Below are 57,671 nucleotides of genomic sequence, written 5' to 3'. Positions count from 1 at the left end.
ATCCCAAGTGGCTGACCCCAGCGCGGGCTCTAGGTCGGACGCGCGTGCGCTTCGTTTACGCCGGAAGTCCCGGCGCCGGCCTCAGCAAGGACAAAATCAACTACGCCGTCCAGGCGTTCGCGTGTCATAAGCGGGAAGGATATGACTTCGCGCTTGAGATCGTCGGTATAACGGAACAACAGTATCTCTCGGCGAGGCCTCAGGACCGATCGCTCCTGCGCGAGCTCGCGTCGGTCATCACCTTCCACGGGCGTGTCAGCCACACGGATGCGCTGGCGCTGCTGCGTTCGGCGGACTTTTCCGTTTTCTTCCGTGACCCGAACCGGGTGGCGAGTGTCGGGTTCCCCACGAAGTATGCGGAAGCGGTGTCGTGCGGCGTACCTACTATCACTAATCCCACCAGCGACCTGCCGATCTTCATACAGGACGGGCGCAACGGCTTGCTGGCACGTGGACACGACGAAGCAGACATCATCCACGTCCTGGAACGTGCCCTGAGAATGTCGCCACAGGATCTCCAGAACATGAAGAGCGCGGTAGCCGCGGACAACCCTTTCCACTACGAACGCTGGCAAGTCCAGGCGGCACGCTTCATGGAGGCATGCGAGGCTTCATGAACTCGCGGCCCGACCATTTCCGCGTTTGTCATGGCGGCTCCCTATGAGTCAGCGCCAGTTGGGTGCCATCCTCGCCTATGCGCAAATCCTGCTGAACATCTGCATTGCGTTGGGGTTTACGCCCGTCCTCGTCAAGGCGCTGGGGAGCAGCGGCTACGGTCTCTATATCATAGTGGGCTCGTTCGTCGCGTACCTCGTTATTCTCGACCTGGGAATGAACGATGCAGTCATTCGACACTTGCTGCGCTTCTGGAGCGCGGGGGACAATGAAGCGGCAAGCAGGTTCCTCGGGTCGATGCTCTCTACCTACAGCCTGGTCGGCGTGGGTGTCGTGGTAGTCGCTAGCGGCTTCTTCTTCGCCGTGCCCCACATTTTTTCGGCGAAGGTGTCGCCGCAGGAACTGGACCTCCTGAAGGTCATGTTTGCGATTGCTGCGGGAACGACAGCCTTCACCGTTGCGTTCAATCCCGTAGGCGCCTTGATTTCGGCACGTGAGAGGTTCGTCTTTCTCCGTTTGCTCGAGATGGCCGTCACTGTGGCTTCGACCTTGATCGTTCTGATCCTGCTGCGCCGAGGCATGGGAGCGCTCATGGCGGTGGCGGTTTCGTACGGCGCCTTGCTCACAGCAGTTCTGATCAAATTTCTCTACGCCCAATTCGTTCTGAAGGAAAAAATCCGGTACGCATGGTTCTCCCGTGACGCAATAGCACCTGTTCTGCGGTACGCGGCCCCCATCTTCGTGGCCATGCTGGTGGAGCAGATCTACTGGCGCCTCGACAACATCCTGATCGGCGCGTTTCTCGGGACTTCAGCTGTGGCCATGTACGCCATTGGCGTCATGTTCAACAAGTACTTCATGAGCTTCGCGACGGCCATCTCGCGCGTCATGGTTCCGGAGCTCATACGTCGTGTGGACGCCGGGGCCCATGCGTCGGAACTTACGGAACTCCTGGTCCGCGTGGCGCGAACGCAAGCCACGGTCCTGATGCTCATTCTGACGGGGTTGGTCATCTTTGGCGATGAGTTCATCGTTCTTTGGCTCGGCCCCGAGTACTCGCACTCGTACTACGTGATGCTGCTGGCACTTTGCCCCTATGCCTTGGAGCTCATGGGCAACCTGCGCAACATTCTGCTTCAGGTCAAGGGCCTGTACTGGTATCGGGTCTCCGTCTTCGCCGCAATGGCGCTTATTAACATCCCGCTCACGATTGTCCTCCTGAACGTATATGGCGTGGTGGGGGCCGCTGCGGCAACGGGCATATGCATCCTGCTTGGCCACTTCCTGATTCTTCTCATCCTGCAAAGGCAGACCGGGGTGCGCATGCTCGACTACTATGAGGGACTTTGCCGCGGACTTGCTCTGGCTATCGCGGCTTGCTTCCTCTTGGGCTGGTTGCTTGACTCAGTCCTCCCGGGAGGATGGTCGGGATTGATCGCCAAAGGCTCTGCATACACGATCCTGTACATGGCGGTTCTGTGGCAGTACGGAATGCAGCCAGGCGAGCGCGAGTCGTTGCGGGCGGTAGCCTTTGCATTCAGGAAAAAGCTCGATGGGCGCTAAGCTTAGCCAAGATAGACCGTGGATCGCCTACGTGGGGCCGTTTGGCTTCCCGAACGGCGGGGCCGCCGCGCGGCGGGTTCTCGGAAACGCCCAGTCGCTGCTTAAAGCCGGCTTTCGGGTCGTCGTGGCGAGTGGCCAGAAGACCGACTCACGCGAAAGGACCGAGTATCTGCCCGGCATCGAAGTCGTATCGCTTGGCGAGAGAAGCGCCGAACACTGGCCACGGCCGCTGCGTCGATTCCGCTACGCCGCTATGGGGCGAGCAACGGTCGCGTGGTTAGACTCGCACGGGATTCCTCCCGTGGCCGTCATTCTGTATAGCGGATATACGCCGTACCTTCTGCGCCTCACGCCCTGGAGCCGGCGTCGGGGTATCCCCCTGATATTCGACGCCGTTGAGTGGTACCAGTCGTCTCATCCGCTTCTGAGTCTCGTTTCTCCGTACCAGTGGAACATCGAGCTCGCTATGCGCTACCTCGTTAAACAGGTGGACGGTGTCATTGCGATCAGCAGTTACCTCGCTCGCTACTACGAGAAGGCGTGCTGCCCTGTCGTGATGGTCCCGCCCACGCTGGACACGGACGCTGTGCCCGAGCCACCGGTCGAGACGGGGGGCGAACCGCTTCAGCTCTGCTATACGGGAACGCCGGGGGCAAAGAAGGACTTGGTTGACGTTGCCATCGAGGCCGTGCTCACCGCGGATTTGGAAGGGCGGAAAGTGCTCATGCACATTGCCGGCATAAGCGAAAGCGAACTTCTGGCATTGCCAAGCCTTCGCCGGCGCAATCTTTCATACATCCCGCCCTCCATACGCTCGCACGGCACTCTCCCCCAGGCACAAGCCATGGCTTTGGTACGGGAATGTGATTTCTCCGTACTGATCCGGCCGGACAACAGAGTGTCCCGTGCCGGCTTCTCGACGAAGTTCGTCGAGAGCTTCGCCGTGGGGACGCCGGTGATAGCTAACCTCTCGGGCGATCTCGGAGACTACCTGCGCGACGGCGAAACCGGCTTGATCTGCGAAGGCCCGACCACTCGCCAGTTCACAATGGCGTTGCAGCGGGCTCTTCAACTTCCACCGGCCCAAAGGAGGTCCATGCGCAGCAGATGTCGCGAGGTGGCGGCCACCTTTTTCGACTACCGCACGCACGCAGATTCCTTAGGAATGTTCATCGGTTCCTTTCAGACGTCACGTCGGCTGATCCCATGAAAATTCTTCTGTTCGCGAACACCGACTGGTACCTCTTCAACTTCCGCCGGTCGCTGGCGGAGGCCCTGCGCAGCGCGGGTCACGAGATCTTGTTGATTTCGCCTTCGGGGCCCTATGGAGAACGTCTTCAGGACCTGGGGTTCCGCTGGCTACCAGCGCCGATGGACCGACGCAGCCTTAATCCGCTCCGTGAGACTGCGTTGCTGTTGTGGCTGTGGCGGCTGGTCCGGAAGGAAAACGTCGACTTGGTCCACGGTTTCACGATCAAGTGCGCCATCTACGGTTCGTTGGCGGCTCGCTTGGCGCGCGTTCCGGCCCGCGTGAATGCAGTCGCCGGGATGGGCTATGTGTTCACGAGCCAGCAGCCGCTGGCGAGGCTGCTGCGGCCGATCGTTCGACTTCTCATGCGGTTGGCTCTGGACGGAGAAGACGCGAGATTAATTCTCCAGAACCCGGACGATGTCTCGCTGTTCGAACAAGCTCGGCTCATTCAGCCGGGCCGCGTCCGCCTCATTCCAGGCTCGGGGGTCGACTGCAGCCGATTCGTTCCCTCCGCTGCCACGCGCTGTGACATCGATAGCGGTCCGTTCAGGGTGGTTCTACCTGCCCGACTCCTTTGGGACAAGGGCATCGCGGAGTATGTCCAGGCAGCCCGACTCCTGCGGGCGGAAGGCCTCCCAGTGGAGTTCCTGCTCGCAGGTGCCCCTGACGTGGGGAACCCCGCATCCGTTCCTCTTCCCGCGATTCAGGGTTGGGTCGAGGAGGGCGTCCTGCAATGGCTCGGCCACGTGGAAGACATGCCTGCCCTCTTCCAATCGGTACACGTTGCAGTGCTGCCAAGTTACCGGGAAGGACTTCCGAAGGGGCTCATTGAGGCCGCCGCCTGCGCCCTCCCCGTAATTACTACCGACGTACCTGGCTGTCGCACGGTCGTCACTCATATTGTCGACGGCCTGCTGATTCCGGCCCGCGACGCGCGGGCCTTGGCGCAAGCCGTGAAGCAATTGATCGAAGACAGGGAACTACGCGAGAAGCTGGGCGCAGCCGCGAGGAAGAAAGTCCTTGAAGAGTTCGACGAGCGGATCGTCGTGGAGAAGACCATGGGCGTCTATGCTGAACTGCTTCAACCCGCGCCGACGGAGTATGCCCATGAATCCAAATGAACTCTCCACCGGGCGTCCGCTTCGCGATCGTAGAGGCATAGGAACGAATCTCAAGGTTCAGAACATCGCCATCGCCTACGTATGCCTCTGGGCGGTTTCACCTCCGTTGGGCTACCGCACGGAGTACCGCGTGGCCGCCTTGGCAGCCGTGCTCGTCTGGTTCGTTCTGGAGATCGCGCGACGGGGAAACATCTTCGCGCGTCCCACCACGCCGGTACTGGTTGCCGGGGCGTACGTGATCTACACCTTGAGCATAGAGGTGATACTGGGCCCGGAAGCGGAGTTCGATTGGCATATTCAGCCGACAATCCTGCTGTTCTTCCTGATCGTTCATGAAAGCAGGAGGCGCCAGATCGAAACGCTGGCACCCGTGTTCTGGGTGACCCTCGCTTCCCTTCCCCTCTGGCTTGCATTAAGTCTGATGGGCCTAAGTGAATACGATAACGCCGCGCGCATCTTGGTCCGGTCGTCAGAGGAGGCCATGGAGCTTGCGGAACAAGGCATCGGCGGCTACGGCTTGGTCTATCTCATGGTGACCTTGTTACCTGTCATGGTGTACCTGGCCGCAACCCGCTCCGGTCGAATGATTCCCGGAACCCCGAAGATCTTTGGCTTCCTGGAGAGGCGCGTTCCAATCTTGACGGCGCTCACCGCTCTCCTAGGCGTCATCTTCATCTTGCGGGCACAGTACAGCATCGCCGTCTACTTGGCAGCCCTCTCGACCTTGGCTCTCATGGCTTCTAGGAAGCGCGCCCTCCTGCTGGTGGCCATGCTGCTTGTCGGTCTCATGCTGTTGATCGAACAGAACATTCTCTTCAGCCTGCTGGACTGGCTGGCCTCTCTCACCAGCGGCAGCAATCTCGCGAAGAAGTTCCAGGATATCCTCGACAGCCTCCGCGCGGACGAAGCGGTTGGCACATTGAGCGACCGGACGGAGCGCTATCTGAGAAGCCTCAGTCTTTTTGCAGAGAATCCTTTCCTCGGCGTTTTGGAGTTCAGAGACGTCGGCAAGCACTCCGCCTACCTTGACCGCTTCGCGCGCTACGGCTTCTTGGTTGGCGGCATGTTCGTGTATCTGATGCTCTACCTGCCGGTCCGGCTCATGAAGCAGATGCGGACCGGTTTCGGGATGGCTTTCGCCGTGTTCGCAGTCGTCTTGGTCTTTCCGGCCCTAAACAACGTGTTTCTCAGCTTTGGCGTCGCTCTCTACATCATGTTCCCCGTAGCTTGTACCGCCGTACTGCAGCGGAGCGGTGCCCCTGCCGCGCGCAAACCCTACAGTCTTACCGCGACTCGACAAGCTGGAATTGAACCTTTTGTGCGCTGAGGCTGCGGTTCCGAGATCGACAACCCATTCGAAAGGTACGCCTTTGTTCAAGAACAAGAGTCTTCTCATCACCGGTGGAACTGGATCCTTCGGGAACGCTGTCCTGAAGCGCTTCCTGCACACCGACATCGCGGAGATCCGCATCTTCAGTCGCGACGAGAAAAAGCAAGACGATATGCGGAAGGGCTACCAGAACCCAAAGCTGAAGTTCTATATCGGGGATGTCCGAAGCCGCCCCAGTGTCGACGCAGCCATGCGTGGCGTTGACTATGTGTTTCACGCCGCTGCGCTGAAACAGGTCCCTTCTTGCGAGTTCCACCCCATGGAGGCAGTTCGCACTAATGTCCTCGGCACCGAGAACGTTCTCAATGCGGCTATTGCCTCTGAGGTCGCGCGGGTGGTCTGCCTTAGTACCGACAAGGCGGTCTATCCCATCAACGCAATGGGGATCTCCAAGGCGATGATGGAGAAGGTCATGGTCGCGGCCAGTCGGAACCTGGAGGGCACGCGCACGACAATCTGCGGCACCCGCTACGGCAACGTGATGGCCTCTCGCGGCTCCGTGATTCCGCTCTTCGTGGAGCAGGTGCTTGGCGGCAAGCCCATTACCATCACTGATCCCGCCATGACCCGGTTCATGATGACGTTGGACGACGCCGTGGATCTGGTGCTCTACGCGTTCGAGAACGGGACCAATGGAGACATCTTCGTCCAGAAAGCGCCGGCCGCGACGGTGGAAACCCTCGCCGCCGCTATTCTCCAGCTAATGGACCGGCCGAACCACGAGGTCCGGGTAATTGGAACGAGGCACGGCGAGAAGCTTTACGAGGCGCTGCTCAGCCGGGAAGAACGGGCTTCGGCCCAGGATCTGCCAGGCTACTTCCGGGTACCGGCAGACGGGCGGGACCTGAACTACGAAAAGTTCGTCGAGCGGGGCGAACCTCGCATCAGCGAAGCACAGGAGTACACGTCCCACAACACCGAGCGGCTCGACGTCCAGGGAATGAAAAGGCTTCTCTTGAAGCTTGACTTCATGCAGCGCATTACACGCGGCGAACCCGCGTTGCCCGAAGGCTAGCTCTTAAACTAGCGCGCTCACGCCCTTTGTCCGGGGACGAACTGCCACTTGGCGTCAGAGTTCGTGGCGCGGCGCCATAGTGACGGCTGCGCGGCGGCATCCGCGGCTTCGCGGAATTCGATGGCACGCAGGAAGAGCGTGGATTCATACGGGATCCGGAGCCCGTTGTCACAATACACGCTCTTGCCGTCCGTAGCGCGGCCGGCGACAGAAATGCTAACGTCGTTGCCCGGCGATGTTCACATCCTGGCGCCGTCTGCCGCATACTTCGGGGACGAACTGCGCCAGTCCCCGCGCGCAGCGCCGCCGCGGAATTCCGATTGCAGTCAGAAACCCCATGATCATCACTCGCCGGCAAACCCTCGCACTTGCAGCGGCCGGTCTGCCGAACGTAGCTTCGATATCGTCTGCCGCGAGCCCCGAAGCACCGCCGCTCCCGCGCGAAGTACTATTGCAGATGGCGAACCAAGTCAGCGTGTTTGACTTCCTGACGGTGGCTCAGTCGACGGCTGTACGCTCCGGGCGGGACCTCATCGATGTCACGGACGCCATCCAAGCTTGCCTCGATTCTTCTGCGATCAGGGGGCGCACGGTACGATTCCCGGCGGGGACTTACCTGATGGGTCGGGTATTTGTCAGGTCACAGACCGTTCTGCTGATGGACAAAGGAGTGACACTCCGGAAGAGGCCGAACGGCCAGGGTTTGCTGCGGCTCACCCATGTAGAGAATACCCACATCCTTTGTGGTGGTGCCACACTGGATGGGAGCGCCGCGGAGTCCCGCCCCTCCCACACTGTTTACTTCGAATCGGCGCGAAGGTGCAGTATCCGCGACGCTCAAGTCCTGGGATCGGGCCCCAAGGGGGACTGCATCTATGTGGGAGAGGGAAGCCAAGGTCCCTCAGAAGACGTCGTGATCGTGGGCGGTTCTTGCGCCAACGCGCGCAGGAATGGAATCTCAGTCGTCTCGGGTCGCCGCACTCTCATCCACAACGTAGAGATCTTCGGGGCGGCCGGTGCGCCTGGAGCCGGCATCGACGTTGAATCGAATCAGTTCGATCGCGCGACGAGCACGGAGATCCGCCACTGCAATATTCACGATAACGAAAAGTACGGCATTGTCGTTGTGTTTGCCGACGGCGTGAGCATCCATCACAACACCGTCCATCGCAACGGGATCGACGGGATCGCCACGGCGGTCGGAGGGGCCGTGTTCGAGAAGGGGGTCTATCGGCCCAATGTGGACATCCGCGGGATCTCTGCCTTCGATCCGGCGTCCGGCTGGCTAACGTTGGGAGGGGACGCCGCTTCCCTGCCCTTAGGGACGGTGGTCCTGTTTCACACGAGCGGGAACGGACGGGTGCCGACTACGTTCAGCAGCCAGGTCCGATGGGTGGTCTGCGAGAAGCAGCCCGGCAGTGTGCTGAGGATCCGGCTCGGACAGTACTGGCAACACGAAATCAAGACGAACCTCTCGGACGCGGGCGCGGGTCGCCTTGACGAAGACCCTGGCAGATCCGACGTCCGTCTCGTCTGTTATGTTGAAGGGCAGAGCTCCAACCTTGATGTCTCCTCGAATCTTGTAATGGACAACGCTCGGCGCGGGATCACGATCGGCGCGGCCGTCAACGCTGTGGTCCGAAGCAACTATGTCATGCACGGCGGCAGCCAGCAGGCAGTGCACATAAGCTTTTCGAGGAATGTGCTGGTAGAGGCCAACACAATCGAGTCGCGCGGTTCGACTGGCAAGAACGCAGGGCTGCTTGCATTGTCCGCAATCCAGTTGCGAACGATGCGCAACGTCATTCGGGGCTTTCCCGGAGGGGGCATTGTCGCCGTAGGGATCTCAGGCGCTGTCATGGAGCAGGACGATGTCGCTGACTGCGGCATTGCCGCCAACACAGCCATGCACCTGCACTTCTCGCGTGCCGTTAACATCATCGGTGCGCAGATTGCGCCGCCTCCCGCCGGACTTGCAGTCGTGACGACAGAAGTCACGGACTCGATCTTCCAAGACATCCTCCTGCGCGGTTCAGGGGTGGTTGCGAACCCTTTCCGTGTGGAACGGAACGTTGTTAAGCCAGCCGCTGCGTCGAGTGCACCGCGGTCTCCGGCGCGCTAGAGCGGTGGCACAGTTCCATTGGGGCGCCCTCGCTCGCCCGCCTACGGGGAGGCGGGCGCGGTGACTCTTGTGGGTTACGGAAGCGCATGGAGCAAGGCTTCCTGAGCATCTCGGACCAAGAGCGCCGTGGCTTCTGACCCTGGTTATCCCGATAGGTCTCATGCTGTCGCTTGTCCGCCAGCGCGTCGCGTCCGGGAACAAGCACCTTCTTCTGTGGCGGCCAGCGCGACGCTAGACGAGCGCGCGTAACGCTGGACAGCCGCGTTGCGGCATTCGGCTGCAATAATCCAGTCTCTGTCCGCTCCACTGAGCCCCCTATGACCGCACGCCAGAGACAACTTGCCGCCGAGCAACTCGAGGCTTTCTATTCCGACCGGTTGACGGCCGATCAGGTGCAGCACTTCGTGGATCTCACCAGCGGTCTCGACATCGACGGACATGTAGTTGACGTCGGAGGGGGGTGCGGACATTTCGCTCGACTGGCTCAACGGAAAACGGGCAAGCCTGTCCGCGTGATCGACACGGACCCCAAGTCCGTTGAAGCATGTCGCGCGGTTGGAATCGAAGCGGTTGTGGGTGACGCGCTTGCACCTTTGTCTGCCGGGGATGAGGCCGTGGCGTGTTTCAACCTCATGCTGCACCACTTGGTGGCGGACAACGGGAATCTGACCACACGCATGCAGATGCAGGCCCTTACCGCCTGGCGAGGCCGAGTGAAGTACCTCTTCGTGCACGAGTACGTCTACGACTCATTTCTCGGAGATCTGAGCGGCAAGATCATTTATGCGATCACCAGCAGCAAGGCACTCTCCGCCGTTGCCCGCCAGATCGGAAAGATCGTTCCCTCCTTGCGGGCAAACACTTTCGGCGTAGGAGTGCGCTTCCGGAGCGAGGCGAGTTGGATCGACCTCTTCAGAAGTGCGGGGTTTGAAGTCGCGAAATCGACGCGTGGTGACGTTGAGCCGCTACCACTGCCTCGGCGTGCGCTTCTCATTCGGCGCAAGAGTCGCGACAGCTACCTTCTGATCGCGCGGAACTAGGTCGCGCAGCGGTGGGCGGGCAGTTTGAAAGCTCGCCGTTGACCTGCACGATGTGCGCGTGGAGCAGCCGACGATCAAGCATGGCTCCCGTGAGCGTCTGGTCGTTGGCATATTGCGTGAATGGCAGATGGCTGGTATGCACCATGGATCCGCGCTCATACCGTTTGGCCAAGTTGAAGAATAGCGTGACCTCGTCGCGTCCGATCTGCAAGTAGCCGATCTCCTCCGCCAACAATAGCTTCGGCCCAAGGTAAGCGTCCGGCGAACCCACCCTTGAGCGCAGCTGGTTAAGCGGCAAGGATGGTGTCCACCAAGAATTTAGGTGGACACCATGAACGACTCCAAGAAGATCTCTCGGCGGCGCCACAGCGCCGAACTCAAACAGCAGGTACTGGCCGAGTGCGCTCAGCCTGGCGCCTCGGTGGCGAGCGTGGCGCTGTCGCACGGGATCAACGCCAATGTGGTCCACAAGTGGCGGCGCCTGGCCGGCGGTGAGGAGACTGTCGCTACGCCGGCTGCCTTTGTCCCGCTGTCGTTGCCGGCCCCCGCCGCGAGCGCGGTGCCAGACATCCACATCGAGTTGCGCCGCGGTGCAGCGAGCGTGGCCGTGACCTGGCCGGTGGCTGCCGCGGTCGAGTGCGCGGCGTGGATGCGCGAGCTGCTCAAGTGATTCGGGTGGACGCGGTCTGGCTGGCCGTGCAACCGCTGGACATGCGCGCCGGCACGGAGACTGCCCTCGCACGGGTGGTCGATGTCTTTGGCGCCGCCCGGCCGCACCATGCCTACCTGTTTGCCAACCGGCGGGCCAGCCGCATGAAGGTGCTGGTGCACGATGGCATCGGCGTGTGGCTTGCGGCTCGGCGTCTCAACCAAGGCAGGTTCGTCTGGCCTGCAGACATCGGCGGCACGGCATCGCTCACGACAGCCCAGCTCGAAGCGCTGGTGCTGGGCCTGCCGTGGCAGCGGCTGGGCGATGGCGGAATCATCACCGTGCTGTAGTCGCAGGCAATTGCCGATAACGCCGATGCGCACAGCGGCCGCGTGCGGCAAGATCACGCCCCGTGATCGCCGAACAGCACATCGACGCCATGGATGCCGCGCAGCTGCGCGAGCTCACTGCGCGCCTGCTGACTGAAGCGAAGCACAAGGACGCGGTGATCGAGAAGCTCACCCACGAGAACGCGGTCCTGAAGCGGCTGAAGTTCGCTGCGCAGTCGGAGCGCTTCAACGCCGAACAGAAAAGCCTGCTGGACGAAACCCTGGATGCCGACCTGCAGGCGGTCGCTGAGGAGACTGAACATCTCGCGCCGCGGGCGGCCGCGCCGCGCGAGCGACAGCAAGCCAAGCGCCAGCCGCTGCCGGTGAGCTTGCCACGCCGCGAAGTGCGCCACGAACCTGCGAGCACCACCTGTGCGTGCGGCTGCCAGATGAAGCGCATCGGCGAGGACGTCGCCGAGAAGCTCGATTACCAGCCCGGCGTCTTTACGGTGGAGCGCCACGTGCGCGGCAAATGGGCCTGCGCCGAATGCGAGCGCCTGGTGCAGGCGCCGGTGGCCGCGCACATCATCGACAAGGGCATCCCCACCGCGGGATTGCTCGCCCAGGTGCTGGTGGCCAAGTATGCCGACCACCTGCCGCTGTACCGCCAGGAAACGATCTTTGGCCGCGCCGGCTTCGCGATTCCCCGCTCCACGCTGGCACAGTGGGTTGGCTCCGCAGGCGTGCAATTGCAGCCGCTGGTGGATGCCATGCGGGACGACCTCCTCAGGCGGCGAGTGCTGCACGCCGACGAGACGCCGGTGGCAATGCTCGATCCCGGCGCAGGCAAGACCAAGCGTGCCTACCTTTGGAGCTACTGCAGCACCAGCTTCGATCGGGATAGGTTGGTCGTGTTCGACTTCGCCGAGGGCCGGGCGGGACGGCATGCGATGGAGTTCCTGGGCCACCCTGGCGAGCAGGCCTGGCGCGGTGCGCTGGTGTGCGACGACTACGCCGGATACAAGGCGCTGTTTGCCCAGGGCATTACCGAGGCCGGCTGCCTGGCGCACGCGCGGCGCAAGTTCCACGAGCTGTGGGCCAACCACAAGAGCACGCTGGCAGAGCAGGCGCTGGCGCTGTTTGCCAGGCTATATGAGGTCGAACGGGAGATCGCCGACTTGCCGGCGGACGAGCGCCTGCGGTTACGGCAGCTCAAGGCCAGGCCTGCGGCCGATGCGCTACATGCCTGGCTGCTCGCGCAGCGGCAGAAGGTGCCGCCGGGGTCGGCCACCGCCAAGGCGATGGATTACAGCATCGCACGCTGGTCAGCGTTGGTGCGCTATATCGACGACGGTGATCTGCCGGCGGACAACAACTGGGTGGAGAACCAAATCCGACCGATCGCCATAGGGCGCAACAACTGGCTGTTTGCCGGCTCGCTGCGCGCGGGCAAGCGGGCCGCCGCGATCATGAGTCTCGTGCACTCGGCCAAGCTCAATGCGCATGAACCGCATGCCTATCTGAAAGACGTCATGCAGCGCCTGCCGACGCAGCCGGCCAGCCGCATCGGCGAGTTGTTGCCGCATCGCTGGACTCCTCAGCCCGGCTGCTAACCTTGGCGGGATGGTTACCCGCAAGACCGGCCCCGATCGCCGCATCGCCCCGCAGCACGTTTACCAACTGCTGGTTCGCCTCGCCGACATCGAGCCGGCGATCTGGAGGCGCCTGTGGGTACCGGGCACCCTGACTCTCGCCAAGCTCGATCGCGTGATCCAGGCCGCCATGGGCTGGACCAACAGCCACCTGCACGCATTTCAAATCGCAGACCGACGCTATGGAGTGCGCAATGACGAGTGGGGCCTGGACGGTGACCTGCTTGAAGACAAGCGATTCCGACTTGACGACGTCCTTGGCAGTGCCATTCAGGAATTCGAGTACGTCTACGACTTCGGGGATGACTGGCGGCACCTGATAAAGATCGAGCAAGTTCTGCAGCCGCTGGAGGACGTCAACACATGGCCAATGTGTCTCGCCGGCGCCAATGCGTGCCCCCCGGAGGATGTCGGCGGCACGCCCGGCTACATGGACTTCCTGCAGGCCATGCGTGACCCTGCGCACGTGGAACACGGAGCCATGTGGCTATGGTGGGGCGGCCCGTTTGACCCGAACGGCTTCGATCTCAATGCGGCGAACCTGGCGCTACGCCGCCTGCGCTGACCAGCTTGCAGGTCAACATGCGATCGCCGGACGCTTACGGCCCAAGTACCGCGCGATTGAGTATTCCCTCAGCCGGCGGCGATGGCCGGCACTTACCCGGTACATACGATGGCGACCTGCCCGCCGACAACAACTAGGTCGTGAACAGATCCGGCCCATTGCGATCGGCCGCTCCAACTGGCTCTTTGCGGGCAGGCTGCGGGCTGGAAAGCGCGCTGCAGCGATCATGAGCCTGATCCACTCGATCCGCATGAACGAGCACGACCCGTACGCCTACTTGCGTGATGTCCTGAGCGGCTGCCCACACAGCCAGCCAACCGCATCGGCGAGCTGCTGCCGCATCGCTGGCAGCTTGAGATACCAAAGTACTCCCAGATTCGGGGCGGTCAAGACGGCGCCACCGGACGCTTACGGAGCACACTCGGTGCTACCGTCCGGCATGCTAGCGCAACGCTACAGAACCTCCAGAGCGCTGAGTTTGACCGGATACAAAGGGGGCCTGTACCTAGGGAATGGATATGCTCGAGCGGCCGAGTACTTGGGCGAATCCCATCGAACGAACAACGTACTCGGAGCCGTGCGGCGTCAGGTGCCCGCGATCGCGATAAACGCTCTTGCCTTCAACAACGCTATGGCACTTCAGTTCAGTGCACATGGCTGACGTGGGGAGCAGCAAGACGGCACCAGTGCTCAATGAGGCTGTTCGGAGCTCATCGAGCACGTTGCCCAGCCTGCCTTGAATCTCATCGCGAAGAGGATCACAGTTATCCAGCCCGGCCAGAACGCGTCCAGTTAATGCCCGCGCGTTGCACGCGCCGACATCATATTTGGCCATTGCTGTCGGCCCCACGAGGACGACCTGCTTACCGAGCGCCTGCAATTCGCGAATGGTGCTGAGAAGATGCGACCTAGTCACTTCCGCCGACCAAGGGCGCTGGTGGTCCACATCAAAGAGTTGCTGACCGCCTGAATTGAGGACTTGAACCCAGGAACTGGCGAGCACCACGAAACGCACCGACGGCATGTCGCGCAACGACTCGACTACGCCACGATTGAATGCGATGCAGTCCCTTGCCCAACTCTCGTTGTAGCCTCCACTGGTGTGTGCCAGACCAACCAGCGGGCTGCACGCCGATTTCGTTGCCTGAACAAACGGCCACTGTGGACCCATCACCTTTGTGAATCCAGGCACAAGATGCATTGCAAAGCTGTCGCCCCACAAAACCATCTCGGGATCATTCCCCGTTCGACATACTGCCAGTTGTTTGTACTTGCCACCTTGTTGGTCGCAGGCTTGGGAAAGGCCAATTTGTGGGCCCATTCCTGGCATGGGAGTCGAAACATGTGCAATTGCTGCGGCACAGACTGCCAGGCCGCCAGCGCCGAGCCCGAGGCCAACCCACATGCGCTTTTCAGGCTGAAGCCAGCCATTGAGGAGTGGCTGCTCCACAAATTTGTATTGTAGGTAACCTAGCACCAATGAAACCAAGACGAGAGCTGCGCACAGCCACACAGGGGGCTCTCCGAGATACACAATAAAGGCGAAGGCGAAAAGCGGCCAATGGACGAGGTAGACAGAGTACGACCAGTCTCCCAGCCGCGCCACCGCCTTCGTTATAAGGTTCTCGCGCAGCCAAACGCTTGAGCCAAGCAGCATTACGCTCGTGGTCAGGCAAATGAGCGCAGCACCAATACCCGGATGCTGTGCACCTCGCCACCTGACAAGTACGACAGCCGTCAGTGCGAGCGCGACAAGCTTTATCGGATATGGAACCTGCAACTGGGGCCGCCGCAGCATGACCCAAGCTGCAAAACCGCCGATTAGCAGTTCCCACGCACGAGCGGGCAACATGAAGAATGCCGCCTTCGCGGCTGCCTTAGTCGAAAGATGGGGAACTTCGCCTCGCATAAGGAGATAGCACAGAGCTGCACTTAGCCCTGCGGCCCCCACCAGCAGCCAAGGCCGACCGCGCATTGGGGTGAACCATAAGATTGCCGGCGCGATGAAGTAGAACTGCTCCTCGAGCGAAAGGGACCAGATGTGCAGAAGCACTTTTGTCTCTGCTTCCCCGGCAAAGTAACCTGTCTGCTGCGCGAGGAAGAAATTGGCGGTAAACGTCAGAGCGCCAATGAGTTGCTTGGCGTAGTCTCCGAATTCCGCTGGAGTGAGCAGGAACACCGCTAAAACGGTGGTCACCGACAGAGTCGATATTGTCGCAGGAAGCAAACGGCGAGCGCGGCGTCTGTAAAAATTATGGAAGCTAAAGGTACTGCGTTCCAGGTCCCGCAGGATCATGCCCGTGATTAAGAATCCGGAGATGACGAAAAAGACGTCGACGCCGAGGTATCCAGCGACAAAAGTCTCCTTAAACGCGTGGAACAGTACCACCGACAGCACCGCGACGCCGCGCAAGAACTGGATGTCAAACCTCTTGCCGACCATAGACGCCTCGTCGAATCTTCTGGCGCGGAATGGTACCTGATGAGAGACACTCGGCAAGGCTTACGACGCCGATCACCTGGAACAGCCGCGAGAAGCTGATCGGGGACCCTCTCCGACAGACATTGCGCCCGCAATCCGGCGGCAGATCTGCGCGAGGCGTGCAACCGGCCCCAACACCCACCACGCCACGCGAAGGTGGGCCGCTGCAGGACATGCTTGAGTACGCCGGGCCACCCCTTAACGCGGCTACGTTGAGGTTGTCGGCGATGCTGATGGTCCGCCTGGCAAACTGCGGCAACTTGAATGCAGCCCACCAGCTTCCAGGTTTGCGGCGCCCACCTTCCACGCCGTCCTGCAGCGATGCCGAAGCGGACGACTTGGCCACAACCGCCCTTCACCGGGTGCGCGGCGGTCGCGCCACGCGCCTCGACCTTCCGCAGCACCGCCAGCGGGTCCGGCGCGTCGATATCCGTGTGTCAGCCGACTACCCAGCCACGAACACAACGTTCTCAAGCGCGTGTTGGTGCGCGTGGCCATCGCTGACCTTGCTTGGTGAATGTTGGACTCCCAGTCCCGAGCGACGGCCCAGTTGCGGCAACAGCCTCAGGAAGCTGCACTCAAGGAACCGGGACGGAACTCAGGGCTTGAGGAGCCCCCCAAAGCTTCACGCCGACGGTGCCGCCCCCTGTCTCGCTTGGCCCACGTCTCGTCTGCGGGCTACGGTAGAGCCGCTCCTCCCCATGTATCCTCCACCCTCAGGTTGCTGGACGAGGATCAGAGGGTATGCACGACACCGCACTCCACTACGCGGAGGTCTTTTTTCGGACGTACGTCGGCGGCACTGGCCCCAAGCGGGTCGTGGACATCGGCTCCCAGGACGTGAACGGGTCGCTGCGCTCTGTGGCCCCGGCAGATTGCGAGTACATCGGCCTGGATTTCGTCGAGGGCAAGGGCGTCGACGTCCGCATCACGGATCCGTACAACCTGCCCCTGGAGACCGGGTACGCCGACGTATGCGTGTCCTCCTCCTGCTACGAGCATTCCGAGTTCTTCTGGCTCGCATTCCTGGAGAACATGCGCATCCTCAAGCCGGGCGGCCTGTTCTACTTGAATGTGCCCTCCAACGGCTACTTCCACCGCTACCCCGTCGACTGCTGGCGCTTTTACCCGGACAGTGGTACCGCCCTGCAGAACTGGGGACGCCGGAACGGCTACCCGGTGACTCTCCTCGAGTCATTCGTGGGCAAGCAGAAGAACGCGGACTGGAACGACTTCATCGCCGTGTTCGCCAAGGACGACGACCCGCAGCGGCTGCCCTCGCAGCGGATGCTCGATGTCCTGAAGGACTTCACCAACGGGAAGGTGGCGGAGCAGGACGGCTTCCGCAACTACAACGACGTGCCGGAAGACATGTCGCCGATGATTTGGCAGATCAGGAAGCGCTTCCGCCGCCTGCTGCGCCCGGCGAGCTGAGCCCTCGGACCGCGTAGCGAGGCGGAGACGGTCCCGCGACCCGTGAAAGATGGTGGAGCTGGCGGGAATTGAACCCGCGTCCGCAAGCCTTCTCCGAGCAGTTCTACATGTTTAGCGGTCTGTTTTGGATCTCGCCACTCGCGTCGCGCAGTCGCACGCTACGCAAGCAGCCAGTGCCCTATTTTCTCGCTCCCGCCCAAGGCACCCGGACAGAAGCCAGCCAATGTAAGTACCCTTGCAGCTAGGACCTTGCGACCCTAACCCAGCCCATCGGCCAACTGTTGCAAGGCTCACCGGCAATTAAGCGGCGAGGGCGAAACGTTCGTCGTTCGCAGTTAGTTTGTTTCAGCTGGATTAACGAGGGAAACTGATCCTCGACATGCCCTGCTGCGTGTCCGAACCCACGTCGAAACCAGTGCAGCCCCAGGAGTGCGTAGTTTAAGGCATGGGGGGAGATTTCAAGAGGGTGGCTGGGCAAAGGCCTTGCGTGCCCTCACCCCAGCCCTCTCCCAGAGGGAGAGGGAGCAAATCCGGGGGAGCGGGGTCGGTATAGTCGCGGGCCATGAGCCAGGCGCAGCCTTCCGTTTCCATCCTTTGCACCGGCGGCGCCGGGTATATCGGCAGCCACACGGTCGTCGCGCTGCAGGAGGCCGGGTTCCGGCCGGTGATCCTGGACAACTTCCGCAACAGCAACCGGGTCGTGCTGGACCGGCTGGAGCGGATCCTCGGCTCCCGGCCGCTGCTGGAGGAAGGGGATGTGGGCGATGCCGCGTTCGTCGAAGACGTGCTGCGGCGGCACCGGCCGGCGGGAGTGATCCACTTCGCGGGGGACAAGGCGGTGGGGGAAAGCGTGGCCCAGCCGCTGAAGTACTTCGAGAACAACCTGGGTGGGGCGATCAGCCTGCTGAAGGCGATGGAGGCGGTGTATCTGGGTGCAGGCGGGGACAAGGGTGCCCTGGTTCCCCGCTTTCGCGGAGATGACGGAGGGGGAGCGGGGGATGTGGCGGTCGGGCCGACCCTCGTGTTTTCGAGCAGCGCCACCGTCTACGGCGATCCCGCCACCGTCCCGATCACCGAAGACTTCCCCCGCAGCCACACCAACCCCTATGGCCACACCAAGCTGGTCATCGAGGACATGCTCCAGGCCGTCGCCAAGGCGCAGCCTGCCTGGCGCATCGGCATCCTCCGCTACTTCAACCCCGTCGGCGCGCACCCCAGTGGGCTCATCGGCGAAGACCCGAGCGGCATCCCCAACAACCTCATGCCGTACGTGACCCAGGTCGCCGTCGGCATGCGCCCCTATCTCAACGTCTTCGGCAGCGACTACCCCACGCCGGACGGCACGGGGGTCCGTGACTACATCCACGTGACGGACCTCGCCGCCGGCCATGTCGCGGCCGTGCGCACCCTGCTCGCGCGGCCGGAGAACTTCACCGTCAACCTGGGCACCGGCCGCGGCTACACCGTGCTGGAGGTCGTGCGCGCCTTCGAGCAGGCCAGCGGCCGCAAGGTTGCTTACCAGCTGGTCGACCGCCGGCCGGGCGACGTGGCCCAGTGCTACGCGGATCCGTCGCTGGCCAAGCGCCTGCTGGGCTGGGAGGCCAAGCACACGTTGCAGGACATGTGCGCCGACGCGTGGCGCTGGCAGAGCGCCAACCCGCAGGGCTACGCGGGCTGAGATCGGGTTCGTGCCTTACCTGGTTTCCAAGCTCGCGATCGCGCTGATCTCTCCGCTCGGTACGGCGCTCGTCCTGGCCCTGCTGGGATTGGGGCTGACGCGATGGGCTCGGCGCATCGGCACTCTGCTGGCCTTCCTGGCGCTCGCATGGCTCTGGCTCTGGTCCACGCCAGCAGCGAGTGAGTGGCTGGAGCAGCGCACCGAAGCCGCCTTCCCGCCGCAGCGCGTCGAGGAGGTGCCGTTCGCACCGGCCATCGTGGTTCTTGGCGGCGGGGTCGTGCCGCCGACGGAAGCGAATCGCTACCCCGACCTCAACCAGGCGTCCGACCGCGTCTGGCACGCCGCCCGCCTGTTCCGCGCCGGCAAGGCATCACTGATCTTTCTGAGTGGCGGCAGCGATCCTGAGATCAGCGCGATGTCCGAAGCCAAGGCCATGCGCGCCCTGCTCGTCGACCTCGGCGTGCCACCCGCCCGCATCGTGCTGGAAGAGCGCAGCCGCAATACCCGCGAGAACGCGGAGTTCACGGCGCCCCTGCTGCGGGACTACCGCGTGCAGCGCGTGCTGCTGGTGACGTCGGCGCTGCACATGCACCGGGCGGTGGCGGAGTTCGAGCGCGCGGGCGTGCAGGTGATTCCGGCTCCGACGGATCATTCGCAGCGCACCGTGGGCGGGGCGCGGCTCTGGGTGCCCGATACGGGTGCCCTGGATACGGCAAGCCGGACGATGAAGGAACTGGTGGGGCGAGCGCTGGTGACACGCTGAGCTGCCTCCAGGACGAGTTCATGGATCCCGGCCTCCGCCGGGATGACAACGGAGGCTGGACGCGCACCCGTCCGACATCCCCCTGCCGAGCAGCTTGCTAGCCTGCTCGGCGTGAAGCGCGCACTCCCTCTCTTCCGGTTCGGCCTCGCGCTGGCCATCGCCCTCGTCGCCGTCGCCCTCCTCGTCCCCTACCCCGCCTTGGTCCACATCCAGACGGACGTCCCCTGGCTCGGCCACACCGTGCGCTGGCTCGACAGCCGCGTGCCGGGTTTCGACCTGGACCACTTGGTGGCGTTTGCCGCCGTGGGATTCTTCATGGCCTTGTCGCGGCTGAAAGGCGGATTCGGCCTGGCCCTCGCCTGCTTCGTGGCCGCGGCGGTGCTCACGGAGTTCGCGCAGCTGCTGTTGCCGACAAGGTCGCCGCAGTTGGCGGATGCGGCGATGGATGTCGTCGGGGGGACGCTGGGGTATGCGGTGGGGTGGGTGCTGGCGGCGGGGGTGTCGAGGAGGATGGAGCGCGCTGGCGGGCGCTGAGCGTGCCCTCACCCCAGCCCTCTCCCAGAGGGAGAGGGAGAAATACCGACGGTCAGGCGGGGACGCGGAAGCGGAGGAGGGGCAGAAGGGCCAGCGGCGTCTCGATATGGATATCGGCGCCCCACTCTTTCACGTCCGTGGTACCCAGGTAGCCGTAAGTAGCCGCGACCGTGCCCATGCCAGCGGCCTTGCCCGCCAACATGTCCCGCAAGTCGTCGCCTACATACACACACTCGATCGGCTTCACATTCAACTGCCGCGCCGCCTCCAGCAACGGCGCCGGGTGCGGCTTCGGGTGCGGGGTCGTATCGCCACCGACAACGGTCCGCGCCGTCGAAAACAGCGGCATCCCCTTGGTCAAGGGACCCGCGAAGCGCATCGACTTGTTCGTCACCACCCCCCACGCCACGTCGCGCTCCACCAGCGAGTCGATCAGCTGCTTCACGCCTTCGAACACGTAGGTCCGCTGCGTCATGCAGCTCTCATAGTTGCGGAAGAACTCCTCGCGCATGTCCGCGAACTCGGGGTGGTCCGGGCCGATGCCGAAGGCGATGCCCAGCATGCCGCGCGCGCCGGCGCCGGCCATGTGGCGGTAGGACTCCAGGGGCAGCGACGGCATCCCGCGGTCCGTGCGCATCTTGTCGGCCGCGGCTCCCAGGTCCGGCGCGCTGTCGATCAGGGTGCCGTCCAGGTCGAAGAGGACGGCCTTCACGTCTTGCGTGATCATGTTTTCCGGGCCACGGCCAGGTAGTTGACGCTGGTGTCGCCACTGAGCGAGTAGCGGCGCGTCATCGGGTTGTATTCCATGCCCTGCGTCTGCAGCAGCTCCAGCCGCGCGTCGCGGCACCAGCGCCCCAGCTCGCTCGGCTTGATGAATTTCAGGTATTCGTGCGTGCCCCGCGGCAGCATGTTCAGCACGTACTCCGCGCCGACGATGGCGAAGAGGAAGGCCTTGGGGTTGCGGTTGATCGTGGAGAAGAAGACCCAGCCGCCCGGCTTCACCAGCGTCGCCGCCGCGGCGACCACCGATTCCGGCCTCGGCACGTGTTCCAGCATCTCCATGCAGGTCACCACGTCGTACTGGCCGGCCTGTTCCGCGGCCAGGGCCTCGGCGCTCACCTCGCGGTATTCGACGTTGGGCGTGCCCGCCTCCAGCGCATGCAGCTGCGCCACGCGCAGCGCCTTGGTGGAGAGGTCGATGCCCAGCACGTTGGCGCCCTTGCGGGCCATGCTGTCCGCCAGGATGCCGCCGCCGCAGCCGATGTCCACCACCTTCTTGCCGCTCAGGCCCGCCAGGCCGTCGATCCAGGCCAGGCGCAGGGGGTTGATGGCATGCAGCGGCCCGAACTCGCTGTCCGGGTCCCACCAGCGGTGGGCCTGCTCCGAGAACTTGGCCAGTTCCAGGGGGTCGGCGTTCAGGGTTTCGTTCATGGCAATGGCTGCGATTGTGGAACGGCTGGCTCGTGAGTAAATGAAAAAGGGCCCGCAGCGCGGGCCCTTTGTGCAGCTTTTCTCGCTGCCGTATCAGCGGTTGGCGCGCGTGCCGACCACTTCGATTTCCACGCGGCGGTTCTTCGCGCGGCCTTCGGCGGTCTTGTTGTCGGCCACGGGCTGCTTCTCGCCCTTGCCTTCGGTGTACACGCGGTTCTTCTCGATGCCCTTGGTGACCAGGTAGGCCTTCACGGCTTCGGCGCGGCGCACCGACAGGCGCTGGTTGTACGTGTCGGTACCGACGGAGTCGGTGTGGCCCACGGCGATGATCACTTCGAGGTTGATGCCCTGGATCTTGGAGACCAGGTCATCCAGCTTCGCGCGGCCTTCCGGCTTCAGCACGGCCTTGTCGAAGTCGAAGAACGCGTCGGCGGCGTACGTCACCTTGGTCGCGGCGGGCGGCTGGGGCGCGGGCGCGGGCGGACGGGCGGCCGGGGCGGGAGCCGGGGCCGGGACGGCGGCGCGGGGGGCCGGAGCCGGGGCCGGAGCGGCAGCACGCACCAGGGCGCCGTCGCAGCCGACGGCGGCGGTGGCGGGCGTCCAGTTGGCGTCGCGCCAGCACAGTTCATTGGTGCCGTTGCGCCAGACGTATTCGCCCGTGCCGTTTTGCCAGTTGTCGACCTGCGTGCCGCCGTTTGCGGCGGTCACACGGCCTTGCGCACCGGCAGTGGTTGCCAGCGCAGCGGTGGCAATCAGCAGCGCCACTTTGTTCAGTTTCTTCATGGTTCTCCTCTTGGGGAAAAGATTCGCAGCTGCGCTGCGCCAACACTACGTCCTGCGTGACCTATTCACCAGTTACGTTCGGGTCATTGTGCCATAGCGACTTACGCAATCAACGACTCTGCCGCAAGGAGTTCGTAGGACGAAAGCCCAATTCGGGGCCCTTTGTTGCCATGAGGCCACAGCCCGGCGAAAACGTAAAATCTTCGGTTTCCTGCCTCCAGCCGTAGCCCATGACCTCCTTCGCCAAGGAAACCCTGCCCGTCAGCCTCGAGGAGGAGATGCGGCGCAGCTACCTCGATTACGCCATGAGCGTGATCGTGGGCCGCGCCCTGCCAGACGCCCGCGACGGCCTCAAGCCGGTGCACCGGCGTGTGCTCTACGCGATGCACGAGCTGAACAACGACTGGAACCGGCCGTACAAGAAGTCCGCCCGTATCGTCGGCGACGTCATTGGTAAATACCACCCGCACGGCGACCAGTCGGTCTACGACACCATCGTGCGGCTGGCGCAGGACTTCTCCATGCGCCACATGCTGGTGGATGGCCAGGGCAACTTCGGCTCGGTCGACGGCGACAACGCCGCGGCCATGCGGTACACCGAAATCCGCCTGGCCAAGATCGCGCACGAGATGCTGGCCGACATCGACAAGGAGACGGTCGATTTCGGGCCCAACTACGACGGCAGCGAGAAAGAGCCGCTGGTCCTGCCCTCCAAGCTGCCCAACCTGCTGGTCAACGGCTCCGGCGGCATCGCGGTGGGCATGGCCACCAACATCCCGCCGCACAACCTCAACGAGATCGTCGACGCCTGCCTGCACCTGCTGCGCAACCCGGAAGCGAGCATCGACGAACTGATGGAGATCGTGCCCGCGCCGGACTTCCCCACGGGCGGCATCATCTACGGCATCTCCGGCGTCAAGGAAGGCTATCGCACGGGCCGCGGCCGCGTGGTGATGCGCGCCAAGTGCCACTTCGAGGAGATCGACCGCGGACAGCGCACCGCGATCATCGTCGACGAGATCCCCTACCAGGTCAACAAGAAGACGCTGCAGGAGCGCATGGCCGAACTGGTGCACGAGAAGAAGCTCGAAGGCATCAGCCACATCCAGGACGAGAGCGACAAGTCCGGCATGCGCCTCGTGATCGAGCTCAAGCGCGGCGAGGTGCCCGAGGTCGTCCTGAACAACCTGTACAAGCAGACGCAGCTGCAGGACACGTTCGGCATGAACATGGTGGCGCTGATCGACGGCCAGCCCCGCCTGTGCAACCTGAAGGACCTGGTCGAGGTCTTCCTGCAGCACCGCCGCGAGGTCGTGACGCGCAGGACGGTGTTCAACCTGCGCAAGGCCCGCGAGCGCGGCCACGTGCTGGAAGGCCTGGCCGTCGCCCTGGCCAACATCGACGAATTCATTCGCATCATCCGCGAGTCGCCCACGCCGCCGGTGGCGAAGACGGAGCTGATGGCACGCGGCTGGGACTCGTCGCTCGTGCGCGAGATGCTCACGCGCGCCCGCGCCGACGGCACCGTGATCAGCGCCGACGACTATCGTCCCGAAGGCCTCGAGAAGCAGTACGGCCTGCATGCCGACGGCCTGTATCGCCTCTCGGACACGCAGGCTTCCGAAATCCTGCAGATGCGCCTGCAGCGCCTCACGGGCCTGGAGCAGGACAAGATCGTTTCCGAATACCGCGAAGTGATGGCGGAGATCGACGACCTGCTGGACATCCTGGCCCGCCCCGAGCGCGTGTCGACGATCATCACCGAGGAACTCACCGCGCTGCGCACCGAGTTCGGCCAGGGCAAGCTGGGCGCGCGCCGTTCCACGATCGAGCACAACGCGCAGGACCTCGCCACCGAGGACCTCATCACGCCCACCGACATGGTGGTGACGCTCTCGCATGCGGGCTACATCAAGAGCCAGCCGCTGTCGGAATACCGCGCGCAGAAGCGCGGCGGCCGCGGCAAGCAGGCCACGCAGACGAAGGAAGACGACTGGATCGACCAGCTGTTCATCGCCAACACGCACGACTACCTGCTCGCCTTCTCCAACCGGGGCCGCCTCTACTGGCTCAAGGTGTGGGAGGTGCCGGCGGGCTCGCGCGGGTCGCGCGGGCGCCCCATCGTCAACATGTTCCCGCTGCAGGAAGGCGAGAAGATCAACGTGGTGCTGCCGCTCACGGGCGAGTTCCGCAGCTTCCCGGCGGACCACTACGTGTTCATGGCCACGTCCATGGGCACGGTCAAGAAGACGGCGCTCGACGAGTTCAACAACCCGCGCAAGGGCGGCATCATCGCCGCCAACCTGGACGACGGCGACTTCCTGATCGGCGCGGCGCTCACCGACGGCAAGCACGACGTGATGCTGTTCTCCGACGGCGGCAAGGCCGTGCGCTTCCACGAGGAAGACGTGCGTCCGCTGGGCCGCGTGTCGCGCGGCGTGCGGGGCATGTCGCTGGAGGCGGGGCAGAGCGTCATCGCGATGCTGGTGGCGGAGGACGAGCAGCAGAGCGTGCTCACCGCCACCGAGAACGGCTACGGCAAGCGCACGCCCATCGGCGAGTACACGCGCCATGGCCGCGGCACCAAGGGCATGATCGCCATCCAGCAGAGCGAGCGCAACGGCAAGGTCGTCGCCGCCACGCTGGTGCACGCGGACGACGAGATCATGCTGATCACCGACCGCGGCGTGCTGGTGCGCACCCGCGTGAGCGAGATCCGCGAGCTGGGTCGCGCCACGCAGGGCGTGACGCTGATCGGGCTGGATGAAGGGTCGAAGCTGAGCGGGCTGCAGCGCATCGTGGAGAACGATGCGGGGAATGGCGAGGGCGAGGAGCCGGCGGGGGAATGACCGCTGGCGCGGGCGGTGGGGTTCGCTGACGCTCACCGTCCGCGGCTTCGCCGCGCCACCCTACAACTCCGAGGCGCCATCGTTTCATTTCGAATCGCCGCGCGATCGTCTTGCCCGAAATCGCCACGGCCGCTCCCTGTAGGGTGGCCCGGCGACCGCCGGGGCAGGTGAGCGCCAGCGAACCCCACCGCTCTCCTTTCCCGCCTCACCCCACCGCTCTTCCGCCCACCCCTCCCGGTATAGTTCACGCTTCCGCATGCCCAAGTCCCTCCTCGAACTCCGCACCGGCATCGACCAGGTCGACCGCGAACTCCTGGCCCTGCTCAACCAGCGTGCCGCCCTCGCCAACGAGGTGGGCGAGCTCAAGCGCGCCGAAGGCTCGCCGGTGTTCCGGCCCGAGCGCGAGGCGCAGGTGATCAACGGCCTGCAGGCCGCGAACGCCGGCCCGCTCAAGGGCGAGAGCCTCGCCCACATCTGGCGCGAGATCATGTCCGCCTGCCGCGCCCTCGAGGCGCCGCAGCGCGTGGCCTACCTCGGCCCCGCCGGCACCTTCAGCGAGCAGGCCGCGGTGCAGTTCTTCGGCTCCAGCATCGAGCGCGTGCCCTGCGTCAGCATCGACGAGGTCTTTCGCGCCACGGCGGCCGGCACGGCCGAATATGGCGTCGTGCCCGTGGAGAACTCCACGGAAGGCGTGGTCGCCCGCTCGCTGGACTTGTTCCTCGGCTCGCCCCTGCACATCGTGGGCGAAACCAGCCTGCTGGTGCGCCACAACCTCCTGCGCAAGGACAACTCGCTGGCGGCGATCGAGGCGGTGCTGGCCCATCCCCAGGCCCTGGCGCAGTGCCATGGCTGGCTCAACAACCACCTGCCGGACGTGGAGCGACGCGCCGTTTCCAGCAACGCCGAAGGCGCCCGCCTGGCGTCCACCAACCCCGCCTGGGCGGCCATCGCCGGCGAGCGGGCCGGGGCCGAGTTCGGCCTGCACACGGTGGCCCACGCGATCCAGGACGACGCCTTCAACCGCACCCGCTTCGCCGTGGTCTGCCTGCCGCAGACGCTGGCCGCGCCCGAGGCCTCCGGCAAGGATTGCGTGAGCCTGATCGTTTCGGTTCCCAACAAGCCCGGCGCGGTGCATGATCTGCTCGTCCCGCTGAAGCAGCACGGGGTGTCGATGACGCGGTTCGAGTCGCGCCCGGCACGCTCGGGCCAGTGGGAGTACTACTTCTACATCGACCTGCAAGGGCATCCTTCCCAGCCGAACGTGGCGGCGGCGCTGAAGGACCTGCAGGGGCTGTGTGCTTTCTACAAGGTGCTGGGCACCTATCCGTTGGGCGAATAAGCGAAGAACAAGATGGCGGCCATGTTTGAACAACTGGGGTTGATCGGGTGCGGCCTGATGGGCGGCTCGTTCGCCATGGCCATGAAGCGCGCCGGCCTCGTCAAGCGCGTGGTGGGCTACAGCAAGTCGCCCTCCACCACCGAGCGCGCACGCCAGATGGGCGTGATCGACGTCGAGGCGCCCTCGGCGCTGCTGGCCGTGTCGGGCGCGGACGTCGTGCTGCTCGCCGTGCCCGTGGCCGCGACGGAGTCCACCTTCAAGGCGATCCGCCACCTGGTCACCGCGAACATGCTGGTGATGGACGTCGGCTCGACCAAGCGCGACGTGGTGGATGCCGCCCGGCGCGTGCTGCGCGACCACGTCGGCTCCTTCGTGCCGGCGCACCCGATCGCGGGCAAGGAAGTTTCCGGCGTGGAGCACGCCGACCCGGACCTGTACACGGGCCAGCAGGTGATCCTGACCCCGATCGACAAGACCCAGCCGGGGCACCTGAAGAAGGCGCAGGACCTCTGGGAAGGCCTCGGCTGCCGCGTGCAGCAGATGGCACCGGACACGCACGACGCCGCCTTCGCCGCCGTGAGCCACCTGCCGCACCTGCTCGCCTTCGCGCTGATGCACGGGATCATCCACCAGCAGAACGGCAAGGAGATCCTGGGGCTCGGCGGTCCGGGCTTCAAGGACTTCACCCGCATCGCGGCGAGCGACCCGAAGATGTGGCGCGACATCCTGCTGGCCAACCGGCTCGAGCTGGTGGAGCAGGCCAAGATCTTCCAGCGCAGCATGATGAACATGCTGCAGATGGCGGAAGAAGGCAACGGCGAGAAGCTGGAAGAGATGATCGCCGAGGCGAGCCTGGTGCGCTCGCACTGGCGCATGGGCCAGAAGGCGAAGTAAGGGGGACCGGCCCGCCGGGCCCGCCAGCATGTTCGCCACCGCATTCCTCGACCTCCCTCCCCTCGAAGAAGCTGCCGGCACGGTCGTCTTGCCGGGGTCGAAGAGCATTTCGAACCGCGTTCTCCTGCTCGCAGCGCTGAGCGAAGGCACGACGCGCATTCATGACTTGCTGGATTCGGATGACACGCGGGTGATGCTGGATGCGTTGCGGGCGTTGGGGTGCAGCGTGGTGCATAGTGGCGCCGTGCTGGAGGTGAGCGGGCTCGGTGGGGTTCGCTTCGCTCACCACCACCCTACAGGGACCGAAACCGATGGTATTCGTAGGGTGGCGGCCGCGAGCGGCCGGGAGGTGAGCGAAGCGAACCCCACCGCCGGCGCGAAGCGCCTCTTCCTCGGCAACGCCGGCACCGCCATGCGCCCCCTCACCGCGGCGCTGGCCCTCCTCGGCGGCGACTTCGAGGTCTCCGGCGTCGCCCGCATGCACGAGCGACCCATCGGCGACCTCGTCGACGCCCTGCGCCAGCTCGGTTGCCGCATCGACTACCTGGGCAGCGCGGGCTACCCGCCGCTGCGCATCCACCCCGCGCAGTCGCTGAACCTCGACGCGCCCATCCCCGTCCGCGGCGACGTCTCCAGCCAGTTCCTCACGGCGCTGCTGATGGCCCTGCCGCTGGTGGCGACCAAGGACATCGTCATCGAGGTCGTCGGCGAGCTGATCTCCAAGCCCTACATCGAGATCACGCTCAACATGCTGCAGCGCTTCGGCATCGCCGTGCGCCGCGATGGCTGGGAGCGCTTCACGATCCCCGCTGGCAGCCGCTACCAGTCCCCGGGCGAGATCCACGTCGAGGCGGATGCCTCGTCCGCCAGCTACTTCGTCGCCCTGGGCGCGATCGCCGGCGTGGACGCTCCCGTGCGCATCGAAGGCGTGGGCGCCAGCTCCATCCAGGGCGACATCCGCTTCGTCGACGCCGCCCGCCAGATGGGCGCCGCGATCGCCAGCGGGCCGAACTGGATCGAGGTGCGCCGCGGCGCCTGGCCGCTCAAGGGCATCGAGCTGGACTGCAACCACATCCCCGACGCCGCCATGACCCTGGCGGTGATGGCACTCTACGCGGACCGCCCCACCACCTTGCGCAACATCGCGAGCTGGCGCGTCAAGGAAACCGACCGCCTGACCGCCATGGCGCAGGAACTGCGCAAGCTGGGCGCCACGGTGGAAGAAGGCGCGGACTTCCTGAAGGTCACCCCGCCCGGCGACTCCAACTGGTTCCCGGCCACCATCCGCACGTACGACGACCACCGGATGGCGATGTGCTTCTCGCTGGCCGCGTTCAACCCGGCCGGGGCGCACGTCCGCATCCTGGACCCGACGTGCGTCGGCAAGACCTTCCCCGACTACTTCGAGACCCTGTTTTCCGTGACCTGGACCGACCCGCCGCACATCCCGGTGATCTGCGTCGACGGCCCCACGGCCTCCGGCAAGGGCACCCTGGCCTCCGAAGTCGCCCGCCGCCTGGGCTACCACTACCTCGACTCGGGCGCCCTGTACCGCATTGCCGGCCTGGCGGCCACGCGCGCGGGCCTGGAGCTGGACGTCGCCCACGAACACACCATCGCCCGGATGGCCGAGACGCTGCCCATCGTCTTCACGGACGGCCGGGTGATCCTCGCTGGCGAGGACGTGACGGACGCGATCCGCACCGAGACCGCCGGCATGAACGCCTCCAAGGTCTCCGCCCTGCCGGCGGTGCGCACTGCGCTGGTGGCCCTGCAGCAAGGCTTCCGCAAGCTGCCGGGCCTGGTGGCGGACGGCCGCGACATGGGCACGGTGATCTTCCCGGACGCCCCGCTGAAGGTCTACCTCACGGCCAGCGCCGCCCAGCGCGCCGACCGGCGCCATAAGCAATTGATTTCAAAAGGCATTTCGGCTACACTGGCCGACCTTCGCGCGGACCTCGAGGCCCGCGATGCCCGCGACTCCGGTCGCGCCGTCGCGCCCCTCAAGCCTGCCGAAGACGCCCTCCTCCTCGATAACTCGGGCCAGACGGTTGAAGAATCGGTGGCACAGGTCCTCGGCTGGTGGGAAGAGAAGCAGCCCTTCGTCTCCGGATGATCGTCTGCCCGTAGGCTGGGTTGCGCGCAGCGCACCCCAGCGTAGCAAGAAGGCCCCCGCCACTCCCTCCGCGCAGCAGCGCACCGGTGTCGGGGATCGTCAACCCTAACCCCCGCGGTTCCCAAGACCGCAAACCCAATGTCTGAATCCTTTGCCGCCCTGTTCGAGGAATCGCTGCAACGCGCCGAAATGCGCGCCGGCGAAGTCATCACCGCCGAAGTCGTCCGCGTGGAGCACAACCACGTCGTGGTCAACGCCGGCCTGAAGTCGGAAGCCTACATTCCGATCGACGAATTCAAGAACGACCAGGGCGAAGTCGAAGTGCAAGCCGGGGACTTCGTCTCCGTTGCCATCGACGCCATCGAAAACGGCTACGGCGACACCATCCTGTCGCGCGACAAGGCCAAGCGCCTCGCCTCCTGGATGTCCCTGGAGAAGGCGCTCGAGTCCGGCGAATTCGTCACCGGCACCACGACCGGCAAGGTCAAGGGCGGCCTCACCGTGCTGGTGAACGGCATCCGCGCCTTCCTGCCCGGTTCGCTGATCGACACCCGTCCCATCAAGGACCTGTCTCCGTTCGAAAACAAGACGATGGAGTTCAAGGTCATCAAGCTGGACCGCAAGCGCAACAACGTGGTGCTGTCGCGCCGCGCCGTGGTCGAAGCGTCCATGGGCGAAGAGCGCGCCAAGCTGATGGAAACCCTCAAGGAAGGCTCCATCGTCCGCGGCGTGGTCAAGAACATCACCGAGTACGGTGCGTTCGTGGACCTCGGCGGCATCGACGGCCTGCTGCACATCACCGACATGGCCTGGCGCCGTGTCCGCCACCCGAGCGAAGTGGTCACCGCCGGCCAGGAAATCACCGCCAAGATCCTCAAGTTCGACACCGAGAAGAACCGCGTGTCCCTGGGTCTCAAGCAGATGGGCGACGACCCGTGGCTGGGCGTGTCCCGCCGCTACCCCCCGGGCACCCGCATGTTCGGCAAGGTCACGAACATCGCCGACTACGGCGCGTTCGTCGAGCTCGAGCCCGGCATCGAAGGCCTGGTGCACGTCTCCGAAATGGACTGGACCAACAAGAACGTGGCTCCCTCCAAGGTCGTCTCCCTGGGTGACGAAGTGGAAGTCATGGTCCTCGAGATCGACGAAGACAAGCGCCGCATCTCCCTGGGCATGAAGCAGTGCAAGGCCAACCCCTGGCAGGAATTCGCGCAGAACACCAAGCGCGGCGACCGCGTCAAGGGCCCGATCAAGTCGATCACCGACTTCGGCGTGTTCGTGGGCCTGGCTGCCGGCATCGACGGCCTGGTGCACCTGTCCGACCTGTCCTGGAACGAGCCCGGCGAGCAGGCCGTGCGCAACTACAAGAAGGGCCAGGAAGTCGAGGCGATCGTGCTGGGCGTGGACGTCGACCGCGAGCGCATCTCCCTGGGCATCAAGCAGCTCGATGGCGACCCGTTCGCCACCTTCACCTCGGTGCACGACAAGGGCTCCGCGGTGACGGGCAAGGTCAAGACCGTCGACCCGAAGGGCGCCGAGATCGACCTGGGCAACGACATCGTGGGCTACCTGCGTGCCTCCGAAATCAGCCGCGACCGCGTGGAAGACGCGCGCAACGTGCTGAAGGAAGGCGACGAAGTCACGGCCGTGGTCGTGAACATCGACCGCAAGACCCGCAACATCCAGCTGTCCATCAAGCAGAAGGACATGATCGACGAGCAGGGCGCGATGGCCCAGCTGTCGCAGCAGTCCTCCCGCGAGCAGGCCGGCACCACCAGCCTGGGCGCGCTGCTGCGTGCGAAGCTGGACAACGCTGACAAGCAATAAGTCCAGGGACTAGGGGTTAGGGGCTAGGGGCTAGGGAGCGGCATGGCTGTTTCCCTAGTCCCTAAGCCCTAGACCCTAACCCCTCTGCACCCAATGACCCGCTCCGACCTCGTCGAAGAACTCGCCTCGCGTTTCGGCCAGCTGACGCACCGCGACGCGGAGTACGCCGTCAAGACCATCCTGGACGCGATGAGCGACGCGCTCGTGCGCGGGCACCGCATCGAGATCCGCGGCTTCGGCAGCTTCTCGATCAACCGGCGCCCTCCCCGCATGGGCCGCAATCCCCGTTCGGGCGAAAGCGTGCACATCCCGGAAAAGCGGGTCCCGCACTTCAAGCCGGGCAAGGCCCTGCGCGAAGCGGTGGACCAGCGGACCAAGGAACTCGAAGCGGGCTGAACCGTACAATTCCTCGCGACCGAGGAGCCCAATGAAATATCTCGCATGGCTGCTCAAGGCAGCCATTTTTTTTACCCTGTTCGCCTTCGCGCTGAACAACCAGCAGGACGTCACCGTGCACTTCTTCTTCGGCACGTCCTGGACGGCGCCGCTGGTGCTGGTGGTGCTGGCCGTGTTCGCGGCCGGCCTGGTGGTCGGCGCGCTGGGCATGGTCCCGCGCTGGTGGAAGCACCGCAAGGCCTCGCGCCACCCGGCCGCCCAGGACACCCTGGCCGCGCCGAGCACGCTGATCGGACAGGGCACGCCCCCGACGCATGGACTTTGACCTGACCTGGCTGCTCTGGGGCCTGCCCATCGCCTTCGGCCTGGGCTGGCTGGCGTCCCGGCTGGACCTGCGGCAGCTGCGCATCGAGAACCGGCTGGCGCCCAAGGCCTACTTCCGCGGCCTCAACTTCCTCCTGAACGAGCAGCAGGACCAGGCGATCGACGCCTTCATCGAGGCGGTGCAGAACGACCCGGACACCTCCGAGCTGCACTTCGCGCTGGGCAACCTGTTCCGCCGCCGCGGCGAGTACGAGCGCGCGGTGCGCGTGCACGAACACCTGCTCTCGCGTGCCGACCTCTCCCGTGCCGACCGGCACCGCGCGCAGCACGCCCTGGCGCTCGATTTCCTCAAGGCCGGCCTGCTCGATCGCGCCGAGGAGGCGCTGCGCAAGCTGGAAGGCACCGCCTACGAGGAACAGGCCCTGCTGGCGCTGCTCGCCATCTACGAGCGTTCGCGCGACTGGGCCCAGGCCTCCGAGATCGCCCGCAAGCTCGACGCCGGCAGCCCCGGCCAGTTCGCCGGCCGCCAGGCGCACTACCTGTGCGAGCAGGCCACCAAGGCCTCGCCCGAGGCGGCCGAACAGCTGCTGGAAAAAGCCATCAAGGCCGCGCCGCGCTCGCCGCGCCCCCGCATGGACCTGGCCGCATTGCGCCGCCGCGCCGGCGACGCGCAGGCCGCGTACGACCTGCTGGCGGAAACCGCTCGCACGGTGCCCACCTCCATCCCGCTGCTCGCCGCACCGCTGGCCGATGCGGCCATCGCCTGTGGCCGCCGGGACGAGGTCGCGGCGCTGCTGCGCGCCAACTACGAGCAGACCCACTCGCTCGACGTGCTGGACGCCATCACGTCGCTGGAGGACGAGCCGGACGCCGCCCGCCAGTGGTACGTGCAGCACCTGCAGCGCGAGCCCTCGCTCGTGGCGGCGGCGAAGTGGATCGCCGGCGAGAAGCTGGAGCACGAGCAGTTCCACCCCGACGTGCAACGCGCCCTGGAGCACGCCGTCAAACCCCTCACCCGTTACCGCTGCGCGGCCTGCGGCTTCGAGTCCAAGCAGCATTTCTGGCAATGTCCGGGTTGCCAGGCCTGGGACTCGTATCCCCCTCGCCGCGTGGAAGAGCTCTGACCATGAACCCCACCAAGCAACAACTGGCGCAGGCCCACGTCCTCGTCGTCGGCGACGCGATGCTGGACCGCTACTGGCACGGTGCCGTCGAGCGCATCTCGCCCGAGGCGCCGGTGCCCGTCGTGAAAGTCTCGCGCGAGGAAGAGCGCGTGGGCGCCGCGGCCAACGTCGCGTACAACATCAGCACGCTGGGCGCGAAGGCCAGCTTCCTCGGCGTGGTCGGCGACGACGAGCCCGGGCACAAGCTGGAATCGCTGCTCACGCAGACCGGCGTGGAGGCGCACCTCAAGCGCGACGCCGGCCTGCGCACCACCGTCAAGCTGCGCGTCATCGGCCGGCAGCAGCAGCTGCTGCGCATGGACTTCGAGAACGAGCCGGACCACGAAGTGCTGGCCCTGCAGAGCACCAGCTTCGACGCGCTGCTGCCGCGGCAGCAGGCCATCCTTTTCTCCGACTACGGCAAGGGCGGGCTCGCCCACATCCCGCGCATGATCGCGGCGGCGCGCGCGGCGAACAAGCCCGTGCTGATCGACCCCAAGGGCGAGGACTACGCGCGCTACCGCGGCGCCACCGTCATCACGCCCAACCGCGCCGAACTGCAGGACGTGATCGGCCGCTGGAGCAGCGAGGCGATGCTGATCCAGCGCGCGCACGAACTGCGCAGGGATCTCGGCCTCGACGCGCTGCTGCTCACGCGCAGCGAGGAAGGCATGACCTTGTTCGATGCGCAAGGCGAGATCACCGTCAAGGCGCAGGCCCGCGAGGTGTTCGACGTCACCGGCGCCGGCGACACCGTGATCGCCACGCTCGCCGCGATGGTCGCCGCAGGGATGAGCCTGCGCGACGCCGTCCCCATCGCCAACCGCGCCGGGGGTATCGTGGTGGGCAAGTTCGGCACCGCCACCGTCACCTACGAGGAGCTTTTCGCATGACCCGCGTCGTCGTCACCGGCGGAGCCGGCTTCATAGGATCCAACATCGTCCAGGGCCTCAACGCCCGCGGCATCGACGACATCATCGTCGTCGACGACCTGACCCACGGCGACAAATTCAGGAACCTCGCCGACCTGAAGATCGCCGACTACATCGACGCGGACGACTTCTACGCCGTGTTCGCCGAAGGCGGCTTCGGCAAGGTGGAGGCCGTGTTCCACGAGGGCGCCTGCAGCGACACGATGGAGCAGGACGGCAAGTACATGATGGACAACAACTACGGCGTGTCCTGCTCGCTGTTCGAGTCCTGCCAGGAGCGCGGCACGCGGCTGCTGTACGCGTCCTCCGCCGCGGTGTACGGCGGCTCCAGCACCTTCCGCGAGACGCCGGAGTTCGAGCGGCCGCTCAACGTCTACGGCTACAGCAAGCTGCTGTTCGACCAGCGCATGCGCCGCGAGTGCGGGGACTTCCAGCGCATGAAGAAGCAGGTCGTCGGCTTCCGCTACTTCAATGTCTACGGCCCGCGCGAGCAGCACAAGGGCCGCATGGCGAGCGTGGCTTTCCACCAGTTCAACCAGTTCCGAGACCAGGGCAAGGTGAAGCTGTTCGGCGAGTACGGTGGCTACGGCCCCGGCGAGCAGACGCGGGACTTCGTGTTCGTGGACGACGTCGTCGCCGTCAACCTGTGGTTCTTCGACCACCCGGAGAAGTCCGGCATCTTCAACCTGGGCTCGGGCCGCGCGCAGCCGTTCAACGACGTGGCGGTGGCGGTGGTGAACACGCTGAAGGGCGGCGTGCCGACGGCGCAAGCCGCCGTGGAGCAGGGCCTGCTGGAGTACATCCCCTTCCCCGACGCGCTGCGCGGCAAGTACCAGTGCTTCACGCAGGCGGACCTCACGGCGTTGCGCGAGGCGGGATGCGAGCACCAGTTCGCGGACGTGGCGACGGGGGTGGGGAAGTACATGAAGGTGCTCTCCTCCGCCGCGTAGCTGCGCTCGAAACGCTGGGGTTCGCTGACGCGAAACCCAGCCTGCTTCGCTCCGGGTTGCGCGCGACCGTAGGCTGGGTTGCGCGCAGTTGCCGTAGGCTGGGTTGCGCGTAGCGCACCCCAGCGCTTCCGCGCATCGCTGGGGTGCGCATACGCGCAACCCAGCCTACGAGCGAAACCCGGCCCAGCGACGGATTGTCGTCCCCCGCCTACAAGCGGCTGAGCTTCGCCGTTGGCCTAATCACGGCAATGCGGCTCGTGATCTTCGGCCTGACCGTCAGCTCCTCCTGGGGCAACGGCCACGCCACGCTCTGGCGCGGCCTCTGGCGTGCCCTCGCCCGCCGGGGCCATTCCATCGTGTTCTTCGAACGCGACGTCCCCTACTACGCGGACCACCGCGACGTGCGCGAACTGCCGGGCGGGGAGCTCGTGCTGTACCGCAGCTGGGACGAGATCCGGCAGCGCGCCCAAGAGGAACTGCGTTGCGCCGACGTGGCGATGGTCACCTCCTACTGCCCCGACGGCGTGCCCGCGACGGCGCTCGTCGCGGACAGCCACGCGGTGAAGGTCTTCTACGACATGGACACGCCCGTCACGGTCGAGAACCTGCGTGCCGGCAAGGAAGTGGCGTACCTCGGCGAACGCGGGCTGCGCGACTTCGACCTCGTCCTCAGCTACACGGGCGGGCCGGTGCTCGACGTCCTGCGCACGCTGCTCGGCGCGCGCAAGGTCGCCACGCTCTACGGCCACGTCGATCCGCAACAGCACCACCGCACGGCCAGTGCGCCCCCGTACGCCTGCGACCTCTCCTATCTCGGCACCTACGCCGCCGACCGGCAGGCCGCGCTGGAGAGCCTCTTCATCGAACCGGCACGCCGCATGCCGGCGCGCAGCTTCCTCATCGGCGGCGCGCAGTACCCGTCCGACTTTCCCTGGACCGGCAACATCCGCTTCGTGCGCCACATGCCGCCGCCGGAGCATCCCGCCTTCTTCTCCTCCTCGCGCCTCACGTTGAGCGTCACGCGCCGCGCGATGGCGGAGAACGGCTGGTGCCCCTCGGGGCGGCTCTTCGAAGCTTCCGCCTGCGGTACGCCCGTCGTGAGCGACTGGTGGGAAGGCCTCGACGCCTTCTACACGCCGGGACGCGAGATCCTCGTCGCGCGCACGACCGACGACGTGCTCGCCGCTCTGGAACTGTCGGACGCGGAAGTGGCGAACATCGCGAAGAACGCGTTCGAACGCACGATGGCGGAACACACGTCCGAACGCCGCGTGGAGGAACTCGAACGGCTCGTCGAAGGCGCGCACAGCGCACCGGCAGCGACGAAGAACAGCACAGGGAGAACGGCGACCATGTGGGGCATCATCCCGGCGGCCGGCATGGGCACGCGCATCCAGCCCCTCGGCTTTTCCAAGGAACTGCTGCCCGTGGGCAGCAGCGTCATCGGCGACGTGGAGCGTCCGCGCGCCGTGAGCGAGTTCCTCGTCGAGCGCATGATCAAGGCCGGAACCGGCAAGATCTGCTTCGTGGTCGGGCCGGGCAAGTCCGACATCGTCCAGTACTACGGCACGAACGCGGGCCAGGCGGACATCTGCTACGTGGTGCAGCCCAAGGCGGGTGGCCTCTGCGACGCCATCTTCCGCGCCTGCCCGCTGATCCCCGGCGACGAGCACGTCGTCATCGGATTGCCCGACACGATCTGGTTCCCCGACGACGGCCTCGCGCACTTGCCCGACGGTGTGCTGTCCTTCCTGCTCTTCCCGGTGGACCGGCCGCAGGCTTTCGACGCCGTCGTGACCGATGCGGACGGCTACGTGCAGGAAATCCAGGTCAAGCATCCGGACGCGCGCTCCAACTGGATCTGGGGCGCCTTCAAGATGCCGGGCCGCGTGCTGCACGAGCTGCAGGCGCTGTGGCAGGAACGCGAGCGCCGCGACGAATACATGGGCACGCTGGTGAACGCGTGGATCCGGAAAGGCGGCCGCGCGGTCGGCGTGCGGCGCGGCGAAGCGTATGTCGACGTCGGCACCGTGCACGGCTACCGCGAGGCGCTGAACCTCCTGAGCTCCCGCGTCGCCAAGCCGGAAGAAGCGGCGCCGCGCCCCACCACGGTCTGCAGCGGCGCCGGCACGCCTTTCACCATGGAATCCAGCGAGCCGGGCTCCTCCCCGTGGTCCCCTGCGCTCGCCGAGGCGCCGGCCACGGAACGCCGCGCCAGCACGCCGCGCGAGCGCCGAAGCTACACCCGCGCCGAGATCGAGCAAGGCGTGCGCGAGCGCGGCGACTGGTTCCAGAACCTCGACCTGTATGGCGTGCGCACCGCGCCGGCGCACTTCCTCGGCGACTTCCCCACGACCAAGTGGAAGCGCTTCGCCGACGTGATCCCGCAGGACCTCACCGGCAAGTCGGTGCTGGACATCGGCTGCAACGCAGGCTTCTACTCCTTCGAGATGAAGAAGCGCGGCGCGAGCCGCGTCGTGGGCATCGACTTCAGCGACCACTACCTGGACCAGGCCCGCTTCGCCGCGGAGGTGCAGGGCTTCGCCGACATCGAGTTCCGCCGGCTCACGGTGTACGACGTGGGCGCGCTGCGGGAGCGTTTCGACCTCGTGCTGTTCATGGGCCTCGTCTACCACCTGCGGCATCCGCTGCTGGCGCTGGACCTGATCCACGAGCACGTCGCGAAGGACCTGCTGGTGTTCCAGTCGCTGCAGCGCGGCAGCCCCGAGATCGAGCCGCTGCAGGACGACTACGACTTCTGGGAGACCGAGGTCTTCCACCGCCCCGGCTACCCGAAGCTGCACTTCGTGGAGAAGAAGTACTCGCACGACGAGACGAACTGGTGGGTGCCCAACGCGGCCTGCAGCGCGGCGATGCTGCGCAGCGCCGGCTTCCGCGTCATCGCGCATCCGGAGGAAGAAGTCTTCCTGTGCAAGCGCGTCGAGGTGCCCCCCGGCCCGGACGGTCCGCGCGCCGTGTACCCCTCACGCGCCGACAAAGAGAGCCGCTGAGTGCTGCCGGCGGAGGCTGCGCTGCTGTCCGTCCTGGGCGCGCCCGCGGGCGAGCGCCTGCGGCCGCTGCCGGCCACGATGGTGGTCGGCGCCCATCCCGACGATGAGACGGTGGGCGCAGGTTCGCGCCTGCCGCGCCTGGCGGCCGCGCGCTTCCTGTGCGTCACCGATGGTGCGCCCCGCAACGGCGAGGACGCGAGCCGGCACGGCTTCACGCCCGAGGAGTACGCGCGGGCGCGGCGGCTCGAATTGCAGACGGTGCTCGTGCGCTGCGGCATCGCGCCGAGCCGGCTGGCTTCGCTGGAGGCGCCGGACCAGCAGGCGCCGCTGCTGCTGGCGCCGCTGGCGCGCACCCTCGCCGACCGCCTCGCGGAAGAAGGCACCGAAGTGATCCTCACGCACGCGTACGAAGGCGGCCATCCCGACCACGACGCCACCGCGTTCATCGTGCACGCGGCCGTGGCGCTGCTGCGCGCGCGCAGAGAGCGCTTCCCCGGGATCGTGGAAATGGCTTCGTACCACCGCGCGCCGGATGGCGTGCGCACCTTCGGCTTCCTGCCGCGGGCGGACGGCGAGGAGGACCACGCCGTGACGGTCGCGCTCACGCCGGAGGAGCAGCGCTTCAAGGCCGACCTCATCGCCAGCTTCGCGACGCAGCGGCAGACGCTGGAGAGCTTTCCCGTGGACCGCGAAGGCTTCCGTCCCGCGCCGCGCTACGACTTCCGCCAGCCGCCGCATGCCGGCAAGCTGCACTACGAGCACTACCCCTGGGGCATGAGCGGCGATCACTTCCGTGCCCTGGTCGCGGAGGCGATGTCGGAACTGGGGCTCGCAGGCCTCCTATGAGCCTCACGGTGCTCAGCGTCGCCTATCCGTTCGCGCCGGTGGGGCCGGACGCGGTGGGCGGGGCCGAGCAGGTGCTGGGGCACCTCGATGCTGCGCTGGTCGCGGCGGGGCATCGCTCGATCGTGGTGGCGACCGCGGGTTCGCGGGTTGCGGGCGAACTGGTCGCGACCCAGGCGCCGCCCCGTCCGTTCGACGATGCACAGCGCGCGCGCGCGTGGGCGGCGCATCGGGCGGCGATCGAGCAGGTACTCGTTTCCCGGCCCGTGGACGTCGTGCACATGCACGGCCTCGACTTCCACGCGTACCTGCCGCCGCCTTCGCGCGTGCCCATCCTCGTCACGCTGCACCTGCCGCCGGCCTGGTACGCGCCGGACGCCTTCGTGGCCTTGCGCGACGACGTGCACCTGCATTGCGTCTCGCACACGCAGCACCGCACCTGGCCCACGGGCATGCGGCTGCTGCCGCCCATCCTGAATGGCGTGCCCGCCGATGCGCTGCAAAGCCGTGTCCGCAAGCGCCGCTTCGCGCTGGCGCTCGGACGCATCTGCCCGGAGAAGAACCTGCACGAGGCGCTGGATGCGGGCCTCGGGGCGGGCATGCCCGTGCTGCTCGGCGGCGAGGTCTTCCCGTACGACGCGCACGAGCGCTACTTCCGCGAGAAGATCGTGCCGCGCCTGGACGGCATGCGCCGCTTCCTCGGCCCCGTGGGCTTCACGCGCAAGCGCCGGCTGCTCACGGCCGCGCACTGCCTGCTGGTGCCGACGCTGGCGCCCGAGACCGGCTCGCTGGTGGCCATGGAAGCGCTCGCCTGCGGCACGCCGGTGGTGGCGTACGCGAGCGGCGCGCTGCCGGAGATCGTGCAGCACGGCGAGACCGGCTTCCTGGTGCACGACGCGATCGGCATGGCTGCGGCGATCGGCGAATGCGGGCGGATCCCGTCGGCGCACTGCCGCGCGGTGGCGCGCGAGCGCTTCTCCGTGGAGCGCATGGCGAGGGACTACTTCGATGCCTACCACCGCCTCGCGGGCACACGCTGACGTCGAGTCGCTCGAAGCGCTGGAAGCGGAGTGGGAGGCGCTCTGGCGCGAAGATGCGAGCGCGACGCCCTTCCAGTCGCCGCACTGGCTGCTGCCGTGGTGGAGGCATGTGGGCAAGGGTGAGGAACGGGCCCTGGCGGTGCGCGACGACGATGGCCGGCTCATGGGCTTGGCGCCGCTCTACGTCTACACGGATGCAGGCGGACGGCGGCACCTGTTCCCCGTCGGGATCGGCACGACCGACTACCTCGGGCTGCTCGCGCGCCAGGGATGGGAGAAGGCCGTGGCGGAAGCCGTGCTGGAGCGCGTCATGCACTGGCGCGACTGGGACGTCCTGGAATGGCCGCAGTTGCAGGGGACGAGCGCGCTGCTCTCGCTGCCGGGCGTGGAGGTGATCGCGGGCGAGCCGAATCCGGTCCTCGCCTTGCAGCCGCCGGCGGCCATCCCGAAGTCGACGCTCGCGAACCTGCGCACGTGCCGCAATCGCGCGGCCCGTGCCGGCACGATCACGTACGAACTGGCGGACGCAGGCACCATTCCCGCGTACCTCGATGCGCTCGCGCGCCTGCATGCGAGCCGGTGGAAGGAACGCGGACTGCCCGGCGTGCTGGCCGACGAGGCGGTGCGTGCATCGCATGCCGAGGCGGCGCCGCGACTGCATGCGGCGGGCGTGTTGCGGCTGCATGGCTTGCGGCTGGACGGGGAGCTGGTCGCGGTGCTGCATGTGCTGATGCACCGTCGTCGTTGCTACTACTACATCGGCGGCTTCGATCCCCGGCATGCGGCGTTCAGCCCGGGAAGCCTGCTGCTCGCGCATGCGATCGGGGAAGCGGCGCGCGAGGGCGCGAAGGTCTTTGATTTCCTGCGCGGCGCGGAGGCGTACAAGTATCGGTGGGGGGCCCTGGATCAGCCGATGTTCACGCTTCGCGTGCGCGGTGGGCTTCGCTGACGCTCACCTTCCGCGGCTGTCGCCGCGCCACCCTACGAACAGCCGCATCGTCGCCCCCCCAATCCGGCGCGCGCCGGCTGCTCGTAGGGTGGCGGCGCGACAGCGCCGGGAGGTGAGCGTCAGCGAACCCCACCGGGGATTTCACGCAGGCAGTTGCGCGTCGGGCTTCACGCTGCGCAGCAGATCCATCATCTCCCCCTCGATCCTCCGCATCGCCTCCCGCGTATGCCCCTCGAACCGCAGCACCAGCACCGGCGTCGTGTTCGACGCCCGCACCAGCCCGAACCCGTCTTCCCAGTCCACGCGCAGTCCATCCATCGTGCACACCTCGGCTCCCGGAAACCGCGCGCGCTTCACGAGCTCCTCCGCGATGCGGTGCGGCTCGCCTTCGGCGCAGCGGATGTTCAGCTCCGGTGTCGAATAGCTCGCGGGCAACGCCTCGAGCACCGCGCTCGCATCCGGATGCCGCGACAGGATCTCCACCAGACGGCACCCCGCATACGTGCCGTCGTCGAACCCGAGCCAGCGCTCGCGGAAGACGACGTGGCCGCTCATCTCGCCGGCGAGGGGCGCGTCCAGCGCGAACATGCGCGCCTTCATGATCGGGTAGCCGGTGCTGCCCATGACGGGCTGGCCCCCCGCTGCGCGGATCACCGGCCCGAGCCTCTGCGTGCACTTCACGTCGTAGAGGATGGGCGCGCCCGGCACGCGCGAGAGCACGTCCTGCGCGAAGAGCATCAGCTGCCGGTCCGGGAACACGATCTGCCCGGAACGCGTGACCACGCCCAGCCGGTCGCCGTCGCCATCGAGCGCGAGCCCCACGTCCGCTCCGGTCTCCTTCACCTTCGCGACCAGGTCCCGCAGGTTCTCGGGCTTGCTCGGGTCGGGATGGTGGTTGGGGAACGCGCCGTCGACCTCGCTGAACAGCTCCACCACGTGGCAGCCGATGGAGCGGAAGACCTGCGGCGCGTAGGCGCCCCCGATGCCGTTGCCGGAGTCGAGCACGATCTTCAGCGGCCGCGCGAGGTGGATGTGCCCCACGATCCGCTGGAGGTAGTCGGGAAAGACGTTCGCCTCGCGCACGCTGCCGGGCGTGGCGGCGGCCGGCGTGCCCTGCTCCATCGCGCGCCGCAAGGCCTGCAGATCCTCGCCGTACAGCGAGCGGCCGGCCAGCATGATCTTGAAGCCGTTGTGGTCCTTCGGGTTGTGGCTGGCCGTCACCTGGATGCCGGTGCGGCACAGCGTCGTGGCCGCGAACCAGAGCATCGGCGTCGTCACACGGCCGACGTCGATCACGTCGACGCCGCCGGCGACGAGCCCTTTCACCAGGGCCGCGGAAAGCGCGGGCCCGCTCACGCGCCCGTCGCGTCCGACAGCGACCGTCCTCTCGCCCTCGGCGAGCGCCTGCACGGCGAAGGCGCGGCCCAACGCCTCGGCCACTTCCCCGGTCAGCGTGGTGGGGACGATGCCCCGCAGGTCGTAGGCCTTGAACAGGCTCGGGCTCAGCTGCATGCGCGCTCCACGGGGATCGGGGAGCAGGATTCTAGGAGCGGCCCCCGTTGCGAGGGGTGAGCGTCCGGTCAGGGTTCGCCCCTAGGCGCAAAGTCAACGCGCCCGCCCGCTCTGCCGTTAGAAGCAGGCCGGCCCGCCGGGCCTGTCCACTGGAGAGAAACGCACATGCTGAAGAAGATCCTGGCCGTCCTGGCCCTGCTCTACGCCGCCGCTTCCTGGGCGGCCGTCGACGTCAACAAGGCCACGGCCGCCGAGCTCGATGGCGTGAAGGGCATCGGCCCCACCACCTCGAAGGCGATCATCGACGAGCGCAAGAAGCACGGCGAGTTCAAGAGCTGGGAAGACTTCATCTCCCGCACCAAGGGCATCGGCGAAAGCAAGGCCGCGGCCCTGTCCAAGGAAGGCCTGACGGTCGGCGGCGCCGAGTACAAGAAGGCGGCGGCCAAGGACGCGAAGGCCTCCAAGAAGGACGAGAAGAAGGAAGCCAAGGCCGACGCGAAGGCGGAGAAGAAGGAAGAGAAGACGGCCGCGAAGGACGCGAAGAAGGACGACAAGACCGCGGCCGCTGCGAAGCCGGCGGCGGCGGCGAGCGCGAAGAAGTAAGCGCCCCCGTGCCCACGAAAAAGCGCCGCATCGCGGCGCTTTTTCATGGGGTGCCGAACCCTCCGCCGCCCGGCGTATGGATCTCGAACACATCCCCCGGCTTCATCTCCGCCGACCCGATGTGCCCCAGCTCCTGCACGCTTCCATCTCCCCGCACCACGCGGTTGATGCCCACCTGGCCTGGCTGCCCGCCTGCCATGCCGAACGACGGCACCTTGCGGCCGTTCGACAGGATGCTGGCCGTCATGTCTTCCAGGAAGCGCACGCGCCGCACGCCGCCGTTGCCCCCCTTCCAGCGACCGGCGCCACCCGAGCCTTCGCGGATCTCGTAGCTCTCCAGGCGCACCGGGAAGCGGAACTCCAGCACCTCCGGGTCCGTCAGCCGCGAATTTGTCATGTGCGTCTGCACGACGCTCGTGCCGTCGAAGCCGCCGCACAAGGCGCCCTGCTCGTCGTACAGCCCGCCCGCGCCGCTGCCGCCGGAGATCGTCTCGTAGTACTGGTAGCGCGCGTTGCCGAAGGTGAAGTTGTTCATCGTGCACTGCCCCGCCGCCATGACGCCGAGCGCCCCGTAGAGCGTATTCGTGATGCACGTGGAGGTCTCCACGTTGCCCGCCACCACCGAGGCCGGCGGGTCCGGGTTGAGCATGCAGCCTTCGGGAACGATCACCTTCAGCGGCTTCAGGCAGCCCGCGTTGAGCGGGATCTCGTCGCTCACCAGCGTGCGGAACACGTACAGCACCGCCGCCATGCACACGGCCTTCGGCGCGTTGAAGTTGTTCACCTGCTGCGGCGACGTGCCGGTGAAGTCGATCTCCGCCGAGCGTGAGGCGGCATCGACGCGGATCGCCACGTGGATCTGCGCCCCGTTGTCCAGCGGCAGCGTGAACTGGCCGTCCTTCAGGCGCGTGATCACGCGGCGCACCGACTCCTCGGCGTTGTCCTGCACGTGGCGCATGTACGCCTGCACGACGTCCAGGCCGAACTGGTCGACCATCTTGCGCAGTTCCTGCACGCCCTTCTCGTTGGCGGCGATCTGCGCCTTGAGGTCGCCCATGTTCTGCTCGGGATTGCGCGACGGATGTTTCGCCCCCTTCAGCAGCGCCACCATCTCGGCCTCCCGCAGCACGCCGCGGTCGACCAGCTTGAAGTTGTTGATCTCCACGCCTTCTTCCTCGATGCGCGTCGAGAAAGGCGGCATGGAGCCGGGGGTGATGCCGCCCACGTCCGCGTGGTGGCCGCGGGAGCCGACGTAAAAAAGCGGCTTCGCATGCCCGCGCAGGTACACCGGCGTGATCACCGTGATGTCCGGCAGGTGCGTGCCGCCGTGGTACGGGTCGTTCAGCACGTACACGTCGCCGGGCTGCATCGTGTCGCGGTTCTCGTGGATGACCGTCTTGATGCTCTCGCCCATGCTGCCCAGGTGCACGGGCATGTGCGGCGCGTTGGCGATGAGGTTGCCTTCGGCATCGAAGAGCGCGCAGGAGAAGTCCAGCCGCTCCTTGATGTTCACCGAGTAGGCCGTGTTCTGCAGCTGCAGCCCCATCTGCTCGGCGATGTTCATGAACAGGTTGTTGAACACCTCCAGCAGCACCGGGTCCACCTGCGTGCCCGCGGCGAACTTCACCGCGCGCGGCGAGGTGCGATCCAGCACGATGTGGTCCAGCGCGGTGATGCGTGCGCGCCAGCCGGGCTCGACGACCGTGGTCGCGTTCTTCTCCGCGATGATCGCCGGCCCGTCGACGACGTCGCCCGCGCGCAGGTCCTCTCGCACGCAAAGAGCCGCCTCATGCCATTGCGCGCCCGAGTACATGCGGACGGTCTCGCGGCGGGGCACCTCGCGCTGCGGGTGTTCCGTGAGCGTCGGCTCCGCCGGCGCGTCGCCCGCGACGATCGCTTCCACCGACACGGCTTCCACGATCATCGGCTTGCCCGGCATCAGGAACGAGAAGCGCTGGCGGTAGGCCGCCTCGAAACCGTCGACGATCTCCTGCTGCGTGCCGAAAGGCACCACCAGCGCCGAGTCGCTGCCCTGGTAGCGCACGTGCACGCGCCGGCGCACCTGCACCGCGCCCGCGCTCACTTGCTGGCGCTGCAGCTCGCCTTGCGCGGCAGCCGCGAGTTCGTCGAGCTGCGCCGCGATCGCGGGCAGCTGTTCCGGCGACAGCAGCGCCTCCACCGCCCGTTCGCGGATCACGTTCTGGTCCGCCAGCCCCATGCCGTAGGCGGAGAGCACGCCGGCCAGCGGGTGGATGAAGACGCGCGACATGCCCAGCGCATCGGCCACCAGGCATGCGTGCTGGCCGCCCGCGCCGCCGAAGCATTGCAGCGTGTAGCGCGTCACGTCGTAGCCGCGCGCCACCGAGATCTTCTTGATCGCGTTGGCCATCTGCTGCACGGCGATCGCGATGAAACCCTCGGCCACTTCTTCCGCGCTGCGCCCCGTTCGCGCGGCGAGCTCGCCGAACTTGCCGGCCACCGCCTCCTGGCTCAGGGCTTCGTCCGCGCGGGGACCGAAGACCTTGGGGAAGTACTTGGGCTGGATCTTGCCGACCATCACGTTCGCATCGGTCACGGCGAGCGGCCCGCCGCGCCGGTAGCTCGCGGGCCCGGGGTTCGCGCCGGCGCTCTGGGGCCCGACGCGGAAGCGCGCACCATCGAACTCGAGGATGGAGCCGCCGCCGGCCGCGACGGTGTGGATGCTCATCATCGGTGCGCGCATGCGCACGCCCGCCACCTGCGTCTCGAACTCGCGCTCGAACTCGCCGGCGAAGTGCGAGACGTCCGTCGACGTGCCGCCCATGTCGAAGCCGATCACCTTGTCGTGCCCACCGAGCTGCGCGGTCCGCGCCATGCCGACGATGCCGCCGGCCGGACCGGACAGGATCGCGTCCTTGCCCTGGAAGGTGTGGGCGTCGGTGAGGCCGCCCGAAGACTGCATGAAGAAGACCTTCACGCCCGGCATCTCGCCGGCGACCTGCTCCACGTAGCGGCGCAGGATGGGCGAGAGGTAGGCGTCGACGACCGTCGTGTCGCCGCGGCTCACCAGCTTCATCATCGGGCTGGTCTCGTGCGAGGCGCTCACCTGCGCGAAACCGACCTCGCGCGCGATGTCGCGCGCCGCCTGTTCATGCGCCGTGTAGCGATAGCCGTGCACGAAGACGATCGCCACGCTGCGCAGCCCGCGGGCGTGCGCGGCCTGCAGCGCCTCGCGCAGGTGCTGCTGGTCCAGTTCTTGCACGACGTCGCCGTGCGCGCCGACCCGCTCCTTCGCCTCGATCACTTCCCGGTACAGGAGCTCCGGCAGCACGATGTGGCGGTCGAACAGGCGCGGGCGGTTCTGGTACGCGATGCGCAGCGCGTCCCTGAAGCCTTTCGTCGTCACCAGCAGCGTGGGTTCGCCCTTGCGTTCGAGCAGCGCGTTGGTGGCGACCGTGGTCCCCATCTTCACGGCTTCGACCACGTCCGCGGTGATCGGCTGTCCGGGCGCGAGGCCCAGGAGGTGGCGGATGCCCGCGACGGCCGCGTCGCGGTACTGCTCCGGGTTCTCGGAGAGCAGCTTGTGCGTCACCAGCGTGCCGTCCGGCCGCCGCCCCACGACGTCCGTGAAGGTGCCGCCACGATCGATCCAGAACTGCCATTTGGGTTGGGAACTCATGGAGTGATTATGGGGATAGGGGCTAGGGAGTAGGGGTTAGGGGCTAGGGATAACTCGGGCATGGCCGTGCCTCCCTAACCCCTAGTCCCTAATCCCTAGCCCCTAAACTCGGCTGGACAACAACCTGACGAACAATGCGACGCTTGCTGGACTTCCTGTATGACGGCGCCGCCTGGCTGGCGGCGCTGGCCATGGTCGGTGTGCTGGCGATGGTGCTGCTGTCCATCGTGAGCCGGCAGGTCGGCTTCCACGTGCCGGGCACCGATGCCTACGCGGGCTACGCCATGGCGGCCGCCGGCTTCCTCGCGCTGGCGCACACCCTGAAGCGCAACGAGCACATCCGGGTGACGCTGCTGCTGGGGCGCCTCAAGGGCGGCGCGCGGCGCGGCCTCGAGATCTGGGCGCTGAGCGCGGGCGTGCTGCTCGCGGCGCTGTTCGCCTTCTACTCCGTGCGCCTGGCCTGGGTCTCGCGCTCCATCAACGACATCTCCACCAGCAACGACGCCACGCCGCTGTGGATCCCGCAGCTCGCGATGGCGGTCGGCACGCTGGTGCTGCTCGTCGCGCTCGTCGACGAATGGGTGCTGGAACTGCGGGGCCAGCGCAAGTCGGTCGAAAGCGAAGAGGCCCTGCACAATGAATGACATCGCCGTCACCACGCTGCTGATCGTCTCGCTGTTCCTGCTCCTGGGCAGCGGCGTCTGGATCGGCCTCACGCTCGCCGGCGTCGCCTGGATCGGCATGCAGCTCTTCTCCTCGCGCCCCGCGGGCGACGCGATGGCGGTCACCGTCTGGGGCTCGGCCTCGAGCTGGACGCTCACCGCGCTGCCGCTCTTCATCTGGATGGGGGAGATCCTGTTCCGGACGAAGCTGAGCGAGAGCATGTTCCGCGGCCTGGCGCCGTGGGTCTCTCGCCTGCCGGGGCGGCTGCTGCACACCAACGTGATCGGCTGCACCATCTTCGCGGCGGTCTCCGGATCGTCCGCCGCCACCTGCGCCACCATCGGCAAGATGACGCTGCCGGAACTGGGCAAGCGCGGCTACCCGGAAGACATCACCATCGGCTCGCTCGCGGGCGCCGGCACGCTGGGCCTGCTGATCCCGCCCTCGATCATCATGATCGTCTACGGCGTGACGGCGGACGTGTCCATCGCCAAGCTGTTCGTGGCGGGCATCATCCCGGGCATCCTGCTGGCAGCGCTCTTCTCCGGCTACCTCGCCGTCTGGGCGGCGGTGAACAAGCAGCGCGTGCCGGTGCCGGACCAGGTGCTCACCTTCACGCAGAAGCTGCACGAGTCGCGGCACCTCATTCCCGTGGTGCTGCTGATCGGCGCGGTGCTCGGCTCGATCTACACCGGCGTCGCGACGGCGACCGAGGCCGCGGCAGTGGGCGTCGTGGGCGCGCTGGTGCTCTCGGCGCTGCAAGGCTCCCTGAACTGGGGCACCTTCCGCGAATCGCTGATGGGCGCCACGCGCCTGTACTGCATGATCGCGCTGATCCTCGCGGGCGCCGCCTTCCTGACGCTGGCCATGGGCTACATCGGCCTGCCGCGGCACCTGGCGGAGTTCGTGCGGGGCCTGGGGCTGTCGCCGTTCATGCTGATGATCGCGCTGTCGATCTTCTACATCATCCTCGGATGCTTCCTGGACGGCATCTCGATGGTGGTGCTCACGATGGGCGTGATCCTGCCCACCGTGCAGGCCGCGGGCTTCGACCTCGTGTGGTTCGGCATCTTCATCGTGATCGTCGTGGAGATGGCGCAGATCACGCCGCCGGTGGGCTTCAACCTCTTCGTGCTGCAGGGGATGACGGGCAAGGAGATCACCTGGATCGCGCGGGTGACGGCGCCCTTCTTCTTCCTGATGTGCGCGATGGTGCTGCTGCTGTGGTTCGTGCCGCAGATCGCGACGTGGTTGCCGGCGAGGATGTGAGCGCCCTTCGGTGGGGTTCGCCGCTTCGCTGGCTCACCACCACCCTACATCGGCGCATGATGTAGGGTGGCGCGGCGCAAGCCGCGGAAGGTGAGCGAAGCGAACCCCACCGATGCGCGCAAGCGCTACGCCGCCAGCCTCACATCCAGTCCCTGCAACCACGCAGCCACCTCCCCCGCGACCACGTGGGTCCCCGCCGGGATGTCCCCCTTGAGGGACAACAGGTGGTCCATCCCTTCCACGATCTTCAGGCGCGCATCCGGCCGCGCCGCATGCAGCGCGAGCGCATGCTCTGGCCCCACCTGCGGGTCCGCGGCGCCGTGCACCAGCAGCACGGGTACTTCCAGCTCGCTCAAGACCTCCGCCGGATCGTGCCGGAACCAGGAGATCAGGTAAGGCTGCACGCTGGGGCGGAACAGCAGGAACAGGGCATCCGGCACGTCCTCGACCGGCTGCCCCGCTTCGAGCGAGGACAAGGCCTCCACCGCCGGAGCGGCCAGGTCGGGCGGCAGGTTGCCTTCGATCTGCCGTCGCATCAGCGTGGAAGCGCGGCAACCCGCGCCCGCGATCGAGACCACGGCCTGCGCATCGGCTGCGCCGGCGGCCAGCGCGGCAATCAACGCGCCTTCGCTGTGGCCGACGAGGCTCACGCGGCCGACGCGCTCGTGCTGTGCGAGCCACCGCGCCGCCAGCCCGGCATCGTCCACGAGGTGCTCGAAGCGCAGCGCCTTCTCGCTGAGGCCGGGGCAGATGCTCCCGCCCACCCCGCGCTTGTCGTAGCGCAGGCTCGCGATCCCGCGCGCAGCGAGGCCCTGCGCCAGCCGCTTGAGGTTGTCCAGGGGCGCCGGCAGCAGCGGCGTGTTGCCGTCGCGGTCCGTCGGCCCCGAGCCCGCGATCAGGAGCACGGCCGGCCACGGCCCGGCGCCTTCCGGCAGCAGCAGGCTGCCGGCCAGGCGGCCCCAGGCGGTGGGTAGTTCGAGCACCTGTTCAGGCATCGGTCCACTGTAGCAAGGCGCGCGCCCGCGGTGCGTCGGACAAGGCAGCTTGCCCGCGTGCGCCCCGGGTAAGACCGCATCGGCTGGTCCGGGAATTGCAGGTACGCTCGCCTCGCCAAGCAAACTCATCCTTCCGGAGTTTTTTCCATGAAATTCAAGTTCGCCCTGGCCGCGGCCGCGCTGGCGCTGGCCGGCTCCGCTTCCGCGCAGACCAAGTGGGACCTGCCTGCCGCCTACCCTGCCGGCAACTTCCACACGGAGAACCTCGAGTTGTTCGCGAAGGACGTCGAGAAGGCCACCAACGGCAAGCTGAAGATCCAGGTCCACGCGAACGCGTCGCTGTTCAAGGCGCCGGAGATCAAGCGCGCCGTGCAGGGCGGCCAGGCGCAGATCGGCGAGATCCTGCTGGTGAACTTCCAGAACGAGTGGCCGCTCTTCGGCGCCGACGGCATCCCCTTCCTCGCGGACAGCTACGACACGGCCGCGAAGCTGTGGCGCGCGCAGAAGCCGATGCTGGAGAAGAAGCTCAACGAGCAGGGCATGATGGTGCTGTACGCGGTGGCCTGGCCGCCGCAAGGCATCTACACGAAGCGCCAGCTGAACTCGGCCGCCGACATGAAGGGCCTCAAGTGGCGCGCCTACAGCCCCGCGACGGCGCGCATCGCCGAACTCGTGGGCGCGCAGCCGGTGACGGTGCAGGCCGCGGAACTGTCGCAGGCCATGGCCACGGGCGTGATCGACTCGTACATGTCTTCCGGCGCGACCGGCTACGACACCAAGACCTACGAGCACATCAAGAACTGGTACGACACGCAGGCCTGGCTGCCGAAGAACGCGGTGATCGTGAACCGCGCCGCCTTCCAGGCCCTGGACAAGCCGACGCAGGACGCACTGCTCAAGGCCGCCGCGGAGGCCGAGACGCGTGGCTGGGCGAACAGCAGGAAGGCCAACGGCGAAGTGCTGGAGAAGCTGAAGGCCAACGGCATGCAGATCCTGCAGCCGTCCGCGCAGCTGAAGGCCGACATGAAGAAAGTCGGCGACCAGATGCTGAAGGAGTGGCTGGAGAAGGCCGGGCCGGAAGGGCAGCAGCTGGTGGACGCGTATCGGAAGCTCTAGATCCGTCATCCCCCGCGGAGCGGGGACCGGGCTTCCACGGGAAGGGCCGCGCAGCGGCCCTTTTTCCATGGCGCACGCGTTCCACCGCTCCTGACCCGATCTGCCACCGCGTGCAGGTTTCCGTCCGCGACGCCTTACGCGGCGTGCGGATTCCCATCCCGCAGCGCCCGGGTTAACCCGCACGCCCCGTTTCCCGCTCCTTACACATCAAGCACTTGCGCTCGCCCGTGCCAATGGCACGGGCGTTGCTATTTGGGCCGCGCCCTTCACCCGCACACGAACAAGGAGACAAGCACGATGAAAGCAAGACCTACTCGCGCATGGCGCGCGCGTTTCGCGCAGGCCAGCGTGGCCGCCGGTGCCGCACTGCTGGTCGCAGCATGCGGAGGCGGAGGCGGCGGTGGCGGCGGCGACGCGGCCGTCACGCCGCCCGAAGCACCGCCCGCCGAGACGCCGCAGCAACCCGGCGGCGCCGCCCTCAAGCTGGCCGTGCTGTCCTCGCAGGCCGACAAGGTCACCGGCCCCGACGCGCTGGTGCAGGTGGAGATCGTGCGCAGCACGCCGGATGCCTCCGTCACCGTGCTGGCGAACGGCACCGACGTGACGTCGGCCTTCACCGCCGACGCCGACGGCAAGCTGGTCGGCAAGGTCGGCAACCTGCAGCCGGGCGCCAACGAGATCACGGCCACCTACGGCGGCGAGAGCGTGAAGCTCGCGCTCACCGGCTACGCGATCACCGGCCCCGTGATCTCCGGGCCGCACCAGCTGCCCTTCCTCTGCACCACCAACTTCAACGTCGGCAACGGCGCGCCCGCCCTCGCTCCCATCCCGGGCGACCCGAACTGCGGCGTCGAGACGCGCGTCGACTACTTCTACCGCACGACGGCCAACGCCTACGTGCACCTGCCCAACCCGTCGGCGCTGTCTGCCTATCCTGCCGACCTGCGAACGATCACCGTGGACGGCAAGGCCGTGCCCTACGTCGTGCGCCTCGAGACGGGCACGATCAACCGCGCGATCTACCAGACCGCGATCCTGCACGACGTGCTGAACGAGCCGGCGCCGACGCCGACGAAGAAGTCCGCCGGCTGGAACGGCAAGCTGTTCTACACGCTGGGCGGCGGCTGCCAGGGCGGCTGGATGCAGCAGGGCGCCTCGACCGGCGGCGTGATGAGCGACGGCTACCTGAGCCGGGGCTTTGCGGTGGCGAGCTCCACGCTCAACGTGATGGGCAACAACTGCAACGACCTGCTGTCGTCCGAGACCATCATGATGGTCAAGGAGCGCTTCGTCGAGAACTACGGCGCGCCGCTGTTCACCATCGGCACCGGCGGATCCGGTGGCGCCTACCAGTCCAACCAGACCGGCGACAACTACCCCGGCCTGTTCGACGGCATCATCATCAGCCAGGTGTTCGCCGACGTGAACTCGTCGACGCTGTTCAAGCAGTTCGACTCGCGCCTGCTGAACAACTACTTCGCCGGCAACGGCGGCTACACCGTGGCGCAGAAGCAGGCCATCTCGGGCTACCTGCAGATCGCCAACATCTCCAACATGAGCGGCCAGGCCGGTCGCATCGACCCCACCGTGTCCTTCCCGGCCGGCGTGGTCGCGGGCGTGGGTCCCACCTTCCGCTACCACCCCGCCACCAACCGCGGCGGCGCGCGGGCCTCGGTGTACGACGCCACGAAGAACGTCTACGGCACAACGTCGGAAGGCCATGCGCTGCGTCCCATCGACAACGTGGGCATCCAGTACGGCCTGAAGGCGCTGCTGGACAAGGTGATCACGCCGGCGCAGTTCGTCGACCTGAACCAGAAGATCGGCGGGCTCGACCTCGACCTGCAGCCGCAGTCCACGCGCACGGCCGCCGACCCCGCGGTGCTGGCGCGCGCCTACCAGTCCGGCCGCATCGTGTGGGGCGGCGGCGGCCTGGCCTCCATGCCGATCATCGACCGGCGTGACTACAACGACGACGCCACCGGCGGCGACATCCACACCAAGATCCACTCGTTCTCGGTGCGCGAGCGCCTGCGCAAGGCCAACGGCCACGTCGACAACCACGTGATCCTCACCTCCGACGGCGGCGGTGCCGGCGTGGACACCACGGCGGCCATGGACGCCTGGCTGACCGCGGTGAAGACCGACACGAGCGGCCGCACGCTGGCGCAGAAGGTGGTGGCGAACCGTCCGAAGACCCTGGTGGACGGCTGCCTGATCAACAACACCTTCGTGGCCGAGACGCAGGTCGCCAACGCGGGCCCCGCCTGCAGCGCGCAGTACCCCGCCGGCACCACGCCGCGCATGGCCGCCGGCGGCCCGCTCTCCGACGACATCGCCAAGTGCCAGCTCAAGCCGCTGAACGCCGCCGACTACCCCGGCATCGCCTTCACGCCGGCCCAGTGGATCTCGCTGCAGCTGACCTTCCCCGACGGGGTGTGCGACTGGAGCAAGCCCGGCGTGAGCCAGCAACCCAGCAAGCCGTGGCAGTCCTTCGGCCCCTCGCCGACCAACCTGCTGTTCGACATCACCAAGCAGTGAGCGCCAGGAGACAAGAAGACATGAACCAGCACAAGAACAAGCTCCGCGCCGGCAGCGGCCTCGCGGTCCTGCTGTCCCTCACGCTCGCCGCCTGCGGCGGCGGCGGCGGTGGTGGCACCGACGTCGTGACCGCTCCGCCGCCCGCGGCACCGGAATTCCCCGGCCTGCCCGCGCCGCAGCCGGAGACGCCCACGCCGAATGCGGAACCCACGGTGAAGTTGTCCCTCCTGTCGTCGCCCGCCGACCGCGTCATGGGCACGACCGCACTGGTGCAACTGGAGTTGCTGAAGTTCGACGCCGACGCGCGCCTGCGCGTCACCGCCAACGGCGCCGACGTCAGCCACCTGTTCCGCGCCGATGCAGCCACGGGCTTCTTCCTCGGCAACGTCGAAGGCCTGCGCGAGGGCGCCAACGAGGTCGTCGCCACCTACGGCGCCTACAGCACGAAGCTGGCGCTGACCGGCTACCCGCGCACGGGTCCCGTGTTCTCCGGCCCGCACATGGAGCCCTTCGTGTGCGGCTTCGGCAGCTTCACGCGCCTGGGCGGCGGCACCATCGTGTCGCTGGAAGACGGCAAGTGCTCCGGCCGCACGCTGGTGTCCTACTTCTACCGCAACACGAGCGGCGGCAACACCGGCTTCAATCCCGCGACAGCCACCGCGTACCCGGCCAACATGGCCTACGTGACGGTCAACGGCAAGCAGGTGCCCTTCCTGGTGCGGCTGGAAAGCGGCACGGTGAACCGCACGGTGTACCAGTCGGCCATCCTGCACGACGCGCTGAACGAGCCGGTCCCCAGCCCGGCTTCGCGGCCCGCCGGCTGGAACGGCAAGCTGGTCTACACCACCATGGGCGGCTGCGGCGCCAGCGGCAACCAGCAGGGTAACGACTTCATCACCCTGATCAACCCCGACTACATGGCGCAGGGGTATGCGGCGGTGTCGTCCACCCTCAACAACGCCGCGTTCAACTGCAACGACGTCCTGGCCGCCGAATCGGTGATGGCGGTGAAGGAGCAGTTCGCCAAGTCGTACGGACAGCCCACCTACACCGTGGGCTTCGCCAACACCACCGGCGACGGCGCGCAGCCGCTGCAGGTCGCGGACAACTACCCCGGCCTGTTCGACGGCGTGATCACCACGCAGACGCTGCCCGACACGACCACCGGCCTGCTGATGAAGCTGTTCGACGCGCGCCTGCTGAACAACTTCTTCAACGCCAATGCCGCCGCGTGGACCACGGCGCAGCGGCTGGCGGTGACCGGCTTCCGCACCATCGGCAACGTGGCCGGACACAGCACCGAAGCGAACCGGATGGACCCGCTGCTGGCGGCGAACTATCCGGCGGCGCTGCCGGTGGCGGACCGCTACGACCCCGTGAACAACCGTTCGGGCGTGCGCGCGACGCCGTTCGACGCGGCGAAGAACGTGTGGGGCGTGAATGCCGAAGGCCATGCGCTGCGACCGCTGGACAACACGGGCGTGCAGTACGGGCTGAAGGCCCTGAACGACGGCGCCATCACCGTGGACCAGTTCCTCACGCTCAACGAGCAGGTCGGCGGCCTCGACCGCGACTTCCAGCCGCAGGCCGCGCGCACGGAGGGTGACCTGCCCGCCATCGAGCGCGGCTACAAGTCGGGCCGCATCCTGAACGGCGGCGGCGGCCTGGCGGCCACTCCCGTGATCGAGCGGCGCAACTACGTCGACGGCAGCACCAACCTGCACATGCGCGTGCACTCGTTCTCGCTGCGCGAGCGCCTGCTCAAGGCCAACGGCAACGTCGACAACCACGTGATCCTGTCGCAGGGCGGCATCATCGCGGCGCCCGAGCCGCTGGCGGCAATGGACGCGTGGCTGATGGGCGTGCTCACCGACACCACCGCGGGCCGCACGCGCGCCGAGAAGGTCGCGGCCGCCCGGCCGGCCGACCTGAAGGACGCCTGCTGGGTCGGCACGACGAAGACCGAGGAAGTGCAGACGGCCTTCGGCGCCTCCACCTGCAACACGAGCTTCCCCTCCGGGCGCACGCCGCGCATGGTGGCGGGCGGCCCGCTGGCCGATGACGTCGTGAAGTGCCAGCTGAAGCCCGTGGACGCGGCCGACTACACGGTGGCCTTCACGCCCGCCGAGTGGACGCGCCTGCAGGCCGCCTTCCCGGCCGGCGTGTGCGACTGGAGCAAGCCGGGCGTGGGCCAGCAGCCGCTGGCCGGCACCTGGCTGTCCTTCGGCCCGGCGTCCGCCAACCTCGTGTTCGACATCACCAGGCCCTGAGCCCGGGTCCCGCGGAGCCGGCCCGTCGGGGCCGGCCTCCTTTTTTTCATTACCATCCAGACGGAAGTACCATGAAGTCGTTGTTCAAGAAGGCAGCCCTCGCGCTGTCCCTGGCCACCCTCGCCGCCGCCGCCGGCGCCCAGGATTTCCCCGCGGGCAAGCCCATCACCGCCGTCGTGCCGTTCGCGGCCGGCGGTCCCACCGACAAGGTCGCGCGCGAGATCGCGCAGATCATGGGCAAGCAGCTGAACACCACCATCGTCGTCGACAACTCCGGCGGCGCCGGCGGCACGATCGGCGCCCGCAAGGTGGTCCAGGCCCGCAACGACGGCTACACCATCCTGATCCACCACATCGGCATGGCCACGGCGCCGTCCCTGTATCGCAACCTCGGCTTCGACCCGCTGAAGGACCTGGAGATGGTGGGCGAGATCGCCGACGTGCCCATGGTGCTGCTGGGATCCAAGGCGCTGCCCGCGAAGAACTTCAAGGAGCTGCTGCCCTACATCAAGGCCAACGCCAAGTCGATCTCGCTGGCGAATGCCGGCGTGGGCTCGGCTTCGCACCTGTGTGGCCTGCTGTTCCAGAGCGCGATCCAGCAGGAACTGGTGACGGTGCCGTACAAGGGCACCGCGCCGGCCCTGACCGACCTGATGGGCGGCCAGGTGAACCTGATGTGCGACCAGACGACCAACGTCGCGGGGCAGGTCAAGTCCGGCGCGATCCAGTCGTATGCCGCGATGCAGTCGAAGCGCATCGAGGCCTTCAAGGACATCCCGACCGCGGCCGAACAGGGCCTGCCCGGCATCGAAGTGAAGATCTGGCACGCCATGTACGCGCCCAAGGGCACGCCGAAGGCGGTCGTCGACAAGCTGTCCGCCGCGCTGCAGGCCGCGGTGGCCGATCCGGGCTTCCGCGCCAAGATGGCCGAACTCGGTGCCGAGGCCGTGCCCCCGGCGCGCGCGAAGCCCGAGTCGCTGCGCGCGCACGTGGACGCGGAGATCCGGAAGTGGAGCCCGGTCATCAAGGCCGCGGGGGTGTATGCCGACTGAAGCGGCGCGTGGGCCATGGTCCTGACGGCGCGCCTGCGCCGCTGGGCCGCCGGCCTCTTCGCGCTGGCCACCGTGCTGGCGGGAGTGGCCGCTGCCTACCACCTCGGGGAGCGGGCGGCGCTCCGATCGGTGCGCGCGGCCAGCGCGCACCGCCTCGACCTCTATGCGGCCAGCCTGCGCAGCGAGCTGAGCCGCTACGAATACCTCCCTCCCGTCCTGGCCCTGAACCAGGACGTGATCCGGCTGCTGCGCACGCCGCGCAGCACCACCCTGCGCGAACAGGTCAACCGGTACCTGGAGACGGTGGGTGAACACGCCGGGGCGTCGGCGGTGTACGTGATGGACACCGCGGGCCTGACGCTCGCCGCCAGCAACTGGAACCAGCCGGCGAGCTTCGTCGACATGAACTTCTCGTACCGGCCCTACTTCCAGGACGCGGTGCGGGGCCTGGCCGGCCGCTTCTACGGCATCGGCACCGTCAGCCGCGAGCCGGGCTACTACTTCTCCTGGGCCATCCGCGACGGCGATGCCGTCGTCGGCGTGGCGGCGGTGAAGGTGAACCTCGACAAGCTCGACGAAACCTGGTCGCATGCCGCCGAGAAGATCATCGTGTCCGACGGCAACGGCGTCGTGTTCCTGTCGTCCGAGCCCGCCTGGAAGTTCCGCACCCTCGGAGACCTGTCGGAAGAGACCAAGGGCAAGCTGCAGGCCACCCGCCAGTACGCCGAGGCGGGCGTGCTGCAGCCGGTGGGACTGACCGAGACGCGGATGCTGCCCGATGGTGGCCGCGCGGTGCGCCTGGGCGGGCCCGAGGCAGGCGGGCTGCTGGCTCCCGAGTACCTCTTCCACACGCGCAGCGTCGCGGGCACCGACTGGACGCTGGTGGTGCTGTCGGACCTGCGGCCGGCACGCTCGGTGGCGCAGACCAGCGCCACGGTCAC

At 66.7% G+C, this 57,671-nt stretch carries 45 protein-coding genes, 1 other RNA gene and 3 pseudogenes (2 of these 49 running past the window's edge); 39 read left to right on the top strand and 10 right to left on the bottom strand.

Annotated features, from left to right (window positions below):
* The 8 genes from H8N03_RS18125 to H8N03_RS18090 all read left to right on the top strand — a co-directional run.
* Positions 1 to 617, top strand: partial view of a glycosyltransferase family 4 protein gene (locus H8N03_RS18125; protein ID WP_255428291.1) — the 3' portion only. Its footprint begins 589 nt before the window's first position; 617 of the gene's 1,206 nt are visible here — the last part of the coding sequence; its start codon lies beyond the left edge, outside the window; it ends in the stop codon at positions 615 to 617.
* A gap of 43 nt (positions 618 to 660) precedes the next feature.
* Positions 661 to 2,178, top strand: coding sequence for an oligosaccharide flippase family protein (locus tag H8N03_RS18120; protein WP_187077613.1), 1,518 nt, complete (start codon positions 661 to 663; stop codon positions 2,176 to 2,178).
* Positions 2,168 to 3,388: a glycosyltransferase gene (locus H8N03_RS18115; protein WP_187077612.1), complete on the top strand. Its 1,221-nt coding sequence runs from the start codon at positions 2,168 to 2,170 to the stop codon at positions 3,386 to 3,388. Before H8N03_RS18120 ends, H8N03_RS18115 begins: the two co-directional genes overlap by 11 nt.
* A complete protein-coding gene (locus tag H8N03_RS18110) occupies positions 3,385 to 4,551 on the top strand; it encodes a glycosyltransferase family 4 protein (RefSeq protein WP_187077611.1) in 1,167 nt (388 codons plus the stop codon). The genes H8N03_RS18115 and H8N03_RS18110 overlap by 4 nt, the downstream gene beginning before the upstream one ends.
* Complete coding sequence (locus H8N03_RS18105) at positions 4,538 to 5,878, top strand: O-antigen ligase family protein (RefSeq protein WP_187077610.1); 1,341 nt, start codon at positions 4,538 to 4,540, stop codon at positions 5,876 to 5,878. The genes H8N03_RS18110 and H8N03_RS18105 overlap by 14 nt, the downstream gene beginning before the upstream one ends.
* 43 nt (positions 5,879 to 5,921) lie before the next feature.
* Complete coding sequence (locus H8N03_RS18100) at positions 5,922 to 6,956, top strand: polysaccharide biosynthesis protein (protein WP_187077609.1); 1,035 nt, start codon at positions 5,922 to 5,924, stop codon at positions 6,954 to 6,956.
* Between the two features lie 337 nt (positions 6,957 to 7,293).
* Positions 7,294 to 9,078 carry a right-handed parallel beta-helix repeat-containing protein gene (locus H8N03_RS18095; protein ID WP_187077608.1) on the top strand — a complete coding sequence of 595 codons (1,785 nt, stop codon included), beginning with the start codon at positions 7,294 to 7,296 and terminating at the stop codon, positions 9,076 to 9,078.
* A gap of 317 nt (positions 9,079 to 9,395) precedes the next feature.
* Complete coding sequence (locus tag H8N03_RS18090; protein WP_187077607.1) at positions 9,396 to 10,118, top strand: class I SAM-dependent methyltransferase; 723 nt, start codon at positions 9,396 to 9,398, stop codon at positions 10,116 to 10,118.
* On the opposite strand, the pseudogene H8N03_RS18085 reads toward H8N03_RS18090, so the two are convergent.
* Positions 10,069 to 10,410: pseudogene (locus H8N03_RS18085) on the bottom strand (ATP-binding protein); the annotation flags it as partial. The gene H8N03_RS18090 and the pseudogene H8N03_RS18085 sit on opposite strands and share 50 nt — an antisense overlap.
* Before the next feature lie 39 nt (positions 10,411 to 10,449).
* Here H8N03_RS18085 and tnpA point away from each other — a divergent pair.
* The 5 genes and pseudogenes from tnpA to H8N03_RS26400 all read left to right on the top strand — a co-directional run.
* Positions 10,450 to 10,788, top strand: coding sequence for an IS66-like element accessory protein TnpA (gene tnpA / locus H8N03_RS18080; RefSeq protein WP_222623039.1), 339 nt, complete (start codon positions 10,450 to 10,452; stop codon positions 10,786 to 10,788).
* 5 nt (positions 10,789 to 10,793) lie between these two features.
* Positions 10,794 to 11,117, top strand: a complete 324-nt coding sequence (gene tnpB / locus H8N03_RS18075) for an IS66 family insertion sequence element accessory protein TnpB (RefSeq protein ID WP_187077606.1) — start codon at positions 10,794 to 10,796, stop codon at positions 11,115 to 11,117.
* Positions 11,118 to 11,206: 89 nt separating this feature from the next.
* Positions 11,207 to 12,709 carry an IS66 family transposase gene (gene tnpC, locus H8N03_RS18070; protein ID WP_222623045.1) on the top strand — a complete coding sequence of 501 codons (1,503 nt, stop codon included), beginning with the start codon at positions 11,207 to 11,209 and terminating at the stop codon, positions 12,707 to 12,709.
* A 10-nt stretch (positions 12,710 to 12,719) separates the two neighbouring features.
* On the top strand, positions 12,720 to 13,313 hold the full coding sequence (locus H8N03_RS18065) for a plasmid pRiA4b ORF-3 family protein (protein ID WP_187077604.1): 594 nt from the start codon (positions 12,720 to 12,722) through the stop codon (positions 13,311 to 13,313).
* 49 nt (positions 13,314 to 13,362) lie between these two features.
* Positions 13,363 to 13,664, top strand: a pseudogene (locus H8N03_RS26400) (transposase domain-containing protein); the annotation flags it as partial.
* Between the two features lie 154 nt (positions 13,665 to 13,818).
* Here H8N03_RS26400 and H8N03_RS18060 read toward each other — a convergent pair.
* Entirely contained in the window at positions 13,819 to 15,756 is a 1,938-nt protein-coding gene (locus H8N03_RS18060; protein WP_187077603.1) for an acyltransferase family protein, read from the bottom strand.
* Positions 15,757 to 16,085: 329 nt separating this feature from the next.
* A pseudogene (locus tag H8N03_RS26690) lies at positions 16,086 to 16,223 on the bottom strand (phage integrase central domain-containing protein); the annotation flags it as partial.
* Between the two features lie 316 nt (positions 16,224 to 16,539).
* On the opposite strand from H8N03_RS26690, the gene H8N03_RS18055 reads away from it, so the two are divergent.
* The gene (locus H8N03_RS18055) at positions 16,540 to 17,229 is read left to right on the top strand and encodes a methyltransferase domain-containing protein (RefSeq protein ID WP_187077602.1); all 690 of its coding nucleotides are present in this window, start codon (positions 16,540 to 16,542) and stop codon (positions 17,227 to 17,229) included.
* Between the two features lie 50 nt (positions 17,230 to 17,279).
* On the opposite strand, the gene ssrA is transcribed toward H8N03_RS18055, so the two are convergent.
* Positions 17,280 to 17,654, bottom strand: a transfer-messenger RNA (tmRNA) gene (ssrA, locus tag H8N03_RS18050).
* A gap of 137 nt (positions 17,655 to 17,791) precedes the next feature.
* Here ssrA and galE point away from each other — a divergent pair.
* The 3 genes from galE (at position 17,792) to H8N03_RS18035 (ending at position 20,204) form a co-directional block, all read left to right on the top strand.
* The gene (galE, locus tag H8N03_RS18045; protein WP_187077601.1) at positions 17,792 to 18,907 is read left to right on the top strand and encodes a UDP-glucose 4-epimerase GalE; all 1,116 of its coding nucleotides are present in this window, start codon (positions 17,792 to 17,794) and stop codon (positions 18,905 to 18,907) included.
* 10 nt (positions 18,908 to 18,917) lie between these two features.
* The gene (locus H8N03_RS18040) at positions 18,918 to 19,670 is read left to right on the top strand and encodes a YdcF family protein (RefSeq protein ID WP_222623038.1); all 753 of its coding nucleotides are present in this window, start codon (positions 18,918 to 18,920) and stop codon (positions 19,668 to 19,670) included.
* Positions 19,671 to 19,781: 111 nt separating this feature from the next.
* Positions 19,782 to 20,204, top strand: a complete 423-nt coding sequence (locus tag H8N03_RS18035; RefSeq protein WP_187077600.1) for a VanZ family protein — start codon at positions 19,782 to 19,784, stop codon at positions 20,202 to 20,204.
* 52 nt (positions 20,205 to 20,256) lie between these two features.
* Here the strand turns inward: H8N03_RS18035 and H8N03_RS18030 are convergent, their stop codons facing one another.
* The 3 genes from H8N03_RS18030 to ompA form a co-directional block, all read right to left on the bottom strand.
* A complete protein-coding gene (locus tag H8N03_RS18030; RefSeq protein ID WP_222623037.1) occupies positions 20,257 to 20,931 on the bottom strand; it encodes an HAD family hydrolase in 675 nt (224 codons plus the stop codon).
* Positions 20,928 to 21,635, bottom strand: a complete 708-nt coding sequence (ubiG, locus tag H8N03_RS18025) for a bifunctional 2-polyprenyl-6-hydroxyphenol methylase/3-demethylubiquinol 3-O-methyltransferase UbiG (RefSeq protein WP_187077599.1) — start codon at positions 21,633 to 21,635, stop codon at positions 20,928 to 20,930. Before ubiG ends, H8N03_RS18030 begins: the two co-directional genes overlap by 4 nt.
* A gap of 93 nt (positions 21,636 to 21,728) precedes the next feature.
* Positions 21,729 to 22,418 carry an outer membrane protein OmpA gene (gene ompA / locus H8N03_RS18020; RefSeq protein WP_187077598.1) on the bottom strand — a complete coding sequence of 230 codons (690 nt, stop codon included), beginning with the start codon at positions 22,416 to 22,418 and terminating at the stop codon, positions 21,729 to 21,731.
* A 230-nt stretch (positions 22,419 to 22,648) separates the two neighbouring features.
* On the opposite strand from ompA, the gene gyrA reads away from it, so the two are divergent.
* The 14 genes from gyrA (at position 22,649) to H8N03_RS17940 (ending at position 41,051) form a co-directional block, all read left to right on the top strand.
* Positions 22,649 to 25,267: a DNA gyrase subunit A gene (gene gyrA, locus H8N03_RS18015; protein WP_187077597.1), complete on the top strand. Its 2,619-nt coding sequence runs from the start codon at positions 22,649 to 22,651 to the stop codon at positions 25,265 to 25,267.
* A 256-nt stretch (positions 25,268 to 25,523) separates the two neighbouring features.
* On the top strand, positions 25,524 to 26,606 hold the full coding sequence (gene pheA, locus H8N03_RS18010) for a prephenate dehydratase (protein WP_187077596.1): 1,083 nt from the start codon (positions 25,524 to 25,526) through the stop codon (positions 26,604 to 26,606).
* Between the two features lie 21 nt (positions 26,607 to 26,627).
* A complete protein-coding gene (locus H8N03_RS18005; protein WP_187077595.1) occupies positions 26,628 to 27,500 on the top strand; it encodes a prephenate dehydrogenase in 873 nt (290 codons plus the stop codon).
* A gap of 28 nt (positions 27,501 to 27,528) precedes the next feature.
* A complete protein-coding gene (locus tag H8N03_RS18000) occupies positions 27,529 to 29,616 on the top strand; it encodes a bifunctional 3-phosphoshikimate 1-carboxyvinyltransferase/cytidylate kinase (protein WP_187077594.1) in 2,088 nt (695 codons plus the stop codon).
* Between the two features lie 138 nt (positions 29,617 to 29,754).
* Positions 29,755 to 31,443: a 30S ribosomal protein S1 gene (gene rpsA, locus H8N03_RS17995; RefSeq protein ID WP_187077593.1), complete on the top strand. Its 1,689-nt coding sequence runs from the start codon at positions 29,755 to 29,757 to the stop codon at positions 31,441 to 31,443.
* Positions 31,444 to 31,536: 93 nt separating this feature from the next.
* Positions 31,537 to 31,839 carry an integration host factor subunit beta gene (locus H8N03_RS17990; RefSeq protein ID WP_187077592.1) on the top strand — a complete coding sequence of 101 codons (303 nt, stop codon included), beginning with the start codon at positions 31,537 to 31,539 and terminating at the stop codon, positions 31,837 to 31,839.
* A gap of 31 nt (positions 31,840 to 31,870) precedes the next feature.
* A complete protein-coding gene (locus tag H8N03_RS17985; protein ID WP_187077591.1) occupies positions 31,871 to 32,164 on the top strand; it encodes a LapA family protein in 294 nt (97 codons plus the stop codon).
* Entirely contained in the window at positions 32,154 to 33,287 is a 1,134-nt protein-coding gene (gene lapB / locus H8N03_RS17980) for a lipopolysaccharide assembly protein LapB (protein ID WP_187077590.1), read from the top strand. The genes H8N03_RS17985 and lapB overlap by 11 nt, the downstream gene beginning before the upstream one ends.
* Positions 33,288 to 33,289: 2 nt before the next feature.
* Positions 33,290 to 34,219: a D-glycero-beta-D-manno-heptose-7-phosphate kinase gene (gene rfaE1, locus H8N03_RS17975; RefSeq protein ID WP_187077589.1), complete on the top strand. Its 930-nt coding sequence runs from the start codon at positions 33,290 to 33,292 to the stop codon at positions 34,217 to 34,219.
* A complete protein-coding gene (gene rfaD / locus H8N03_RS17970; RefSeq protein ID WP_187077588.1) occupies positions 34,216 to 35,208 on the top strand; it encodes an ADP-glyceromanno-heptose 6-epimerase in 993 nt (330 codons plus the stop codon). The genes rfaE1 and rfaD overlap by 4 nt, the downstream gene beginning before the upstream one ends.
* Before the next feature lie 248 nt (positions 35,209 to 35,456).
* Positions 35,457 to 38,219 carry a TIGR04290 family methyltransferase gene (locus H8N03_RS26030; protein ID WP_222623036.1) on the top strand — a complete coding sequence of 921 codons (2,763 nt, stop codon included), beginning with the start codon at positions 35,457 to 35,459 and terminating at the stop codon, positions 38,217 to 38,219.
* Positions 38,220 to 39,065: a PIG-L deacetylase family protein gene (locus H8N03_RS17950; protein ID WP_187077587.1), complete on the top strand. Its 846-nt coding sequence runs from the start codon at positions 38,220 to 38,222 to the stop codon at positions 39,063 to 39,065. It begins immediately after the preceding gene.
* Complete coding sequence (locus H8N03_RS17945) at positions 39,062 to 40,102, top strand: glycosyltransferase family 4 protein (protein ID WP_187077586.1); 1,041 nt, start codon at positions 39,062 to 39,064, stop codon at positions 40,100 to 40,102. The genes H8N03_RS17950 and H8N03_RS17945 overlap by 4 nt, the downstream gene beginning before the upstream one ends.
* Positions 40,071 to 41,051, top strand: coding sequence for a GNAT family N-acetyltransferase (locus H8N03_RS17940; RefSeq protein ID WP_187077585.1), 981 nt, complete (start codon positions 40,071 to 40,073; stop codon positions 41,049 to 41,051). Before H8N03_RS17945 ends, H8N03_RS17940 begins: the two co-directional genes overlap by 32 nt.
* A 141-nt stretch (positions 41,052 to 41,192) precedes the next feature.
* Here the strand turns inward: H8N03_RS17940 and H8N03_RS17935 are convergent, their stop codons facing one another.
* Positions 41,193 to 42,563, bottom strand: a complete 1,371-nt coding sequence (locus H8N03_RS17935; RefSeq protein ID WP_187077584.1) for a phosphomannomutase/phosphoglucomutase — start codon at positions 42,561 to 42,563, stop codon at positions 41,193 to 41,195.
* Positions 42,564 to 42,728: 165 nt separating this feature from the next.
* On the opposite strand from H8N03_RS17935, the gene H8N03_RS17930 reads away from it, so the two are divergent.
* The gene (locus H8N03_RS17930; RefSeq protein WP_187077583.1) at positions 42,729 to 43,166 is read left to right on the top strand and encodes a ComEA family DNA-binding protein; all 438 of its coding nucleotides are present in this window, start codon (positions 42,729 to 42,731) and stop codon (positions 43,164 to 43,166) included.
* 43 nt (positions 43,167 to 43,209) lie between these two features.
* On the opposite strand, the gene H8N03_RS17925 is transcribed toward H8N03_RS17930, so the two are convergent.
* Complete coding sequence (locus H8N03_RS17925; protein WP_187077582.1) at positions 43,210 to 46,824, bottom strand: hydantoinase B/oxoprolinase family protein; 3,615 nt, start codon at positions 46,822 to 46,824, stop codon at positions 43,210 to 43,212.
* Positions 46,825 to 46,958: 134 nt separating this feature from the next.
* Here H8N03_RS17925 and H8N03_RS17920 point away from each other — a divergent pair, with 134 nt between their 5' ends.
* Both H8N03_RS17920 and H8N03_RS17915 read left to right on the top strand, forming a co-directional pair.
* Positions 46,959 to 47,468, top strand: coding sequence for a TRAP transporter small permease (locus H8N03_RS17920; protein WP_187077581.1), 510 nt, complete (start codon positions 46,959 to 46,961; stop codon positions 47,466 to 47,468).
* Positions 47,461 to 48,756, top strand: coding sequence for a TRAP transporter large permease (locus H8N03_RS17915; protein ID WP_187077580.1), 1,296 nt, complete (start codon positions 47,461 to 47,463; stop codon positions 48,754 to 48,756). Before H8N03_RS17920 ends, H8N03_RS17915 begins: the two co-directional genes overlap by 8 nt.
* 125 nt (positions 48,757 to 48,881) lie before the next feature.
* Here the strand turns inward: H8N03_RS17915 and H8N03_RS17910 are convergent, their stop codons facing one another.
* Positions 48,882 to 49,751 carry an alpha/beta hydrolase family protein gene (locus H8N03_RS17910; RefSeq protein WP_187077579.1) on the bottom strand — a complete coding sequence of 290 codons (870 nt, stop codon included), beginning with the start codon at positions 49,749 to 49,751 and terminating at the stop codon, positions 48,882 to 48,884.
* Positions 49,752 to 49,898: 147 nt separating this feature from the next.
* Between H8N03_RS17910 and H8N03_RS17905 the strand changes: the two genes are divergently transcribed.
* From H8N03_RS17905 to H8N03_RS17885, 5 genes are all read left to right on the top strand, one after another.
* Positions 49,899 to 50,867, top strand: a complete 969-nt coding sequence (locus tag H8N03_RS17905) for a TRAP transporter substrate-binding protein (RefSeq protein WP_187077578.1) — start codon at positions 49,899 to 49,901, stop codon at positions 50,865 to 50,867.
* Positions 50,868 to 51,164: 297 nt separating this feature from the next.
* Entirely contained in the window at positions 51,165 to 53,408 is a 2,244-nt protein-coding gene (locus H8N03_RS17900) for a DUF6351 family protein (protein ID WP_222623035.1), read from the top strand.
* Between the two features lie 20 nt (positions 53,409 to 53,428).
* Positions 53,429 to 55,678, top strand: coding sequence for a DUF6351 family protein (locus H8N03_RS17895; RefSeq protein WP_187077577.1), 2,250 nt, complete (start codon positions 53,429 to 53,431; stop codon positions 55,676 to 55,678).
* Positions 55,679 to 55,749: 71 nt separating this feature from the next.
* Entirely contained in the window at positions 55,750 to 56,730 is a 981-nt protein-coding gene (locus H8N03_RS17890) for a tripartite tricarboxylate transporter substrate-binding protein (RefSeq protein ID WP_187077576.1), read from the top strand.
* Between the two features lie 15 nt (positions 56,731 to 56,745).
* On the top strand, positions 56,746 to 57,671 hold the start of the coding sequence (locus tag H8N03_RS17885; RefSeq protein WP_187077575.1) for a sensor histidine kinase. The gene runs 931 nt beyond the window's last position; only the first 926 of its 1,857 coding nucleotides appear in the window; the start codon lies at positions 56,746 to 56,748; the stop codon falls past the right edge of the window.

Origin of the sequence: Ramlibacter cellulosilyticus (assembly GCF_014297465.1) — a bacterium.
Taxonomy (GTDB): domain Bacteria; phylum Pseudomonadota; class Gammaproteobacteria; order Burkholderiales; family Burkholderiaceae_C; genus Ramlibacter; species Ramlibacter cellulosilyticus.
The sequence above is the reverse complement of the archived record's forward strand: the minus strand, read 5'-3'. Positions and strand labels throughout refer to the sequence as shown.

Coding starts and splice junctions, on each gene's coding strand:
- H8N03_RS18120 (WP_187077613.1), top strand. CDS start 661: ATGAGTCAGCGCCAGTTGGGTGCCATCCTCGCCTATGCGCAAATCCTG.
- H8N03_RS18115 (WP_187077612.1), top strand. CDS start 2,168: ATGGGCGCTAAGCTTAGCCAAGATAGACCGTGGATCGCCTACGTGGGG.
- H8N03_RS18110 (WP_187077611.1), top strand. CDS start 3,385: ATGAAAATTCTTCTGTTCGCGAACACCGACTGGTACCTCTTCAACTTC.
- H8N03_RS18105 (WP_187077610.1), top strand. CDS start 4,538: ATGAATCCAAATGAACTCTCCACCGGGCGTCCGCTTCGCGATCGTAGA.
- H8N03_RS18095 (WP_187077608.1), top strand. CDS start 7,294: ATGATCATCACTCGCCGGCAAACCCTCGCACTTGCAGCGGCCGGTCTG.
- H8N03_RS18090 (WP_187077607.1), top strand. CDS start 9,396: ATGACCGCACGCCAGAGACAACTTGCCGCCGAGCAACTCGAGGCTTTC.
- tnpA (WP_222623039.1), top strand. CDS start 10,450: ATGAACGACTCCAAGAAGATCTCTCGGCGGCGCCACAGCGCCGAACTC.
- tnpC (WP_222623045.1), top strand. CDS start 11,207: ATGGATGCCGCGCAGCTGCGCGAGCTCACTGCGCGCCTGCTGACTGAA.
- H8N03_RS18065 (WP_187077604.1), top strand. CDS start 12,720: ATGGTTACCCGCAAGACCGGCCCCGATCGCCGCATCGCCCCGCAGCAC.
- H8N03_RS18060 (WP_187077603.1), bottom strand. CDS start 15,756: ATGGTCGGCAAGAGGTTTGACATCCAGTTCTTGCGCGGCGTCGCGGTG.
- H8N03_RS18055 (WP_187077602.1), top strand. CDS start 16,540: ATGCACGACACCGCACTCCACTACGCGGAGGTCTTTTTTCGGACGTAC.
- galE (WP_187077601.1), top strand. CDS start 17,792: ATGAGCCAGGCGCAGCCTTCCGTTTCCATCCTTTGCACCGGCGGCGCC.
- H8N03_RS18030 (WP_222623037.1), bottom strand. CDS start 20,931: ATGATCACGCAAGACGTGAAGGCCGTCCTCTTCGACCTGGACGGCACC.
- ubiG (WP_187077599.1), bottom strand. CDS start 21,635: ATGAACGAAACCCTGAACGCCGACCCCCTGGAACTGGCCAAGTTCTCG.
- ompA (WP_187077598.1), bottom strand. CDS start 22,418: ATGAAGAAACTGAACAAAGTGGCGCTGCTGATTGCCACCGCTGCGCTG.
- gyrA (WP_187077597.1), top strand. CDS start 22,649: ATGACCTCCTTCGCCAAGGAAACCCTGCCCGTCAGCCTCGAGGAGGAG.
- pheA (WP_187077596.1), top strand. CDS start 25,524: ATGCCCAAGTCCCTCCTCGAACTCCGCACCGGCATCGACCAGGTCGAC.
- H8N03_RS18005 (WP_187077595.1), top strand. CDS start 26,628: ATGTTTGAACAACTGGGGTTGATCGGGTGCGGCCTGATGGGCGGCTCG.
- H8N03_RS18000 (WP_187077594.1), top strand. CDS start 27,529: ATGTTCGCCACCGCATTCCTCGACCTCCCTCCCCTCGAAGAAGCTGCC.
- rpsA (WP_187077593.1), top strand. CDS start 29,755: ATGTCTGAATCCTTTGCCGCCCTGTTCGAGGAATCGCTGCAACGCGCC.
- H8N03_RS17990 (WP_187077592.1), top strand. CDS start 31,537: ATGACCCGCTCCGACCTCGTCGAAGAACTCGCCTCGCGTTTCGGCCAG.
- H8N03_RS17985 (WP_187077591.1), top strand. CDS start 31,871: ATGAAATATCTCGCATGGCTGCTCAAGGCAGCCATTTTTTTTACCCTG.
- lapB (WP_187077590.1), top strand. CDS start 32,154: ATGGACTTTGACCTGACCTGGCTGCTCTGGGGCCTGCCCATCGCCTTC.
- rfaE1 (WP_187077589.1), top strand. CDS start 33,290: ATGAACCCCACCAAGCAACAACTGGCGCAGGCCCACGTCCTCGTCGTC.
- rfaD (WP_187077588.1), top strand. CDS start 34,216: ATGACCCGCGTCGTCGTCACCGGCGGAGCCGGCTTCATAGGATCCAAC.
- H8N03_RS26030 (WP_222623036.1), top strand. CDS start 35,457: ATGCGGCTCGTGATCTTCGGCCTGACCGTCAGCTCCTCCTGGGGCAAC.
- H8N03_RS17945 (WP_187077586.1), top strand. CDS start 39,062: ATGAGCCTCACGGTGCTCAGCGTCGCCTATCCGTTCGCGCCGGTGGGG.
- H8N03_RS17940 (WP_187077585.1), top strand. CDS start 40,071: ATGCCTACCACCGCCTCGCGGGCACACGCTGACGTCGAGTCGCTCGAA.
- H8N03_RS17935 (WP_187077584.1), bottom strand. CDS start 42,563: ATGCAGCTGAGCCCGAGCCTGTTCAAGGCCTACGACCTGCGGGGCATC.
- H8N03_RS17930 (WP_187077583.1), top strand. CDS start 42,729: ATGCTGAAGAAGATCCTGGCCGTCCTGGCCCTGCTCTACGCCGCCGCT.
- H8N03_RS17925 (WP_187077582.1), bottom strand. CDS start 46,824: ATGAGTTCCCAACCCAAATGGCAGTTCTGGATCGATCGTGGCGGCACC.
- H8N03_RS17920 (WP_187077581.1), top strand. CDS start 46,959: ATGCGACGCTTGCTGGACTTCCTGTATGACGGCGCCGCCTGGCTGGCG.
- H8N03_RS17915 (WP_187077580.1), top strand. CDS start 47,461: ATGAATGACATCGCCGTCACCACGCTGCTGATCGTCTCGCTGTTCCTG.
- H8N03_RS17910 (WP_187077579.1), bottom strand. CDS start 49,751: ATGCCTGAACAGGTGCTCGAACTACCCACCGCCTGGGGCCGCCTGGCC.
- H8N03_RS17905 (WP_187077578.1), top strand. CDS start 49,899: ATGAAATTCAAGTTCGCCCTGGCCGCGGCCGCGCTGGCGCTGGCCGGC.
- H8N03_RS17900 (WP_222623035.1), top strand. CDS start 51,165: ATGAAAGCAAGACCTACTCGCGCATGGCGCGCGCGTTTCGCGCAGGCC.
- H8N03_RS17895 (WP_187077577.1), top strand. CDS start 53,429: ATGAACCAGCACAAGAACAAGCTCCGCGCCGGCAGCGGCCTCGCGGTC.
- H8N03_RS17890 (WP_187077576.1), top strand. CDS start 55,750: ATGAAGTCGTTGTTCAAGAAGGCAGCCCTCGCGCTGTCCCTGGCCACC.